The sequence below is a fragment of the Pseudomonas putida genome (genome assembly GCF_001976065.1).
In the GTDB taxonomy this organism is placed as follows: domain Bacteria; phylum Pseudomonadota; class Gammaproteobacteria; order Pseudomonadales; family Pseudomonadaceae; genus Aquipseudomonas; species Aquipseudomonas serbica.
In genome coordinates this window covers 171,197-228,867 of record NZ_MNAH01000008.1, presented here as the reverse complement: position 1 = coordinate 228,867, position 57,671 = coordinate 171,197, and the positions used below count along the sequence as shown (strand labels likewise).

At 59.4% G+C, this 57,671-nt stretch carries 51 protein-coding genes, 4 tRNA genes and 1 pseudogene (1 of these 56 cut by a window edge); 30 read left to right on the top strand and 26 right to left on the bottom strand.

Translation table 11 applies throughout. From position 1 onward, the window contains the following. Positions 1-285 carry the 5' portion of a tyrosine-type recombinase/integrase gene (locus tag BKX96_RS31930; RefSeq protein WP_082240505.1) on the bottom strand. 3 nt of this gene lie to the left of the window's left edge, so 285 of the gene's 288 nt are visible here — the first part of the coding sequence; its start codon is at positions 283-285; its stop codon lies beyond the left edge, outside the window. A gap of 6 nt (positions 286-291) precedes the next feature. After that, positions 292-924, bottom strand: a complete 633-nt coding sequence (locus BKX96_RS24785; protein ID WP_082240504.1) for a hypothetical protein — start codon at positions 922-924, stop codon at positions 292-294. Between the two features lie 133 nt (positions 925-1,057). Between BKX96_RS24785 and BKX96_RS24780 the strand changes: the two genes are divergently transcribed. Beyond that, on the top strand, positions 1,058-2,008 hold the full coding sequence (locus BKX96_RS24780; RefSeq protein ID WP_077185691.1) for a DNA-binding protein: 951 nt from the start codon (positions 1,058-1,060) through the stop codon (positions 2,006-2,008). A gap of 123 nt (positions 2,009-2,131) precedes the next feature. On the opposite strand, the gene BKX96_RS24775 is transcribed toward BKX96_RS24780, so the two are convergent. The 3 genes from BKX96_RS24775 to BKX96_RS32925 form a co-directional block, all read right to left on the bottom strand. Then, positions 2,132-2,581: an Xre family toxin-antitoxin system antitoxin gene (locus BKX96_RS24775; RefSeq protein WP_077185690.1), complete on the bottom strand. Its 450-nt coding sequence runs from the start codon at positions 2,579-2,581 to the stop codon at positions 2,132-2,134. Between the two features lie 642 nt (positions 2,582-3,223). Continuing rightward, a complete protein-coding gene (locus BKX96_RS24765; RefSeq protein WP_077185688.1) occupies positions 3,224-4,048 on the bottom strand; it encodes an inositol monophosphatase family protein in 825 nt (274 codons plus the stop codon). 284 nt (positions 4,049-4,332) lie between these two features. After that, a complete protein-coding gene (locus BKX96_RS32925; protein ID WP_179092173.1) occupies positions 4,333-4,482 on the bottom strand; it encodes a hypothetical protein in 150 nt (49 codons plus the stop codon). Between the two features lie 806 nt (positions 4,483-5,288). On the opposite strand from BKX96_RS32925, the gene BKX96_RS31925 reads away from it, so the two are divergent. Both BKX96_RS31925 and BKX96_RS24755 read left to right on the top strand, forming a co-directional pair. Further along, on the top strand, positions 5,289-5,939 hold the full coding sequence (locus BKX96_RS31925; protein WP_082240503.1) for a hypothetical protein: 651 nt from the start codon (positions 5,289-5,291) through the stop codon (positions 5,937-5,939). A gap of 1,037 nt (positions 5,940-6,976) precedes the next feature. After that, positions 6,977-7,963, top strand: coding sequence for a DNA-binding protein (locus BKX96_RS24755; RefSeq protein ID WP_077185687.1), 987 nt, complete (start codon positions 6,977-6,979; stop codon positions 7,961-7,963). Here BKX96_RS24755 and BKX96_RS24750 read toward each other — a convergent pair. Then, positions 7,878-8,792, bottom strand: a complete 915-nt coding sequence (locus BKX96_RS24750) for a hypothetical protein (RefSeq protein WP_077185686.1) — start codon at positions 8,790-8,792, stop codon at positions 7,878-7,880. The genes BKX96_RS24755 and BKX96_RS24750 overlap by 86 nt on opposite strands. A gap of 573 nt (positions 8,793-9,365) precedes the next feature. Here BKX96_RS24750 and BKX96_RS24745 point away from each other — a divergent pair. From BKX96_RS24745 to BKX96_RS24715, 7 genes and pseudogenes are all read left to right on the top strand, one after another. Then, entirely contained in the window at positions 9,366-10,238 is an 873-nt protein-coding gene (locus BKX96_RS24745) for a hypothetical protein (protein WP_077185685.1), read from the top strand. Then, complete coding sequence (locus BKX96_RS24740) at positions 10,225-10,884, top strand: TnsA endonuclease N-terminal domain-containing protein (protein WP_143512465.1); 660 nt, start codon at positions 10,225-10,227, stop codon at positions 10,882-10,884. The genes BKX96_RS24745 and BKX96_RS24740 overlap by 14 nt, the downstream gene beginning before the upstream one ends. Further along, positions 10,881-12,818, top strand: coding sequence for a TnsB C-terminal domain-containing protein (locus BKX96_RS24735; RefSeq protein ID WP_077185683.1), 1,938 nt, complete (start codon positions 10,881-10,883; stop codon positions 12,816-12,818). Before BKX96_RS24740 ends, BKX96_RS24735 begins: the two co-directional genes overlap by 4 nt. Next, on the top strand, positions 12,808-13,731 hold the full coding sequence (locus BKX96_RS24730; protein WP_077185682.1) for a TniB family NTP-binding protein: 924 nt from the start codon (positions 12,808-12,810) through the stop codon (positions 13,729-13,731). The genes BKX96_RS24735 and BKX96_RS24730 overlap by 11 nt, the downstream gene beginning before the upstream one ends. Further along, positions 13,728-15,572 carry a TniQ family protein gene (locus tag BKX96_RS24725; RefSeq protein WP_077185681.1) on the top strand — a complete coding sequence of 615 codons (1,845 nt, stop codon included), beginning with the start codon at positions 13,728-13,730 and terminating at the stop codon, positions 15,570-15,572. Before BKX96_RS24730 ends, BKX96_RS24725 begins: the two co-directional genes overlap by 4 nt. A gap of 328 nt (positions 15,573-15,900) precedes the next feature. Beyond that, positions 15,901-16,599 (top strand): annotated as a pseudogene (locus BKX96_RS24720) (response regulator); the annotation flags it as partial. Positions 16,600-16,647: 48 nt separating this feature from the next. Continuing rightward, positions 16,648-19,593, top strand: a complete 2,946-nt coding sequence (locus tag BKX96_RS24715) for an HD domain-containing phosphohydrolase (RefSeq protein ID WP_077185680.1) — start codon at positions 16,648-16,650, stop codon at positions 19,591-19,593. Here the strand turns inward: BKX96_RS24715 and msrC are convergent, their stop codons facing one another. Continuing rightward, the gene (gene msrC, locus BKX96_RS24710) at positions 19,594-20,076 is read right to left on the bottom strand and encodes a free L-methionine (R)-S-oxide reductase MsrC (protein WP_077185679.1); all 483 of its coding nucleotides are present in this window, start codon (positions 20,074-20,076) and stop codon (positions 19,594-19,596) included. Continuing rightward, on the bottom strand, positions 20,073-20,963 hold the full coding sequence (locus tag BKX96_RS24705) for an ATP-binding protein (RefSeq protein WP_046816094.1): 891 nt from the start codon (positions 20,961-20,963) through the stop codon (positions 20,073-20,075). The genes msrC and BKX96_RS24705 overlap by 4 nt, the downstream gene beginning before the upstream one ends. Positions 20,964-21,080: 117 nt before the next feature. Here BKX96_RS24705 and BKX96_RS24700 point away from each other — a divergent pair, with 117 nt between their 5' ends. Beyond that, entirely contained in the window at positions 21,081-23,444 is a 2,364-nt protein-coding gene (locus tag BKX96_RS24700) for a hybrid sensor histidine kinase/response regulator (protein WP_077185678.1), read from the top strand. Here the strand turns inward: BKX96_RS24700 and BKX96_RS24695 are convergent. The 3 genes from BKX96_RS24695 to msrB all read right to left on the bottom strand — a co-directional run bounded on the left by BKX96_RS24695 (position 23,428) and on the right by msrB (position 24,945). Then, a complete protein-coding gene (locus BKX96_RS24695) occupies positions 23,428-23,889 on the bottom strand; it encodes a MarR family winged helix-turn-helix transcriptional regulator (protein ID WP_046816092.1) in 462 nt (153 codons plus the stop codon). The two genes, BKX96_RS24700 and BKX96_RS24695, sit on opposite strands and share 17 nt — an antisense overlap. Beyond that, positions 23,886-24,371, bottom strand: a complete 486-nt coding sequence (locus BKX96_RS24690; RefSeq protein WP_046816091.1) for a glutathione peroxidase — start codon at positions 24,369-24,371, stop codon at positions 23,886-23,888. Before BKX96_RS24690 ends, BKX96_RS24695 begins: the two co-directional genes overlap by 4 nt. A gap of 178 nt (positions 24,372-24,549) precedes the next feature. Beyond that, positions 24,550-24,945, bottom strand: a complete 396-nt coding sequence (msrB, locus tag BKX96_RS24685; protein ID WP_077185754.1) for a peptide-methionine (R)-S-oxide reductase MsrB — start codon at positions 24,943-24,945, stop codon at positions 24,550-24,552. Positions 24,946-25,171: 226 nt separating this feature from the next. Between msrB and BKX96_RS24680 the strand changes: the two genes are divergently transcribed. Both BKX96_RS24680 and htpX read left to right on the top strand, forming a co-directional pair. Next, entirely contained in the window at positions 25,172-26,383 is a 1,212-nt protein-coding gene (locus tag BKX96_RS24680) for a pyridoxal phosphate-dependent aminotransferase (RefSeq protein WP_008030363.1), read from the top strand. A gap of 315 nt (positions 26,384-26,698) precedes the next feature. Beyond that, complete coding sequence (gene htpX / locus BKX96_RS24675) at positions 26,699-27,589, top strand: protease HtpX (protein WP_046816090.1); 891 nt, start codon at positions 26,699-26,701, stop codon at positions 27,587-27,589. A gap of 186 nt (positions 27,590-27,775) precedes the next feature. Here htpX and BKX96_RS24670 read toward each other — a convergent pair whose 3' ends face one another. After that, the gene (locus BKX96_RS24670; protein WP_046816089.1) at positions 27,776-28,432 is read right to left on the bottom strand and encodes a thiopurine S-methyltransferase; all 657 of its coding nucleotides are present in this window, start codon (positions 28,430-28,432) and stop codon (positions 27,776-27,778) included. 103 nt (positions 28,433-28,535) lie between these two features. Here BKX96_RS24670 and BKX96_RS24665 point away from each other — a divergent pair, with 103 nt between their 5' ends. Continuing rightward, complete coding sequence (locus BKX96_RS24665; protein ID WP_077185677.1) at positions 28,536-29,303, top strand: DODA-type extradiol aromatic ring-opening family dioxygenase; 768 nt, start codon at positions 28,536-28,538, stop codon at positions 29,301-29,303. A 26-nt stretch (positions 29,304-29,329) separates the two neighbouring features. On the opposite strand, the gene phnR is transcribed toward BKX96_RS24665, so the two are convergent. Then, a complete protein-coding gene (gene phnR, locus BKX96_RS24660) occupies positions 29,330-30,043 on the bottom strand; it encodes a phosphonate utilization transcriptional regulator PhnR (protein WP_046816087.1) in 714 nt (237 codons plus the stop codon). Between the two features lie 350 nt (positions 30,044-30,393). Here phnR and BKX96_RS24655 point away from each other — a divergent pair, with 350 nt between their 5' ends. From BKX96_RS24655 to BKX96_RS24630, 6 genes are all read left to right on the top strand, one after another. Next, positions 30,394-31,458, top strand: a complete 1,065-nt coding sequence (locus BKX96_RS24655) for an ABC transporter substrate-binding protein (protein WP_077185676.1) — start codon at positions 30,394-30,396, stop codon at positions 31,456-31,458. Positions 31,459-31,636: 178 nt separating this feature from the next. Beyond that, a complete protein-coding gene (locus BKX96_RS24650) occupies positions 31,637-32,443 on the top strand; it encodes an alkaline phosphatase family protein (RefSeq protein ID WP_046816085.1) in 807 nt (268 codons plus the stop codon). 5 nt (positions 32,444-32,448) lie between these two features. Next, positions 32,449-33,285, top strand: a complete 837-nt coding sequence (locus BKX96_RS24645; protein WP_162488905.1) for an ABC transporter permease — start codon at positions 32,449-32,451, stop codon at positions 33,283-33,285. Next, positions 33,272-34,072, top strand: a complete 801-nt coding sequence (locus tag BKX96_RS24640; protein ID WP_077185675.1) for an ABC transporter permease — start codon at positions 33,272-33,274, stop codon at positions 34,070-34,072. Before BKX96_RS24645 ends, BKX96_RS24640 begins: the two co-directional genes overlap by 14 nt. Next, positions 34,069-35,058, top strand: a complete 990-nt coding sequence (locus BKX96_RS24635; protein WP_077185674.1) for an ABC transporter ATP-binding protein — start codon at positions 34,069-34,071, stop codon at positions 35,056-35,058. The genes BKX96_RS24640 and BKX96_RS24635 overlap by 4 nt, the downstream gene beginning before the upstream one ends. Positions 35,059-35,092: 34 nt before the next feature. After that, a complete protein-coding gene (locus BKX96_RS24630; protein ID WP_046816081.1) occupies positions 35,093-35,746 on the top strand; it encodes an HAD family hydrolase in 654 nt (217 codons plus the stop codon). 91 nt (positions 35,747-35,837) lie between these two features. On the opposite strand, the gene BKX96_RS24625 is transcribed toward BKX96_RS24630, so the two are convergent. Then, on the bottom strand, positions 35,838-36,800 hold the full coding sequence (locus tag BKX96_RS24625) for a zinc-binding dehydrogenase (protein WP_077185673.1): 963 nt from the start codon (positions 36,798-36,800) through the stop codon (positions 35,838-35,840). A gap of 138 nt (positions 36,801-36,938) precedes the next feature. Between BKX96_RS24625 and BKX96_RS24620 the strand changes: the two genes are divergently transcribed. After that, complete coding sequence (locus BKX96_RS24620) at positions 36,939-39,020, top strand: carboxy terminal-processing peptidase (RefSeq protein WP_179092172.1); 2,082 nt, start codon at positions 36,939-36,941, stop codon at positions 39,018-39,020. Positions 39,021-39,153: 133 nt separating this feature from the next. After that, positions 39,154-40,959, top strand: a complete 1,806-nt coding sequence (locus BKX96_RS24615) for a bifunctional diguanylate cyclase/phosphodiesterase (protein ID WP_077185671.1) — start codon at positions 39,154-39,156, stop codon at positions 40,957-40,959. A gap of 54 nt (positions 40,960-41,013) precedes the next feature. On the opposite strand, the gene BKX96_RS24610 is transcribed toward BKX96_RS24615, so the two are convergent. Beyond that, complete coding sequence (locus tag BKX96_RS24610; protein ID WP_077185670.1) at positions 41,014-42,093, bottom strand: SDR family oxidoreductase; 1,080 nt, start codon at positions 42,091-42,093, stop codon at positions 41,014-41,016. 74 nt (positions 42,094-42,167) lie between these two features. Between BKX96_RS24610 and BKX96_RS24605 the strand changes: the two genes are divergently transcribed. From BKX96_RS24605 to BKX96_RS24595, 3 genes are all read left to right on the top strand, one after another. Continuing rightward, a complete protein-coding gene (locus BKX96_RS24605) occupies positions 42,168-42,548 on the top strand; it encodes a MerR family transcriptional regulator (protein WP_046816076.1) in 381 nt (126 codons plus the stop codon). A gap of 304 nt (positions 42,549-42,852) precedes the next feature. Continuing rightward, complete coding sequence (locus BKX96_RS24600) at positions 42,853-43,527, top strand: DUF3313 domain-containing protein (protein WP_077185753.1); 675 nt, start codon at positions 42,853-42,855, stop codon at positions 43,525-43,527. 118 nt (positions 43,528-43,645) lie between these two features. Further along, a complete protein-coding gene (locus tag BKX96_RS24595) occupies positions 43,646-44,779 on the top strand; it encodes an aminotransferase class V-fold PLP-dependent enzyme (RefSeq protein ID WP_046816075.1) in 1,134 nt (377 codons plus the stop codon). 154 nt (positions 44,780-44,933) lie between these two features. Here the strand turns inward: BKX96_RS24595 and BKX96_RS24590 are convergent, their stop codons facing one another. From BKX96_RS24590 to bamJ, 5 genes are all read right to left on the bottom strand, one after another. Beyond that, positions 44,934-45,341: an SEL1-like repeat protein gene (locus BKX96_RS24590; RefSeq protein WP_046816074.1), complete on the bottom strand. Its 408-nt coding sequence runs from the start codon at positions 45,339-45,341 to the stop codon at positions 44,934-44,936. Continuing rightward, a complete protein-coding gene (locus BKX96_RS24585) occupies positions 45,342-45,713 on the bottom strand; it encodes a hypothetical protein (protein WP_003223109.1) in 372 nt (123 codons plus the stop codon). Beyond that, entirely contained in the window at positions 45,710-46,051 is a 342-nt protein-coding gene (locus BKX96_RS24580; RefSeq protein WP_046816073.1) for a helix-turn-helix domain-containing protein, read from the bottom strand. Before BKX96_RS24580 ends, BKX96_RS24585 begins: the two co-directional genes overlap by 4 nt. A 114-nt stretch (positions 46,052-46,165) precedes the next feature. After that, positions 46,166-46,621, bottom strand: coding sequence for a YkvA family protein (locus BKX96_RS24575; RefSeq protein WP_046816072.1), 456 nt, complete (start codon positions 46,619-46,621; stop codon positions 46,166-46,168). Positions 46,622-46,931: 310 nt separating this feature from the next. Beyond that, on the bottom strand, positions 46,932-47,645 hold the full coding sequence (gene bamJ / locus BKX96_RS24570; RefSeq protein ID WP_077185669.1) for a BamJ family beta-barrel-assembly machinery protein: 714 nt from the start codon (positions 47,643-47,645) through the stop codon (positions 46,932-46,934). Positions 47,646-47,900: 255 nt separating this feature from the next. On the opposite strand from bamJ, the gene BKX96_RS24565 reads away from it, so the two are divergent. Together BKX96_RS24565 and BKX96_RS24560 are read left to right on the top strand one after the other, a co-directional pair. Beyond that, positions 47,901-49,709, top strand: coding sequence for a c-type cytochrome (locus BKX96_RS24565; protein ID WP_077185752.1), 1,809 nt, complete (start codon positions 47,901-47,903; stop codon positions 49,707-49,709). After that, positions 49,706-50,839 carry a catalase family protein gene (locus tag BKX96_RS24560; protein ID WP_077185668.1) on the top strand — a complete coding sequence of 378 codons (1,134 nt, stop codon included), beginning with the start codon at positions 49,706-49,708 and terminating at the stop codon, positions 50,837-50,839. Before BKX96_RS24565 ends, BKX96_RS24560 begins: the two co-directional genes overlap by 4 nt. 196 nt (positions 50,840-51,035) lie before the next feature. Here BKX96_RS24560 and BKX96_RS24555 read toward each other — a convergent pair. From BKX96_RS24555 to BKX96_RS24540, 4 genes are all read right to left on the bottom strand, one after another. Continuing rightward, a tRNA-Asp gene (locus tag BKX96_RS24555) sits at positions 51,036-51,112 on the bottom strand. 19 nt (positions 51,113-51,131) lie between these two features. After that, positions 51,132-51,207 (bottom strand) — tRNA-Val (locus BKX96_RS24550). Positions 51,208-51,405: 198 nt separating this feature from the next. Next, positions 51,406-51,482: transfer RNA gene (locus BKX96_RS24545), tRNA-Asp, on the bottom strand. 19 nt (positions 51,483-51,501) lie between these two features. Beyond that, positions 51,502-51,577, bottom strand: a tRNA-Val gene (locus BKX96_RS24540). Positions 51,578-51,736: 159 nt separating this feature from the next. Here BKX96_RS24540 and rdgC point away from each other — a divergent pair. The 3 genes from rdgC (at position 51,737) to sugE (ending at position 54,201) form a co-directional block, all read left to right on the top strand. Further along, complete coding sequence (rdgC, locus tag BKX96_RS24535) at positions 51,737-52,657, top strand: recombination-associated protein RdgC (RefSeq protein WP_008060875.1); 921 nt, start codon at positions 51,737-51,739, stop codon at positions 52,655-52,657. A 141-nt stretch (positions 52,658-52,798) separates the two neighbouring features. Next, positions 52,799-53,764 (top strand): bile acid:sodium symporter family protein, encoded by a 966-nt coding sequence (locus BKX96_RS24530; protein ID WP_046816002.1) that lies wholly within the window; start codon positions 52,799-52,801, stop codon positions 53,762-53,764. Positions 53,765-53,886: 122 nt separating this feature from the next. Further along, positions 53,887-54,201: a quaternary ammonium compound efflux SMR transporter SugE gene (gene sugE / locus BKX96_RS24525; protein ID WP_046816001.1), complete on the top strand. Its 315-nt coding sequence runs from the start codon at positions 53,887-53,889 to the stop codon at positions 54,199-54,201. A 73-nt stretch (positions 54,202-54,274) separates the two neighbouring features. Here the strand turns inward: sugE and BKX96_RS24520 are convergent, their stop codons facing one another. Both BKX96_RS24520 and BKX96_RS24515 read right to left on the bottom strand, forming a co-directional pair. Then, positions 54,275-55,069 (bottom strand): iron-containing redox enzyme family protein, encoded by a 795-nt coding sequence (locus tag BKX96_RS24520; protein ID WP_046816000.1) that lies wholly within the window; start codon positions 55,067-55,069, stop codon positions 54,275-54,277. Between the two features lie 45 nt (positions 55,070-55,114). After that, the gene (locus tag BKX96_RS24515) at positions 55,115-57,574 is read right to left on the bottom strand and encodes an EAL domain-containing protein (RefSeq protein WP_046815999.1); all 2,460 of its coding nucleotides are present in this window, start codon (positions 57,572-57,574) and stop codon (positions 55,115-55,117) included. Between the last annotated feature and the right edge of the window lie 97 nt (positions 57,575-57,671).

Sequence of the window (57,671 nt, the reverse complement as noted above, 5' to 3'; positions counted from 1 at the left end):
TTTTGACTCATCCGGATCACGCCGCCAGTCACCGAATGGCGCGTCGGCCTCCACGTAGCGCAGGGCGCTGTGCACGTCCCGCCAGCCGACATATTCCATCAAGGCTTTGGTGCTCCATTGGTTACGTGTGGCCCAGGTGGCAAACCCGCGGCGTAGCGAGTGGCCGCTGTACCGCTCCCCCGCGACACCGCCGCGCGTCAGCGCCCGGCGCACCACCCGCGCGACGCTGTACGGGTGCAGGGCCTCAGCGGACAGATGGCCCCAGCGATCGATGCCACAAAACACCGGCCCCTACTGCAATTGACTGAGGCTCAGCCACTCCTCGTACGCCTGCACCGGGCACAGGCGCTGCAAAGCCGGCACGCTGACGGTGCGGCCCTGGTGCTCACGGTCGGACTTGCTGCTGGCGAGGAACAGACTCAGCCCTTCGCCCGGCCCGAGCTGATTGCTTTCAATGCGCAGGCGGCACAGATCATCACTGCGAAACGCACGCCAAAAACCCAGCAGCAGCAAGGCCTGATCGCGACCGGCACGCAGGCGCACGGCCAGCTCCGGCGACCCGGCCTCGACTTGTAATGCAGCCACGCACTGCTCCAGTTCGTGCAGTTGCAACGGTTCGGCCTGCCGGACTTGGCGCGGGTGCAGCGCCTGAATGCCGCGCAACACGTCGCGCACTTGCGGGGCTTTGGTCGGATCGATAAAACCATGCTTCAGATGCCAACGCGCCAAGGCCGCCAGGTGACCGCGCAAGGTGCTGATCGACAGGGCGTCAGCGTGCTCAGCCAGGTAACGCACAATGCTGTCACTCGACGCTGGGAGAAACCCACCCCAGCCCACCTCAAAATGCGCCACGGCCTGTTCGTAGCGGCGCGTGATGCTTTCCCGCCGCACCGCCTGCAGGTACCGCTCCGCGGCAGTGGTCATCCCCTACCTTCCTCGCCCGGCGGGCCTGTACCGATGTGGACTAAACAGATTGTCGTCTTGATCAGAAACCAGGCAAGTCAAATGGCATGCGTCATACTCCTTAAGAGCCGGAAATCCTACAGGAGCTCCTGACATGGCCCGTGGCGGTATCAACAAAACCTTGGTGCACGCCGCGCGTGACGCCTTGTTAGGACGTGGGCTGCATCCGAGCATCGACCTGGTCCGCGTCGAGCTCGGCAATACCGGCTCGAAAAGTACGATCCAGCGCTACCTGAAAGAACTCAACAGCAGTCAGGCCGCCAACCTCGGACCGTCGCCCACCCTCAATGAAAAATTGACCGCCTTGGTGAGCAGTCTAGCCGAGCAATTAACCCAGGAGGCGCGTGAGGCCGTCGCTGACGAGCAAGAGCACCTCGCGCAGCAGCACGCCAGCTATGCGCAGGCGCAGGCGCAGCTACGCGAACGATTGGAGCAATCGCTGACCACCATCACCCACCTCACCGCCGAGCTGGAACAGCAGCGGCAGTGCGAACGTGGGCTGCGCGAGCAATTACAAGACAGCGAGGGGGAACGCCAACAACTGCGACAGCTAGTGACAGGGCAGCAGCAAATCCTCGAAGAGCGGGCCCAGCAGCTGCAATCATTGGAGGACAAACATCAGCATGCCCGGGAGGGGCTCGAGCACTATCGACAGGAACAACTGACTCAGCGCGGGCAAGAGCTGCGCCGGCACGACGAGCAGACTAATCAGTTACACCAGGAACTGCGGTCCTTGCAGAACGCGCAACTGGTCAAACAGGAGGAGCTGGTCCAGGTGTACCGCGAGCAGGAACGCTTGCGCAATGAGCATCGGGTAGTGCACGCACAGTTGCGTCAACAAACCCAGACCCTGCGCGATACCCAGCAGGCCCACGACGCGCTGGCGACCAAGCTGCAACAATTGCAGACCGAGTACGCAGTATTACGGGAACGGGTGAAACCGTACCTGCTTCAACACCGCGAAAACCGCCGGCAGTTGCGGGAGCAGGCACGCCAGATTGATACGTTACAAACTCTCCTGCGCCAGTTGACGCCCCCCGGCTAGGACCGGAGGTGCCGCTCGGAAGCCGGTGCCTACAAGATTGTTATCGAAAAATAAGGCGCATGCGGTGTTGCAACCGAGGCAGTTCCTGTGGCCCCCCTGTGAAAGCTCTGACAAGCAACACCGTTAAAACGCCACCCCCTCTGCGACCTGAATCAACATTTCTTCAACCAAGCGAGTGCCCGGGCTGGTGGAAAGCAGTGCAATCGGATTTTCACCTGAAAAGCGCGCCTTGGATTTGCTCAGCCATCGCCGGGCTTTGTGGGTATCCCCAAAGACCGCCTCGGCCATGGCCGTGATATGCGCAAGACGAAACAGGCGATCACTCTCAGCCACGCTCAGGCGCTGATCGTGAGTCAAGCGGGTTTTAAGGGTCTTGAGCGAAATGATGTGGTTGCACGCGTCAGGGTTGAATAGCCCCAAGTCGCAGAGCGTCTTAAAACTCCCCGGCGAGAACCCCGCCTCGATCAACGCATGGATGTCTACGTCAGAGGCATCGGTGGGAATAGGCAAAAACATTCCCAGCCGGATCCGGTAGGCTCGGTAAACATCATTGCGCATGACTTCAGCAAACATGGGTCGCCTTTTGGGTTTGGCATCGGGCTTAAAGCTTCGGCTATCTTCACTCAGTGTGAAGATGGGCTGGTCGGAAATCCATGGTGGTCACCCTTTTTAATGCTCAGACCGGGGTCCCTTTTAATTGTTAAACGTCTTTTGCTGGCTGCCTAGGCTGGTGAATGCATGCCGATGTGACCGTCCGGTCACCTGCCAGCAATCCGACCGGTTCCATGTCTCTACCCGCCGCCAGTGCGATGTCCAGGAATCGACTTGCACGGGTGCGCGCCCTGAGCGCTGCTTGGGCTTCGAGCTGAAACTGCTCAGCGAGGAGCCATTGGTTCGTTTTGACTTTGCGCTTACCTTTCATCACGGCTCTCGTAGTGAGTCACACATGACTATGCCTTGGCAGACGTGAAGCAATGAGCAGAGTGCCTTGGATTCCTGCAGTCTCTATTCCCGTCGCCCAAAAGATATCACGCACTATCTGCTCAGAGTGGGCCGCACAGCTCTTAGACGCACGCTTCGGCCCTGAAGCTCCATGCTTAAAAACAGGATGAACAATGCAAGTCCAGTTGCCAATTGACGCCCCTCGGACTGTGCGCAGTTAGGAGCCAACGAGATGACGATGCGGGTTGCTCGAATTGAGTCCGACAACTGCTCTCAGTTGGAAACGTCCGTGAAAATGCGATCCCATTCTCGGGCGAGCAGGGTCCGGCACGCCGACACTGAACCCCCGAAGCAGCGTTGTGAGACCGTTTGCATAGTGGCCTCAGTTACATAGGTAATCGTTTGCCCACGCTCATCGAGTAAAACGCCGCCTGCTCCTCGCAAAAGCGCGTGGCCTGCGACAACGTCATGTGCAGAAACCGGATAAAGCGAAATGCCACAGACCCCCTCACCGGCGGCGACCTTAGCGAGCCTGTAGGCAATGGATGGCATTGCGACAAAGGTGCTGGGTTGGCAGAGGGCGCTGTTAAGTTCAGGTTTGTGGATCGCCGCGGCACTGACCATCACGAACTCGTCGCTCGACAAGGTTTTGGTAGAAAGCTGAGACGGCACCGATTGTCCGTTGCGGCTCACCTCGGCCATGCCTTCTGCCCAAGCAATGCAATCAGGCGCGCCCTCAACGGTGACGGGGGCATACACCACACCTAATACCGGCGTTTGTCTGTGCAACAGACCGATGGACAGGGCTGAACCTTTGAGCCCGTTGAGGAAGTTCGTGGTCCCGTCGTTCTGGTCAACGACCCAGCACCATGGATGGCCGGTTAGACGACGTCCGGTTTCCTCTCCCCAGAAGTCGCAAGGAAGAAGCTGCAGCAGATGCTGACGCAAAAACTGTTCGATTTCTTCGTCTACGGCGGCCTTGTCACCTTGACCCCGGGGGCCGTCCACTCTCGCCCACTCGGCAATCAGCAACTGGCCGGCGCGAATAACGACCTCAATGGTATGGGTGAGCAGCGGCTCAAGGTTGGTCTTTTGCACGAAATGGGATGCCTTGAAGTTGGGAGGGGTAATACGAGGGTCCTCGACTGAGGCGCGCAGCGAGTCGCCCCTCAGCCGTCTAAGCAACTGTCAGCCAGACGGGCAACAGCATCGCTCAAAATTCGTGTGCGCCACTCTGCCTCTTGCCGCAGGACGACAATGGGCCTCGCCCTCCATCTACGCCTGAACTGACTGCTGTTACCTGATCACGTAACCGCTGTGAAAGGGTTGCATTGACATTAAGCTACAACCTCTTTGAGGGTTGAGGATTGTCGATTCACTGCTCAATGTGCACGCCCTTGTGCCTCGACCTGTACCAGTAAGCAAGCCGCTTGACCCTGCCGGGTGATGACGAAAGCATGTCCTTGCGCAATTAACACCAGCAGACGACGCAACCGACGGCGAGCCTGGCTTTTGCTGTAGGTGGTACGCATGGCCGATACCCCTGACTGTATCTGGATATAGCGTAGCCTTTTCACTCCATGCTGCGACCTCAACGCATGCACGCCCCCCAACACTTGGGGTTGGCAACAACGAGTTCACGAGTTAATAACGTCTGGGATTCTAGGCGCTACAGGGTTAAGCCTCTCGCTGCGCCTAAAATCCTCGGCATTCGCTCGATGAAGTTTTGGGTTGCCCGATGGTCGGATCGACACGAAAAAAAAACGGGCGCCTGCCCGCAGACATTTCGGACGTTCATGCCCTTGAAACGACCGCTCTCGCTCGGTGAATTTACGACGCACACACCGCTTCGAAAGCGCCGCACTCTTCACGTGTTATTTCACCTGTTGTTCTGACCTCATGCGCCTGCAAAGTGGCCAAGAGGCAGGAGTCCGATGCGGCGAGGCTTAAAGGCCTGCGTGCACCACTCGTAAGACTCTACACCCTCACCTTTTTTCGTTGGCCCTCGTGCTGAAAACCTCATGGCCCACCCCACGACTGGCGAATACGCCCCAACGCCCACTGCGTCGTCAACCATGGTGGGGACGTTCAACGCAGCTCGGATCAGTGCGACCGCGTCAGCGGATAGGTACGCACCGATTGATCATCAGCGGCGTCGGTCGGATAGAGACAAAAAGGGCGTTATGACCGCGACTGAAGCAGTAACATCCATAGACGAATTTCTCGAGCGGCTTTGGCCTTGGCCGACCTTGCGTCAGCGCCAACGCACCCTGCACGGCAAATACCTATCGTTCAATACGGTTGGTAAACCTCATCGCCGAGCCTTCAAGGAGGCAGCATGTCTGTAAATAAAATCGAGGTCTACAGCGGTTCAGACGAGCACGTACTGACGTATGAAGAGGCAGCGGGCATTCACTTGCGCATCGAACTGCCCACAATGAGCAGGCACGCAATAAACGTGTACCTCGATTGCCTCGACGTCTTGAACCAAGTGTTTCTCGGTGCCCTGCCTCAGGCAGCCGATTCAGAGGAGCCAGCCTCGAGCCGCAACGCTCCCAGCACGCTGAATCTGCGTATTTTGTTCAGGGAGGCGGCCATGTTGGCGGAGGCGCGACAGTTGATCCTGCAAGACGGCGACTGGGTCACTTCGGCGGGCTTGTCCCAACTCACCGGGCTTGAACCTGCAGCGCTCGCGGCAGGGCTCCGAGTGTGGCTGAACGACGGCTCGCTCATCAGCGTGAGTGACCGGAGCCAGGAGTACTACCCAGTGTTCGCCTTTGGCGACGCAACAGAGCTGCGGCCCACCGCCGAATTCGGCGCCGTGATCAACGTGCTGCGGAAAAAAAAGGATGGCTGGGGCATGGCGTTCTGGTTCGCTTCGAGCAATCACTACTTGGGTGGCAACCGTCCGCAAGACCTACTGCGATCGTCAGCGGAGTGTGTGCGCCGCGCGGCGGAAGAAGAGGTGGCGGGGATACTGCATGGTTAGCCCGGCATTCGTGTACACGGCAGCAGTAAGGCAAATCGCTGAGAGGTGACTTACGAGAAGCAGATCCTCGAACAGCCGCTCCGCACCAGGCGTGCCTCGGAGCTTAAGCAAAACGCGAATAGCCAGCGATCAGTGGTAGCGACCCGCCGCCCGCGGCGCTGGCGGCAAACGCCCTCGGCCGACCCGGGAGCGCGCCCCGCAGCGCATGAGCCCCTGTGCCGCCACTTCGATCGGCACGATTGAGACGGCGCGCGCCGGCGTTGCGCCGCTACACACATGGCTCGGCTAGGCCCTGGTAGCCTATTCCGTACGCTGCGAGGTTCGGTCTATTGTTTCTTATAAGCGGCTTCGTCAGCCACCACCCGCGAGGGTCAAGTCGTCGACGAATCCACACGTCGGCGGTGCAACAGCGCCTCTAAACACGGACACGTTGCCCTCCTGCTCCCCCTCGCCCGACGGGCGTATTCGCTATCCCGCACGCCTCTTTCCCCTTCCAGTTCCCTTTCGATACTGACTGCACGCGCCCCACTAGCCCACGCCGCGGTCCGCCAGCCAACCGATCAACGCTGAACATTATGGGATCTACCACAATTGGCGCCAAAGGGTGCTCGGAGGATGGTGGGTGGTCGATTGATCCAGCAACTGACGACCCAACAGCAATGGGTACATCAGCGGGACAAACACGTCGCAAACACCCGCCCTCCCCCACGTCTGCTGCGTGAGCAGAGCGCCGCTTCGGCAGACCGCTGAAGATCCCGACGAGTTCGACTTGAGCCCGCGTGACCTCCCGCTCCAGCGCCCGGATGACACGCCCTCGCACGTCCCGTGCCGGCTGCCCAACCACAAATCGAACTACGCTGAAGCGTAAAGCCGGTGTACGCTTTTTGGCTCCCAGCCGGGCGAAAAAACCGCCTGACATGGGGATAACTCAGACTTATCCCATGCCAGGAGCGGCGCAAGACAAGAGCTGAATGTACCGTTTGTAGCCTGTAATTACAGGTCATGTAACCCGTTACGAAATCATCGGGAGGTGTCGCATGGCGCGCGGAGGCATCAACCTGGCGCTGGTGCGCGAAGCACGGGCCGCCCTGCTGCGACGCGGGCGGCGGCCGAGCATCGACGCGGTGCGCGTTGAGCTGGGCAACACCGGCTCGAAAAGCACGATCTCGCGCTACCTGAAAGAGCTGGAGGCGAGCACCCCGCCCAGCGCCGACGCCACGCCCGCGACGGTGATCGACCAGCGCCTGCTGAACCTGGTGCAGACGTTGCGCAGCGAACTGCTGGACCAGGCGCAGGCCAGTCTGCGCGAAGAGCAGGCGCGCGGTGCCGAGCGCGAAGAGCAGCTGCTGAGCCAAGTGCAGGCGCTGGAGCAACAGCACCGGGCAGCGCAAGCGCAGCTGGCAGAACTGCACCAGCAACTGCGTGATGAACAGCAACTGCGCCAGCAGCAGGCGCAAGACGGGGCGGAAAAGGACCAGGCGTGGCGCGAGGCGGGGCGCAAGGTGAGTGAGCTGAAGCTGACCCTGAAGGAGCGCGACGCGCAAATCGAGCAACTGCGCGCCTCACAGCAGCATGTGCAGGCAAACCTTGAACATTTTCGCCAGGCCGGCCTGGAGCGCTACCAGGCCGACCAACGCCAGCATGAGGAGTTTCGCCAGGACAGCCACGAGCAAATCCGCAAACGCGAAGGGTTGCTGATCCAGGCCCAACGGCGCGTGTCGGAACTCTTCGACGAAGTCAACGCGCTCGTGACCTCGTTGGCGTTGGAGCGGCAAAAGTCGAGTGACCTGCACGAACGCCATGCTCAGCTCGAGCGCCGCGTAGAGCAATTGAACGAGGAGCGCCAGCAATTGCTGGCCGCGCGACTGGCTAACCAAGAACAATTACACGAAGTCACGGCGCTGCTCAGCGAACGTAGCAGTCAACGCGAACAACTGATCATCGAGCTCGCGCTGTGCGAGAGCCGTCTCGCGGCCCAGCCACCGCCGTCTTCGGGGTCGCCCGCTGACGAGCCGACCGCCTGACTGGAGACGCTGTCTCGCGGGTGGCTGGGCGATGGCGCGCGCGGTAAAGCTTTTGATACAGCCAGCGCAGAGTGTAGAAATCGAATATAGAATCGCGCTCCCGATTAAACAGAGACAGCTGGTTAAACACCAGGTGCAGGCGTTGCTTGGATAAGCAATCACACACGCCGCAGAACAGGCACCACTGGCTTTCATCACGAAACAGCGGCGTGCCCATACCCCACGCGCGCAGCAACGACCAGAATTGCACAACCTGATCCAGCGCCTGCTCCGCCTCATACCAGGTGGGGTCAAAACAGTCTTGGTCGCCGATCAGGGCTGACAGGCGATCGCGGAGCAACCGGCGCAACTCGTGGCGGTACGCTCTCCACAGCGGCGCATGGAACAGGCGCGGAAACTCACACTTTAGCGCCCGATAGAGCAACCACCGCAGCAATGGATCGAGCGGCGGTGTCACCCGTAGCCACAGCAGCAGCCAGACGATGCGCTCCAGCACCGCGGTGCACGGTAAACCGACCAAATGCCGGGCCCGCATGGCCGGCACCTCGGTGTCCGGCAGCCAGCGTTGAATGTCCCCGCGAGTGATGCGCTTGAACCCCAGCGCCCGCCATAGAGGGTGATCGATCAACCCCTGCAAGGGCGAGCCTTGCCGCCCCAGTAGACGCAGCACCGTGTCGGAATAGGCCAGCCCCTGGAGCATGGCCTGCCAGCGCGCCAGGCGTTGACCGCCCCGCCGCTGTCCGGTTTTGCCCTCGGCCCAACACGCGAGCACCTGCGCCTGCGGCTCAATATCCAGGTATTGCGCACAGGCATGCAGCGCCATGCGCATGCGCAGATTTCTCCCGGCATAACACGCCGCCCTGGCCATGATGGTCACCTCGAAGCAGCAACCCAGCCTTAAGTGTACGCCTCCTACACCTGTGCAATTGGAACTGTTGCGAGCGACGCAACACTGCGTTTTTTAATTTGCGAGAACTCTCGACACGCGCAGCGATAAACGCTGCAAGCGGCTGACCGCACACACTTTTCCCACTTGAAGAAGATTCATAATCCCAGACTTCGCACCTTTCTACTTTTTGTAATTATCACCGGCACCCCCGCCGTACTGGGTGTACGGTATTTCCTAGCGTCATGAGTTGTTGGCACGGTCCGGTTTAATGCGGGGATCGGCTGTGCCCGCCCATGACGCACGACGCCACCCGGCCGTTTCCGCTGAGCGTCAGCCCCTCGCCAGGTGATGACAAACGACCCACGCGATGCCGTCGCGCTCAGCCGCGACCTTCGCGTCCAGAATTCCCAGGGGGCTTGGCCGCTGCGGCGGTGCGCCGCCGCCCCTTTCGTCCCCAGGCCGCGGGGCGGCCTGATCCCGGCCACCCGTTGTGCGATTCAGAGGAGACAGGAGATGAACACGTTCGATATTCGCCACGAGCCGGTGGTGTACCGCGTCGGCGGCAGGCTGTACCGGCTGGCCAACCTCAGCCCGAGCTGCGTGCGTCTGCAGGACCTGTTGGACGGAGGATGCCTGACCTTCACCCAGGCCGAAGCACTGCAGATGATTGTGCAGAAGGACCTGATCGTCCTCAGGCGCTCGTCCCTCCAAGATCGGCGTGAACCGGATCCTCGGGAGCCGTCGTCCAGCCCGGGAAGGCCTCAAGGGCGCGCCCATGAACAGCTGATCGCAGCGACGGACCCGCGGTGGCAGAGGGGCCGACAACCCATTGTCCGCTGGCGCGAGGCACCGGGCCCTGCGCCTCGGGGTAACGGCGCGGCGAACCTCGACCCGTGTCGTTGCACCCGACAACTGGAGTGGATCCAGGCGCAATTGTCCCGGCTGGGCTACCCCATGACGGCGCCCGCGCGCTCGATCATCCTCGATGCGGTCCAGTACTACCTGAACACTTCGGCGGTGACGCAGGCACATTCCCTGATCCTGCGTAAAATCTATGCGCAGGCGTCGAGGTTGTGTGATGACGCCGGGGCCATCGGGCGCTGCAAGGCGAGCGAGCAGCGCTGGCTGGCGGCCCACCGCAACCACTGCGCGGCCGCATCTGGCGGCGACCGCCGCAAGGTGCCCGCCGTGGCCTTCCTCGGCACGCTAGACATGCCGCTTCACTCACTCCTGATCGGCCGAACACTGCGGGCCGAGCCTGAGCAGCCGGTCAGCGACCTCGCGCGCCTGCAACGCGCCGCGCTTGAGCGTGCCCCGGGGTTGTGGGCCACGGCTGACCGCGAACAAAATTCGGCGCCGGGCGCAGAGGTGGATGATGTGGAATGAACAGGCGTGGCTGGCAGGTAATCGTGCGCCGGTGCGCGACATTCATCGCGGACTGCCGGGTTACTACACGATCTTTTTCCCGTCGCAGAAAAACCACAACGTCGTGTTGTGCGAAGGGTCGGTGGAGGCAGCGTACTGCGTGTGGCTGGAATGGGACCCCGATGTGATTGCCTATTACCCTCAGCCCTACACCTTCACCTGGGAAACCGAACGCGGGCTGATGCGCTACACCCCCGACTTTTTCGTGCTGCACGAGCAAGCGGCCAACCACTTCACCGAGGTCAAATCGGACTTCCAACAGTTGAAGGAGCCCACCCGGTTCAAACTCGAGAGTTTCGCGGCGCAGTGTCAGACCTGGAAGATCGAGTGGCGGCGCGCCGACAAACAGCAGCTCACGTCGCCCCCGGCCTTTGCCAACCTGCGCTACCTGTACTTTCATGGCCTCGGCGTTAACGACCGGGAACAGGCCTACCTCGTCGATTTCCTGTCCCGCTACCCACGCTGTTTCACCCTGGGCGAATTGCTCAATAGCACTTACCCACCGAGCCTGCGGGCCGTTTACCGCGGGTTGTTTCGCGGCGAGCTGAGCACCGACCTGAACCAGCCCCTGAACCGCCATTCGCTCGTCCAGCAGAGGGCAGTATGAAGCCGCTGCGCGTGCCCGCGCCCGGCGTCGGCGGACGCTATCGGATGGACGACGGCCGGCTGTATGAGGTGATTAACATCACCCGCGAACTCGTTTCGTTTCGCGACACCCAGGGCTCGCGCACCGTATTCCTCACGCCGGAAGACCTGGACGCCTTACAGCGGAAAAGGCAAATCGTGTTGGCCGAATCCCCGCCGATCCAGCGGTCTGCCGCGGCACGCTTTGTCGACTCGAGCGAACCCGACGTGGAAAAGGCGAAACGTAAGGACTATTTCGTGCAGGCCATGCGTAACCAATTCCAGGGGACATTGCCCCGCGCAGCTTGTGTCGCCAAGTTAGAGGCACTGGCGGCCGCACGTGGTGAAGCGAAGGCCCCCGGATACACCACCGTGTGGAGGTGGATGAGTTTAAGCAAACAGGGCAACTGGTCTCCCTGGTCGTTGCTCAAACAGAAAAGTGACCTTCCGCGTGGCAAACAGACCTCGGAAGCCGTGCGCAGCATCATGCTGCGCGTGATTGAGGAGGAATACCTCACAACGCAGAAAAACAGTATCAAGGCCGTCCATGGGTTAATCAAAGGCGCCATCCTCAATGACAATATCGTTCGCAGCCGCACCCAGGCGAGCGCATTGTGCCCACCGTCTCTTTCCACCGTGCGTCGCGTCATCAAAAGCCAGTGTCACTATCGCACCGACAAGCTGCGCTTGGGCGCCAAAGCGGCGGCAGACAACAACAAGTTCGGACCGGCTTGGGAAGAACCCGAGTACCTGTTGGACGAGGGTGAAATTGACTGTAAAACGCCGTGCGACGTCATGATCGTCGATAACAAGGGCAACTTGTTGGGCAAGGTGACCCATTTGCAGTCAATTATCGAGGTGAAGAGCGGCAAAATCATCGGCCACGACCTGTCCCTGATGCCTCCGTGCGCCGGGAAAACCTTGAAATGTTTGCGCATGTCGCTGCTAGACGTGCCCGGCGAAGAATTGGAGCGCGGCAAGCTGGTCAAACTCAGTGGGGATCGCGGAAGCGAAAATAACAACATCAATGTCAAAACGACGGCCAAAACCTTGGGCATTCAACTGGTTTTACCGCCACCTGGTGTGCCCGATGCCCGTCCCCACATCGAAGCTTTTAATAATACGATCAACTCGTTTTTCCACAGCCTGCCAGGCACCACGTTTTCCAATCCCGAGCAATGTGGCCAGTATGACTCGGCGGCGCACGCCTGCCTGACCATTGAACAACTGCAGGCGGCTTTTGAAGACTGGCTGGAGAATGTCTACCACACCCATCCGCTCAAGCGCGGACGGACAACACTCTCGCCAAATGCCCGCTGGACCAAAGCCATGGCCCGGCAATTGCCGCCGATTAAGTATTCAGAAAAGGAGTTGAATGCAGCACTGCGGTCGACAAAGCACCGCAGAATCAATCATGGCATCGTCGGTTTTGATCGTTTGCAGTGGAGCGGCCCAGGGTTGGCGGAGCTCGCGCATGATCTGAAACCGCGGCAGGAAGCAATCGTCCTGTACGACATCGCGGATCTGGGGCAGGTTTGGGTCCACCACCCGGATCGCCCCGATGACTTGATACCCGCCGACGCCCGCGACCCGCTTTACCAGAATGGCCTGAGCCTCTACGAGCACCGCTTGGTGAGGGACGCCATCGCGGCTGAGGAAAAAGAATTTTCCGCTGACCAAGGGTGTTTAGCCCTGGTACGCATCCGGCAGAACATCAAGGAGATCGAGAAGGAGTTCTTCCTGCGCAAAAAAAGCCAGGCACAAGAGCGCCGCAAAGCCGCGGCGAAAGCCGCAAAAAATCAGGGTAAAACGCCCACCACTTCCAAACTCAAACCGCTGGACTCCAGGTCACCCGAACCGCCCAGCGGAACGGGCCTGAAAGCGGTGTACATCGAGGACTGCAGAAATGGAGATTAAAGCGACGTTAACAACGTTCAGCAAGTACACCATCTTGCATGCCCAATACCAGAATGCGGTTGAAACGGTGCTGATCAGTATCGACACCACCGAAGAGTGCGCCGACCCCTCCTGCCCGATGATGATGGGGGAAAGTGGTACCGGAAAATCCAGCATCTGCAAACGTCTAGAGCAACTCATGGGCCCGCCCGAGCGCGTGTTAACCGTCCACGGACTCGAGAAATCGTTGCCGTGTCTGTACTTGGAGTTGCCCGCCCGCCCGACCATCAACTCGGTCGCCAAAGCCATGCTGGAAAAACTCGGGATTGCCACGCTCAGCAAAGGGACATCCGCCGAAGGACAGATTCTGACCGCTCTGAAGCGCCGTAAAACGCGTCTGGTCATTCTGGATGAGTTTCAGAACTTCGCCAACAAAGGCGCCGCCATCACCAAGGCCGAAACCTGCGGCTGGATAAAATACATGCTCAATGAGAGCGGCATCACCTTTTTGCTCTCCGGAGAACCCTTCGACGAGGGCATCATCGAGCCACTGAAGCAAGTCTCGGCGCGATATCCTTACCGCATCAATCTGTCCAACTTGACTTACAGCGCGGACCCTCAGTCCGAATTCAGAACCATCCTGGGTTTGTTTGCGGCAGAAATCGAAAAATTGGGGCAGTTTCACTCCGATCTTTTTCTGGGGGACGAACATATGTCAGCCGCCCTCTACATGGCGAGCGGCGGCAATATGCGCGGTATTCGTCGTCTCTTACACGCTGCATTCAAGCGGGCTTTGGTACGAGGCGATGGCAGGTTGAGCATCGAGGATTTTGCAGATGCAATCAAAGGTCTGTACCTGACCGATCGAATTCTTAGAAAAAAAAACCCGTTCCTGATCAACACTCGAGAGATCATGCAGGCGATCAGCCGATGAACCTGCTGTCTTTTGTCGCACGCCCCTTTTACATGGAAAGTCCGACAAGCATTCTCATACGCACCGCGAAGTTCAACGGCTATCGGGACGTGTGGGACATGTGTTCGGCCCTGGGCGTTTCACACTCTTCTAGCCCTCGAGATATTCGACTTCTGGACCAACCACTGTGCAACATTTTGTGCAGCGAGGCGCCGTGCCTAGCCAACGCTTTACGCCAGGTTTTCTTTGAACATCCGGCGCAGCAACAGTTGCGCGGCTGCCATATCAAGGTGCACAACCATGATGTGTCGATACGCTCATTGAGATGCCAGTTTTGTTCATGCCCGGTATGCCTGAAATCGGGTTATACAAGGGTTGCACAAGACTTCGCTTTTTTTGATTTTTGCCCAGCCCACAACGTGCGGCTGACGTCGTCCTGCCCAAAGTGCGGTCGAATAAACAAGTGGAAAAAAATCTGTGGTTTCAGCTGTGAATGCGGGTTCAACCTGGCAGAGGCGGAGATTATCCCCTACCGCTACAGGCCCTTGATCGCCCTTCCCTCGGTCTTTGCTGTTCAAGATGCGAGCCGTCTCATCAATAATTTTCTTCGGGATGAAGCACAAAAAATCAAACTAGCTGAACCTTACCCAATCGAAAACACGCCAACTTCGGCGATTTATCCGACCATTCAGCATGCCATACGAATGGACTTAAACACTTACCACCAACTTCCTCTTAGTGCATTCGAGTCCATATGGGTAACCGTCAATGACCCCGCACTGCGAAAGTTTGCGCTCGATTGTCTGAAAAAAAATCATCAGGGTTGCACCCCCTGTGAAAAGGAAAACTGCTGCAGCGCGATTAAACTAACGTTCCCTCAATTGAAACATGCTATCGGCGCGGGAGCGGCCGCGCTCCGCGCCTTTATTAATGAGATACCCATCGCCACAAGCGTCTTTCCTACTACAAACACCATCGGCTACAGCCATCCCAGCCTGTGTAAAGTCATTCAAGCAGGTTTGGATATTGCCCGGAAGCACAGGTTTCCGCAATATAAACAAGATTACTGTTCTCTGGGCACAACAGCCATTTTACTGCAGACGACGACAACGTCAATGGTTGCTGCCATTAAACGCGGTTTTTTCCCCGACACCATCATCGGCGATCGCGCTTACTTTCTCCCCAAGCACACTGTGCAAAAGTTTAAAGATCAATTTGCATTTTACAGCGAAATCTCCGACGCACTCGATATCTCCAGAAGAACCCTAAACAGACTCAGCAATCATCTAGGTTTGATCCACGCCTACAAGCGACAGCCCGATGAGCCTGCAATTTATCTGAGGAGCAGTGTTGACCTCAATCGAATGCGAGAAAAGCTGCGGCAAGTGAAACTGAAAAAACGTCAAATCACTCCATCCATCGAAGAGCTTAGGAAACTTTCTAAACAATTCAACCTAAGCGTTTCGACCCTGTACTCTATTCTTAAAGTATATTGTGAATGCAGCACCCCCTCAAAAGAGATCAGTCCCTCTCAGCGACTGATCCTGGACCGATGGTTAGCCACCCACATCACGCTCAAAGCAGCGTCCAAACTACTTAAAACTGATGCACACCTTCTTAACGCGCGCTTTATTGTGTCGAACCTCGTTCAAAAAGTGGATGTCTGCAGAGTTAGATTCATAGCCATCGAAAACCTGGAATTTATGGAGGCCCACCTGAAAAAATACATGTCGTGTTCGCAAGCCAGCAAACTTTTGTATCTAACAGAAGGACTCGTTATCAAACTAGCGAAACAAGGAAAATTGAAGTACATCATCCTCAATACCTCCGCAAAAAAACCGCAAGTGCTCATCGAAATTTGACATGCCAAGGTACACGATTTCTGTGTGAACGATTGCACAGAATTACCCAGCTATTGGCTTTCGACCTGCGCAGCCTTTGCATCGGATTTTTCTCTTCACATTCGTGGCCGCTAGCGGGTTGAATGTAAACGGGGCTGGGCAATGGAAATTCAATTAAGCACCTTGTGGACTATCTCAGTTGCGTTCCGAAAACGCGCTTTTCAAAACTATTGAACCATCCCCTAGCAAATTCCATATCTGATGATTTTGCGTTCCTTTCTTGATGATTCATTGATCATAAGTCATTGATTATGTGTTGGTGGATTTTCATATTTAATGAACTCGGCCGCTGGGCCATCGATTCAGCGTCGCGGCAGATGGCAAGGCGGGATTGGACGCGTGGAAATCCGACGTATTCGACCTGGTGATTGCCGATTGCAACATGCCGGTCATGAACGGATACGAACTGGCCCAAGCCATTCGTCGAGATGAACAGGACAGGCAACAGCCGCGCTGCACCGTCCTGGGCTTTACCGCCAACGCGCAGCCAGAAGAAATTCAACGCTGCAAGCAAGCCGGTATGGACGACTGTCTATTCAAGCCCTTGTCCCTGGCCGCTTTGAGTCAATGGGTCATGGGAATCAAGGGGATAAAGGAAATCAAGCCCAGCGTCATCACCCCAGCCTTCAGCCTGCAAGGCTTGCATTTACTGACGGGAGGCAATCCGGCGTTGAACCTGCGCCTGCTGACGGAACTGTTGAACAGCAACCGCCTGGATCGACAGGAACTGCTGGCGCTGTCCGAGACACCGGACGACCCGCAGGCATTTCTCGACATTGCCCATAAAATCAAGGGTGCCGCCCGAATCGTTCAGGCCACTCGGTTGATCGACAGCTGCGAGGCGCTCGAAGCCACCTGCCATGAAGGGTTTTCAGCCGAAAACGTCGCCGAATGCTGTGCCGCCGTGGAGCGCGCCCTGCTCGAACTGGAGCAGGCATTACTGCAACAAATCGGACAAAACGACAAAGGCACAATGACCGAGCCTTAACTATGCTTGGACGCGGAGCAGTGTGTTAACCATCACGGAGTGACCTGCATGCCCAGCCCACTGCGCCCGGATCAACGGCAGTTTCCCCTGCACGTTCATATCAGCGTGATGTTCACGTTCCTGCTGTTGCTGACTGGGGTCGTGCTGAGCCTGTTCCATTACCGGCAAACTACCCAGATCATTCTTTCGAGCAGTGAGAAACTGTTCAGTCGAATTGAGCAGGATGTGCGCCTGGACCTGCACGCCACCTATGAGCCGATTCGACACCTGCTAAGCCTGTTGATGCACAACCCCGCAGCCCAGGCCCCCGACCTGCAGCAGCGCCTGGCGCTGCTCCAGCCCTTCAGCCAGTCGCTCAAGGACAATCCCGACCTGGCGTCGCTGTACCTGGGGTACGACACCGGTGACTTTTTCATGGTGCGCCCGCTGCGCACGCCGGATCTGAAGGCGCTGCTCAAGGCCCCGGACACCGCGGCCTACCAGGTATGGAGCATCGAGCGAAACAGCAGTGGCCAGGTGCATTCGCAATCGTTGTTTTTCAATCAGGACCTGACGCTGGTCAGCCGTCAGGACAACCTCGACGAAACCTATGATCCGCGTAGCCGTGGCTGGTTTACCAGCGCCAGCCAGGACGTGAACCAGATCACCACTGAGCCCTACGTTTTTTTCTCGACCCACAATGTCGGCACCACCCTGGCGCGACGCAGCGGCGAACATGCCGTGATCGCCGCCGACCTGACCCTGGCCGAGCTCTCGGCCACCTTGGCCAAACACGTGGTGACGCCCGCTACCGAGATTGTGCTGTTCAATGCCCAGGGCAACGCCATCGCTTATCCCGACAGTCGTCGCCTGATCGTTGACGATCAAACCGCCCGCCTGGCCAAGGCCGCCGACCTGAGTCCCGCCCTGGGCGCACTGCTCGACAACCCCCGGCCTGGCAATCGCCTGACCGCCATGGGCAGAAACTGGATCGTTGCCCGCAGCAGCATGCAGGAAGGCGGCCCCCAGGGGCTGCAACTGGCAATGCTGGTACCGGAAGATGAATTACTCGTCGACGCCTACCGCATGCGCTGGCAAAGTGCGCTGATTACCCTGGCAACCCTGCTGTTGTGCGTGCCAATTGGATGGCTGACTTCCAGGATCCTGGTCAAGCCCCTGCGCGCCCTGGTGCAGGAGGCGGACGCCATTCGCAGTTTCAATTTCAACTTTCCGGCCGCGCGCCGCTCACCGGTGCTCGAGGTCGACCAACTGAGCGTGTCAATGACACGCATGAAAGACACACTGGCAAGCTTCTTCCAGATCACTGACAGCCTGAGCGCCGAGACCCGATTTGCCCCCTTGCTGGAGCGGGTGCTGTTTGAAACGGTGAGGATTGGCCAGGCCCAGGCCGGCCTGATCTACCTGCGTGAAGGGGACGGCGATCTGATGGAACCCCAGGGCCTGGTGATCAACGACACGGCACAAACCCTGTCTTCATTCGACCTTGGCGCCCACGGGTTTCAGGACGCCCGCAGCCCCGCTTGGCTGCAGCAGTTGTCAAGGGCCGATAACGTCGTCACTCACCTGGGCTTCGAACAGGCGGGGGATCTGCAGAAAGTCCTGCTGGCCATGGCTTGTCCCCGGGTTCACCTGATCGGCATCCGTTTGCACAATCGCCACAACGAAACCGTCGGCCTGCTGGTGTTTCTGCTGGCCGACAGCGGCAACCAGAGCGACCTGGACAAACTGCGTCCCGACCGCATCGCGTTCCTCCAGGCGGTGTCCGGTGCGGCCGCCGTGAGTATCGAAAGCCAGCGCCTGCAAGACCGGCAAAAACAGCTGCTGGACGCCTTCATCAAACTGCTGGCCGGCGCGATCGATGCCAAGAGCCCCTACACCGGTGGCCATTGCCAGCGAGTCCCGGCCCTGACGCTGATGCTCGCCCAGGCCGCGGCCGCCAGCCAGGACCCGGCCTTTCGCAGCTATCAGCCCACGGACGATGAGTGGGAGGCGCTGCACATCGCCGCCTGGCTGCATGACTGTGGCAAGGTGACGACCCCGGAATACGTGGTCGACAAAGCCACTAAACTGGAAACCCTGAACGACCGCATCCACGAAATACGCACCCGCTTCGAAGTGCTCAAGCGCGACGCCTGGATCGACTATTGGCAGGCCATTGCCCAAGGAGGCGACGAGCAATCGCTGGCGCAACAGCGAGAGGCCACCCTGACGACCCTCGATGACGATTTCGCCTTCATCGCTCGCTGCAACCTTGGCGGCGAGGCCATGGCCGAAGCCGACCTGCAGCGCCTGGGCAGCATCGCCCAGCGAACCTGGACACGCACCTTGGATGACCGGCTGGGTGTTTCCTGGGAAGAAAACCAGCGCCAGGCGCGCACGCCGGCACCGACCCTGCCAGTGCGCGAGACATTGCTGGCGGACCGGCCCGAGCATCTGCTGGAACGCCCCGAAGCCGAATTGATCGCCGAAGACAATCCCTGGGGTTTCAAGCTCGATGTGCCGCGCTACAAGTACAACCGCGGCGAGCTCTACAACCTGAGCATCACCCGGGGCACCCTGACCCGGGAGGAGCGCTACATCATCAACCACCACATGGTGCAGACGATCCTGATGCTCAACCACCTGCCCTTCCCCGAGCACCTGCGCAACGTCGCGGAGATTGCCGGCGGCCACCACGAAAAAATGGACGGCAGCGGTTATCCGAAGCGCTTGAAGCGCGAGCAGATGAGCCTGCCGGCGCGGATGATGGCGATAGCCGATATCTTCGAGGCGTTGACCGCCGCCGACCGCCCCTACAAGAAAGCCAAGACCCTGAGCGAAGCGCTGGGCATCATGGCCAACATGTGCCGGGACGCCCACATCGACCCGGAGTTGTTCGGGCTGTTCATCAACGCGCAGATCTATCTGCAGTACGCCCGGCGTTTCCTCGACCCACGGCAGGTCGATGCGGTGGATACCTCAAGCCTGCTGATCAAGGCAGGCTTGAGGGGTTGATCAGCAGTCGGTCAGGCGCAGGAAAATAGCCGCCAGTTGCTCGATACCGGCCTGATCCTGCTCGGTGAAACGCGCCAGGTGCGGGCTGTCGAGGTCGAGCACGCCGATCAACCGACCGTCCTTGACCAGGGGCACCACCAGTTCGCTGTTCGACGCGCTGTCGCAGGCGATATGCCCGGCAAACGCGTGCACGTCTTCGACCCGCTGGGTCTGCAAGGTCGCCGCCGCCGTGCCGCACACGCCCCGACCGAACGGAATGCGCACGCAGGCGATCTGCCCCTGAAACGGCCCCAGCACCAGCTCTTCGTTACGATTGATGTAGAATCCGGCCCAGTTCAAGCCCTCGAGCTGATTGAACAGGAACGCCGAGAACTGCGCGGCGTTGGCAATGAAGTCGCGCTCGTCCGCCAGCAGGGATTCCAGCTGCGCGTGCAGCATGCCGTAGCCCTCGAGGCCCTGGCCGCTGTTTTGTAAATCGATCATGCCTTGTGCTCCAACAGTTTTAGCCCCACCCAATAGCGGGCAAATTGATACGCGCAACGTCCGTTGCGATTGCCCCGCCCCGTGGCCCAGCGCACCGCGAGGATGTCCAGCTCTTCGCTGCGTTGCCACGCCAGGCCGGCCTTGTCGGCCAACTGGCCGATCCAGTGTTCGACCACGTCGAGGAAATGCTCCTGGGTGAACGGATAGAACGACAGCCACAGGCCGAAACGGTCCGACAGGGCGATCTTGTCTTCCACCGCCTCGCTGGGGTGCAATTCGCCGTCGACGCGCTTCCAGTTTTCGTTATCGCTTTCCTTTTCCGGCACCAGGTGGCGACGGTTGGAGGTGGCGTACAGCAACACGTTGTCCGGTGCCTGTTCGAGCGAACCGTCGAGAACGCTTTTGAGCACGCGATAATCGCCCTCGCCCGACTCGAACGACAGGTCATCGCAGAACAGCACGAAACGCTGCGGTAGCTTGGCGATCTGCTCGACCACCCGCGGCAAGTCCGCCAGGTGATCACGCTCGATTTCGATCAGGCGCAGCCCGGCCTCGGCGTGCTCGGCCAGCAAGGCGCGCACCAGCGACGATTTGCCGGTGCCGCGCGAACCCCAGAGCAGCGCATGGTTGGCCGGCATGCCATCGAGGAACTGGCGGGTATTACGCCCCAGTTGTTCCACTTGGCGGTCTACGCCGATCAGGTCGCTCAGGCGCATGTCCAGGCTGACCTGCAGCGGCAGCAGGAAACCGCTGCGTCCCTCGCGCTGCCAGCGCGCAGCCAGGCAATGGTTCCAGTCGATGGCTTGCCGAGGGGTGGGCAGCAGCGGCTCGATACGGGCCAGAACGGCATCGGCACGTTCAAGAAAAGCATTCAATCGGGAATCCACGTCTTCTCCTCGGGCACGTTCACAGTAATGATGGCGATACAGACACGACATAAAGCGTTCGATGAACGGTCAACCGCCCTGCAGCAGGGCTCACGGGAACACCCTGCATGATCGACTATGCTTGAGCAGCGAAGGAATACGGAAGTGATTCAACACCCCATGGATATCAAGTTCACCAACCGCCTGTCCTACAAACAAGCGCGGCTAACCGTGCTGGTCGGTTTCGTCCTGGGTATGCTGCTCAGCGTGCTGCAAATAGGCATCGATTATGCCAGTGAAGACGCCTCCATCAATCGGGAAATACTGTCTTTGCTCGAAATCAGCCACAACCCCGCCTCACGCATCGCCTACAACATCGACGCCGAACTCGCCCAGGAACTGACCCTGGGCCTGCTGCGCTCGCCCGCGATCATCGGTGCGAAACTGACCGACAACAACGGCAATATCCTGGCCAACGTCAAGCGTCCCGGCCTGCAAAGCGGCTATCGGGTATTGAGTGACCTGCTGTTCGGCGCCAATCGGCAGTTCGAAGACCGCCTGTACCTGGATCATTTGCCCAGCGAATCCCTGGGCACGCTGCAACTGGACGTCGACACCTACTCCTTCGGCTACCGCTTCCTGCGGCGGGCCGAGGTCACCCTGATCAATGGGTTCGCCCGCAGCCTGCTGCTGAGCGGCATCCTGCTGGCGCTGTTCTACGTGATGCTGACCAAGCCGTTGGTGCGGGTCATCCGCGAACTCAGTGGCCGCGATCCGCGCAGCGCGGAACCGACATCGCTGGAGTGTCCGGCGGGCCACGCCAACGATGAAATCGGTGTGCTGGTGAAGGTCGCCAACCAGCAATTCGAAAACATCGCCACCGAAATCCAGCAGCGCCGCAACGCCGAAAATCGCCTGACCGACTATCTTGCCCAGCTGGAAAACATCGTTTCGGCGCGCACGATGGAACTCAAGGCCATCAATGCCCGGCTTAGCCAATCCAATCAAGAGCTGGAAGTCGCTCGCAGCACCGCCCTGGACATGGCCGAAGCGCGCTCGGTGTTCCTGGCCAACATGAGCCACGAAATTCGCACGCCCCTCAATGGCCTGCTGGGCATGATCGCGCTATCGCTGGACGGCCCTCTGAGCGCCGAGCAACAGCAACAGCTGGCCATCGCCCATGACTCGGGCAAAGTCCTGGTGGAATTGCTCAACGATATTCTTGACCTGTCTAAATTCGATGCCGGCCAGCTGGAACTCGAACACATTCCCTTCGACCTCGGCTCGCTGGTAGAAGACACCGCCAACCTGCTGTCGCAGAACGCCGCGCCGAGTGTCGAGCTGACCTGCCTGATCGATCCGGACTTTCCTGCGTTGGTGCTCGGCGATCCGACACGGGTCCGCCAGATCGTCAGCAACCTGTTGTCCAATGCGCTCAAGTTCACCCGTTTCGGTCGGGTCGATGTTCGTCTGTCGACCTACCGGGACGGCGTCAAAATCGAAGTCTGCGACACGGGCATCGGCATCCCTCGGGAGGCTCAGGTCAAGATCTTCCAGCCCTTCACCCAGGCAGGAGCGGGGATCACCCGACAATTTGGCGGTACCGGGTTGGGCCTGGCCCTGACCTACAACCTGTGCGAAGCCATGCAAGGTCGCCTCACTATCAGTTCTGAAGCGGGTTTCGGCAGCCAGTTCTGCGCGCAACTGCCGCTGCCCAGTCATACCCGGACACTGGCCCCGGCGCCCCTGCAGGGCAAGGTCGTTGCAATTACCGCCGCCGGCAGCGGTTTGGCGGAGCTGTTGGGCAGCGTGTTGCCCGGTTGGGGGATTGAATATCAGCAGCGCTCGATGGATGACTCGTTGCTCGGCCTGGACCCCGATGTACTGATCACCGATTGCCCCGAATGCCTGTTCAACCTGCGCCCCACCTTGAGCGCGCCGATCCTGCTGGTGACCGCCTACGGCAACTTCATGCCCAGCGAACAAGCCACTGCCCTAGCGCCCCTGCAGCAGCAGGCACGCCCCCTGGCACGCAATGCGCTGCACCAGGCCTTGCGGCGAATCCTGCAGGCGCAATCCGACACGCCCAACGATACCCGGGTCGATGCGCTCGTCCCGCAACGACGGGCGCGGGTGCTGCTGGTCGAGGACAACCCGGTCAACCAACTGGTGGCCAAGGGCATGTTGGGTAAACTCGGCTGCGACGTGGTCGTCGCCGCGCACGGTGCCGAGGCGCTGGATCAATTGGAGAGCCACGATTTCGATCTGGTGCTGATGGACTGCAACATGCCAGTCATGGACGGCTATGAAGCCAGTCGGCAAATCCGTCGCAGTGGACGCTGGCCGCAGCTGCCCATCGTCGCCCTGACCGCCAACGCCATGTCTGAAGAGCGCGAACGCTGCCGTGCGGCGGGCATGAGCGACTACCTGGCCAAGCCTTTCCGTCGGGAAGAGCTGGCCGCCCTGCTGGACGTGTGGATACCGGCTACGACAGCGCCTTGATCTGCACCAACAAGTGATCGAGGCCGTCACGCAGCTCATTCAGACGATCCAGATCCACGCCGCTGTCGCACAACAGGCGAGCCTTGAGCGGGCCGACCTGTTCACGCAGCGCCATGCCATTGGATGACAGGCTCAGGTGCACCTCCCGCTCATCGCGCGCCGAGCGCTGGCGCTGAACCAGTTGCAATTGTTCAAGACGCTTGAGCAACGGCGTCAGCGTGCCGGAATCCAGTGCCAGGCGTTCGCCCAGTGCCTTGACCGTGGGTTGCTCCGGGGCTGTTTCCTGCCATTCCCACAACACCAGCATCGCCAGGTACTGCGGATAAGTCAGGCCCAGTTGATCGAGCATCGGCTTATAGGCCCGAATCACCGCGCGGGACGCGGCGTACAGCTTGAAGCAGAGCTGGCTGTCGAGGTTCAGCGATTCGACGGACAAGGTGTTCATTTAAGCAGGGCTTCAATCTCGCGACTCAGGTCCTGCGGCTTGGTCGCCGGAGCAAAGCGCTTGACCAACTGGCCATCCTTGCCGATCAGGAACTTGGTGAAGTTCCACTTGATACCCTGGGAACCGAGCACACCCGGTGCACGCTTTTTCAGCTGAACAAACAATGGATGGGCTCCGTCGCCATTGACTTCGATTTTTTTGAACAGCGGAAAACTGACTCCGTAGTTCAGCTCGCAGAATTCGCTGATCGCCCCTTCGTTGCCCGGCTCCTGCTTGCCGAACTGATTGCAGGGAAAACCCAACACCACCAGGCCCTGGTCCTTATAGGTCTGCCACAGCTCTTCGAGGCCTTTGTATTGCGGAGTGAAGCCGCATTTGCTGGCGGTGTTGACCACCAGCACGGCCTTGCCGGCGTAATCCGCCAGGGTCTTCTGCTCGCCCTTGATGGTGGTGCAAGGGATGCTGAGGAGGTTGTCGCTCATGATTGGGTGCTCGAGGAGGGGGTGATGGGACAAACATAGCGAGCAATTGAATTGTGTGCAATTTAATTAATCGAGCACCGAGCCTGTAGGAGCCGGCTTGCTGGAGATTGGCGCACAGCGGTTTGTCATATCCACCGCTATCGCCAGCACGCCGGCTCCTACAGAGATCGGGTTGATCTTATTCGCGTGGTACCAGGTCCAGGCACACGGAGTTGATGCAATAGCGCAACCCGGTAGGCGGCGGGCCATCGGGGAACACGTGGCCCAAATGCGCGTCACATTTGGCGCAGACCACTTCGGTGCGGATCATGCCGTGACTGACATCACGGATTTCGACCAAGGCGCTGTCGCCGATCGGCGTGTAGAAACTTGGCCAGCCGCAGCCGGAATCAAACTTGGTCCTGGAGTCGAACAACGGCTCGTTGCAGCAGATGCAATGATAGACACCATCGGTCTTGGTGCCGTTGTACTTGCCGGAAAACGGGCGCTCGGTACCCTTGAGGCGGCAAACGTTGTACTGCTCGGGATCGAGCATGGCCTTCCATTCTTCCAGGGTTTTCTGCAACTTTTCCATCATCACACCTCAGCAGCTGAAAAAGCCCGATCTGTACCTTTTCCACGGATCGGGCGGCACGTATGATTGCGCCTCGTCAAACGCCAGTCTGGCAGCCAGACCACGCGCATTCAAACGGATTTATGGGTGCTGCCTCTCAAGGCGCCAGGCCTGTGTGATAACGCAGGTTTCCCAGCACGGTTGTTCACACGCCGCCTGGATCGTTCATTTTCGGGAACACATCGCCATGCAGGTCAGCAAATCGAACAAGCTCGCCAACGTCTGCTATGACATTCGCGGCCCAGTGCTCAAGCACGCCAAACGCCTGGAAGAGGAAGGCCATCGCATCCTCAAGCTGAACATCGGCAACCCGGCGCCCTTTGGTTTCGAAGCGCCGGACGAAATCCTCCAGGACGTGATCCGCAACCTGCCGACTGCCCAGGGCTACAGCGACTCCAAAGGGCTCTTCAGCGCGCGCAAGGCCGTCATGCAGTACTACCAGCAAAAGCAGGTGGAAGGTGTCGGCATCGAGGACATCTACCTGGGCAACGGCGTTTCCGAGCTGATCGTGATGTCGATGCAGGCCCTGCTCAACAATGGCGATGAAGTGCTGGTGCCGGCTCCCGACTATCCATTGTGGACCGCCGCAGTCAGTCTGTCGGGCGGTAACCCGGTGCATTACCTGTGCGACGAGCAGGCCAACTGGTGGCCGGACCTGGCCGACATCAAGGCCAAGATCACCCCGAACACCAAGGCGCTGGTCATCATCAACCCGAACAACCCGACCGGGGCGGTGTATTCGAAGGAAGTGCTGCTGGGCATGCTCGAACTGGCCCGCCAGCACAATCTGGTGGTGTTTTCCGACGAGATCTACGACAAGATCCTGTACGACGATGCCGTGCATATCTGCACCGCCTCCCTGGCGCCAGACTTGCTGTGCCTGACCTTCAACGGCCTGTCCAAGTCCTATCGCGTGGCTGGTTTCCGTTCCGGCTGGATCGCCATTTCCGGACCGAAACACCACGCCCAGAGCTACATCGAAGGCATCGACATGCTGGCCAACATGCGCCTGTGCGCCAACGTGCCGAGCCAGCACGCGATCCAGACCGCACTGGGGGGCTATCAGAGCATTAACGACCTGGTGCTGCCGCAAGGTCGCCTGCTGGAACAGCGCAACCGCACCTGGGAACTGCTCAATGACATTCCCGGGGTGAGCTGCGTCAAGCCTATGGGCGCGCTGTATGCCTTCCCGCGAATCGACCCGAAGGTCTGCCCTATCCACAACGACGAAAAATTCGTCCTCGACCTGCTGCTCTCCGAGAAGCTGCTGGTGGTGCAAGGCACAGCCTTCAACTGGCCATGGCCTGACCACTTCCGCGTCGTGACCCTGCCGCGGGTCGATGACCTGGACATGGCCATCGGACGCATCGGCAATTTCCTCAAATCCTATCGCCAGTAGGCGGCCGTTCACCGTGCAATGTCAGAAACGTTGCACGGTGATTCATTCTGCAACACATGTTTGTACCCTACCCAAGAGTGCTGTCCAGATGCCTGCACAATGATGCGTTGCCTGGTCCCGTCGAGTAATCGCGGGCACTCAGCCACCGGTGGCGTGTTGAACACTTCGCCGTCGCACCTCGGAAATGCCCTGCAAACAGCTAAGCTTTTGCTGTAGGACACAGTTTGAAATAGTCACTCGGTTGAATACCCCGGTGCAGCACCTTATATACCCCGCAGTACGCTACATCTTTAGCATGAGGAGATTTCTACAACCATGATGCGCATCCTGCTGTTCTTGGCCACTAACCTGGCGGTCGTGCTGATTGCCAGCATCACCCTGAGCCTTTTCGGCTTCAACGGGTTCATGGCGGCCAATGGGGTTGATCTCAACCTCAATCAGCTGCTGATTTTCTGTGCGGTCTTCGGTTTTGCTGGCTCCCTGTTCTCGCTGTTCATCTCCAAGTGGATGGCGAAGATGAGCACCAGCACCCAAATCATCAGCCAGCCGCGCACGCGTCACGAGCAATGGCTGCTGCAAACGGTCGAGCAACTGTCCCGCGAAGCCGGGATCAAGATGCCCGAAGTCGGGATTTTCCCGGCCTATGAGGCAAACGCCTTCGCCACCGGCTGGAACAAGAACGACGCACTGGTCGCCGTCAGCCAGGGCCTGCTGGAACGTTTCTCGCCAGATGAAGTGAAAGCCGTCCTGGCCCACGAAATCGGCCACGTCGCCAATGGCGACATGGTCACCCTGGCCTTGATCCAGGGCGTGGTGAACACCTTCGTGATGTTCTTTGCACGGATCATCGGCAACTTTGTCGACAAGGTGATCTTCAAGAACGAAGAAGGCCAGGGCATTGCCTACTACATTGCGACCATCTTCGCCGAATTGGTCCTGGGTATCCTGGCCAGCGCCATCGTCATGTGGTTCTCGCGCAAACGCGAATTCCGCGCCGACGAAGCCGGTGCAAACCTGGCCGGCACCGCTGCAATGATTGGCGCGCTGCAACGCCTGCGTGCGGAACAGGGCCTGCCGGTGCACATGCCTGACACCCTGAATGCCTTCGGCATCAACGGTGGCATCAAACAGGGCTTTGCCCGCATGTTCATGAGCCACCCGCCGCTGGAAGAGCGCATCGACGCACTGGCGCGTCGTCGCGGTTGAGAGCGAACGCAGTAAACAAGAAGGCCCGCAGTGATGCGGGCCTTTTTTTGTCTGCTGATTTATGCGGTGCTATCAGGGCCCCTTCGCGAGCAAGCCCGCTCCTACATTAGACCTCATTCATTTTGAACACTCGGTCAACTGTGGGAGCGGGCTTGCTCGCGAAGAGGCCGGCACTGGCGCTACGGCCTATCGGCTGAAAACCCGATACACCCGCTCCTCAAGCCGCGTAACACCTGCTTCCAGAAACTTCCCGCTCTCGCTCAGCACATCCTGGTCTTCCAGGATCTTCAGCGTCCACGACGCACCGAACAACCGCTGCACTTCTTCATCGAGCACGGCAAACGGCGGACCGGGCATCTGCGCCTGGTCGTAGTCCAGCGTAATCAACAAACCAAGCGCATCCTTCGGCAGAATCCGCGTTAGATGCGCAGCGTATTGCTCACGCATGGGTGGCGGTAGCGCAATCAGCGCAGCGCGGTCGTAAAGAGCGGCGCAATCGGCCACATCACCGGCGGTGAGGGCGAAAAAATCTCCGCACCAAAGCTCGATCGAGGCTGCCCGATAGACTTTGAACGGGCCCTGTTCACTGACGTCAGGGTCCAATTGGTGCTCGTTGAAGAAATCCTCAATGGCCTTTTCCGACAACTCGATTCCCAAAACCTCATGGCCTTCGCGTGCTAGCCACAACAAATCCAGACTCTTCCCACACAACGGAACCAGTACGCGAGCGCCGTCCTCCACATCCAATTGCGGCCAAAATCGTTGCAGATAAGGATTCACTTGCGGCAAGTGGAAGCCGATCTGATTCGACGCCCACTTCTTGTGCCAAAACTCCGGCTGCATAAATAACCCCGAAAATTCGATCAAAACACCCTAAAACTTATATTAGATTTAGATCAATGATCTGACAGAAGATGGCGCTATCTTAACTCTCAGGAGCTCATCCATGTTCCCCAGCCTGTACATATCCCATGGTTCGCCGATACTGGCCCTGGAACCTGGCGCCAGCGGACCGGCCCTGGCTCGCCTGGCGGCAGAGATACCCAGGCCGGATGCCATCGTGATTGTCTCGGCGCACTGGGAAAGCGATGAACTGCTGGTCGGCGGTAACCCGCAGCCGGACACCTGGCATGACTTCGGTGGTTTTCCAAAGGCTCTGTTCGAGGTGCAATACCCGGCCCCCGGCAACCCTGAGCTGGCTACAAAGGTGGTCGATCTGTTACGCGCCAGTGCCCTGCCCGCGCGTATCGACAGCACACGACCGTTCGACCATGGCGTCTGGGTGCCGCTGTCGTTGATGTACCCGCAGGCCGATATCCCGATTGTCCAGGTTTCACTGCCGACCCGCGGCGGCCCGGCCCTGCAGGCCCGCGTTGGCCAGGCGCTGGCCGGCTTGCGCGAACAGGGCGTGTTGTTGATCGGCTCCGGAAGTATCACCCACAACCTGCGAGAGCTGGACTGGCATGCTGGCCCGGAGAGCGTGGAGCCCTGGGCCCGGGAATTTCGCGACTGGATGATCGACAAGCTCGCGGCAAACGATGAAGCCGCCCTGCACGACTATCGCCGGCAAGCTCCGAACGCCGTACGCAACCATCCCAGCGACGAACACTTGTTGCCGTTGTACTTCGCCCGAAGTGCCGGGGGCCCGTTCAGCATTGCCCACCAGGGATTCACCCTGGGCGCGCTGGGCATGGACATCTACCGTTTCGGATAACGCTCCAGAGCCCGTTGTGGCCAGGGTCAGGCCACATCGACCCCGACATGAATCGCATCATGGCGCCAGAACTCCAGGTCACAATCGATCAGCCTCCCGTGCTGATCGTAATTGACCCGGGCGATGCGCAGTCCGGGGCTGCCCACCGACACCCGCAAGGCGGCCGCCGCGTCCGCCGACAGAGCCGTCGGCACGATCTCGAAGCGCACTCGCCCGTAGTGCAGGTCGTAGTGCCGCGCATACAGCTCAGTGATCGACTGATTCAGGTCGAAATCCAGAATGCCCGGAAAATACTGCGGATTCAGATAGTGCTCCACGTAGAGCACCAGACGCCCATCGATACGCCGCGAACGACAGACCTGAATCACGCTCGACAACGCCGGCAACTGTAACCACGCACAGATCGCCGCCGATGCCGGCTGCAATCGCGCCGAAATGACTTCGGTGGACGGCACCCGTCCCTGGGCGCTGACCATGGCGTGGAAGTGACTGCGCTGCATGAGGTTATAGGCCAGGCGCGGCGGCGACACGAACCAGCCACGACGCTCTTCGCGATAGATCTGGCCCTGGGCTTCGAGCTGGAGCAATGCCTCGCGCACGGTAATCCGGGTGGTACCAAACAACTCACTGAGCTTGCGTTCGGCTGGCAACTTGCTCCCAGGAGCCAGCAGCCCGTGATCGAGTTGCTCCTGAAGTACCTGGCCAATGGCTGTCACCGCTTTTGTTGCCTCATCGCGCATCAACGTTACCTATCTGGACTAGACCAGCACACTTTCGGGGCAGAACTGTTGGAAAAAACGGCTGTTTCAAGATCCTGCAAGCGTAGGCAATGCAGATGACCGAGAGATGACAAACCCGCCCGACGGTCACGCCAACAGCTTGCAAGACATCGGCCAAGTCCCTTGTGTTATGGGGCTTCGCCCATGGTCTACGCTTACCTGGCACTCGCCCATAACGGGCAAATAAACGTCCGTCGGGGCGACGAACGACATCAAAGTGTCATCGAGTCGCCTTAGATTGGCTCAGGTATTGCTGACCTAGACCAACACAATCGCAATCGCAGCGTTAAAACGCCCATAGGAGCTTCGGAATGAAACAGCTTTTCCTGGCATCACTGTTAGGCTCGACCATTGCCATGTGCACCGCCGCCATGGCGGCTGATGATTTGAAAACCCTTGAAGCCGCTGCGAAAGCGGAAGGCGCTGTCAACAGTGTCGGCATGCCCGATGACTGGGCCAACTGGAAAGGCACCTGGGAAGACCTGGCCAAGAACTACGGCCTTAAACACATCGACACCGACATGAGCTCGGCCCAGGAAATCGCCAAGTTCGCCGCAGAAAAAGACAACGCCAGCGCCGACATCGGCGACGTGGGCGCTGCCTTCGGCCCGATCGCGGTCAAGCAAGGCGTGGTGCAGCCTTACAAACCGTCTACCTGGGACCAGGTTCCGGAGTGGGCCAAGGACAAGGACGGCAACTGGGCTCTGGCCTACACCGGCACCATCGCCTTCATCGTCAACAAGAAACTGCTGCACGGTTCCGACGTACCGACCAAATGGGCTGATCTCAAGGACGGCAAATACAAGGTGTCCATCGGCGACGTAAGCACCGCGGCCCAGGCGGCCAACGGCGTTCTGGCCGCGGCACTGGCCAACGGCGGCAACGAGAAAAACCTCGAGCCTGCGCTGTTGCTGTTCGCCGACCTCGCCAAGCAGGGTCGCCTGTCGATGTCCAACCCGGTCATTGGCGCCATGGAAAAAGGCGAAATTGAAGTGGGCGTGGTCTGGGACTTCAACGGCCTGAGCTACAAGGCCAAGATGGCCAACCCGGATGACTACGTGGTGCTGATCCCGTCCGATGGCTCGGTGATTTCCGGCTACACCACCATCATCAACAAGTACGCGAAGAATCCCAACGCCGCCAAGCTGACCCGCGAGTACATCTTCAGCGACGCTGGCCAGATCAACCTGGCCAAGGGCAATGCGCGTCCGATCCGCGCCGAACACATCACCCTGCCGGATGACGTGAAAGCCAAGCTGCTGCCGAACGAGCAGTACAAGAACGTCACGCCGATCAAGGACGCGGATGCCTGGGAAAAAACCTCCAAGGCCCTGCCGCAGAAGTGGAACGAAGAAGTCATCGTAGAAATGAAATGACGCGTTAGGTCCCCGCTTCTGGATCTGATGAAGATCCAAATGTGGGAGCGGGCTTGCTCGCGAAGGCGGTGTGTCAGTCGACATCAATGTCGAATGTCTGTCCGCCTTCGCGAGCAAGCCCGCTCCCACAGTGGACCGAGTAAATTTCTAATTCCCGTTTCCCGGAGTGTTTGCCCCCATGAAACACAACGTCATCCTGGTCGTGCTCGACGGCCTCAATTACGAAGTCGCGCGCCATGCCATGGGGCACCTGCAGGCTTATGTCGGCGCGGGACGCGCAGCGCTCTACAAGCTGGAGTGCGAGTTGCCGGCCCTGTCCCGACCGCTTTACGAATGCATCCTCACCGGCGTCAAGCCGATCGACAGCGGCATCGTTCACAACAACGTCTCGCGCCTGTCCAACCAGCGCAGCATCTATCACTACGCCAGCGACGCCGGGCTGAAAACCGCGGCGGCGGCGTATCACTGGGTCAGTGAGCTGTACAACCGCTCGCCCTTCGTGGCGTCCCGGGACCGTCACACCGACAATCCCGCCCTGCCGATCCAGTACGGGCACTTCTACTGGAGCGATCACTACCCCGACTCGCACCTGTTCGCCGACGCGGAAAACCTGCGCTTGAGTCACGCGCCGAATTTCCTGTTGATCCACCCGATGAACATCGACGACGCCGGGCACAAGCACGGTCTCGACACCCCGCAATACCGCAACAGCGCGCGCTTTGCCGACATCTACCTCGCCGACTACCTGCAGGACTGGCTCGACGCCGGGTATCAGGTGCTGGTGACCGCCGACCACGGCATGAACAACGACCGCTCCCACAACGGCCTGCTGCCCGAAGAGCGCGAAGTCCCGTTGTTCGTACTGGGCGATGCCTTCAGTTTCGATGCCGACGCGGCGCCGAAACAGACCGACCTCTGCGGTACCGTCTGCGAACTGTTGGGTGTACCCCACGACAAACCCGTGTGCCGGGAGCTGCTCAAGTGACGTCAATGACTCGCGGCAAATGGCTGGCAGCCCTGTGCCTGGTGCCCTTCGCCCTGTTCTTTATCGTGTTCGAAATTGCCCCGCTGACCTGGGTGATCATCAACAGCCTGGAATCGGAAGAGTTCGGTTGGGGCATTGCCAACTTCAGTAAAATCTTCAGCTCGAAGTTCTACCTGCAGGCGATCCGGTACAGCCTCGAGATCAGTTTCTGGTCCAGCGTGTTCGGCATCATCATCGCCGTGCTCGGGGCCTACTCCCTGCGCCGGGTCGACTCCAGGCTGCGCAGTTTCGTCAACGCCTTCGCCAACATGACCAGCAACTTCTCCGGCGTGCCTTTGGCGTTCGCGTTCATCATTCTGCTGGGTTTCAACGGCAGCTTCACCATCATGCTCAAGCAGGCCGGGATCATTCAGGACTTCAACCTGTACTCGAAAACCGGCCTGATCATCCTCTACACCTACTTCCAGATCCCCTTGGGGGTGCTGCTGCTCTACCCGGCCTTCGACGCCCTGCGCGAAGACTGGCGCGAATCCGCCGAGCTGCTCGGCGCCAACGGCTGGCAATACTGGCGGCACATCGGTCTGCCGGTACTGACGCCGGCACTGCTCGGCACCTTCGTGATCCTGCTGGCCAACGCCCTGGGTGCCTATGCCACGGTGTACGCCCTGACCACCGGCAACTTCAACGTGATGACGATCCGGATCGCCGCGATGGTTTCGGGTGACATTTCCCTGGACCCGAACCTGGCCAGTGCCCTGGCTGTGGTGCTGGTGGCATTGATGACCCTGGTGACCATCGTCCATCAAATGCTGTTGAAGAGGAGCTACCATGTCTCGCGCTGAATTGGGGCCTGCCGGCATCTATCATCGGGTGGTGGTTTACCTGCTGTTTGCCATCATGTTGCTGCCGCTGCTCGGCACCTTTGTCTATTCGATTTCCAGCAGTTGGTCGGCGACCATCCTGCCCAGCGGTTTCAGTATCAAATGGTACGCGCAGCTGTGGAGCGATCCGCGTTTCCTGAGCGCTTTCGGCCAGTCGCTGCTGGTCTGCGTCGGCGCACTGGTTCTGGCGGTGGTACTGATCCTGCCGCTGTTGTTCGTGGTCCACTACCACTTCCCGAAACTCGATGCGCTGATGAACATCCTCATCCTGCTGCCCTTTGCCGTGCCGCCGGTGGTGTCGTCGGTGGGGCTGCTGCAGCTGTATGGTTCCGGGCCGTTCGCCATGGTCGGCACGCCGTGGATCCTGATCGGTTGCTACTTCACCGTGGCGCTGCCGTTCATGTACCGCGCCATCACCAACAACTTGCAAGCGATCAACTTGCGCGACCTCATGGACGCCGCCCAGTTGCTCGGCGCGAGCACTTTTCAGGCAGCGTTCCTGGTGGTGCTGCCGAACCTGCGCAAGGGCTTGATGGTGGCCTTGCTGCTGTCGTTCTCGTTCCTGTTCGGTGAGTTCGTGTTCGCCAACATTCTCGTCGGCACCCGCTACGAAACCCTGCAGGTCTACCTCAACAACATGCGCAACAGCAGCGGTCATTTCACCAGTGCCCTGGTGATTTCCTACTTCCTCTTTGTGCTGGTCTTGACCTGGATCGCCAACATCTTGAACAGGGACAAAAGCGAATGAGCTATGTCAGCGTCCAACATTTGCAAAAGAATTACGCAGGCACCACGGTGTTCAGCGACATCAACTGCGAAATCCAGAAAGGTGAGTTCGTTACCCTGCTCGGCCCGTCCGGTTGCGGTAAATCCACCCTGCTACGTTGCATCGCCGGGCTGACGCCGGTGGATGGCGGCAAGATCCTGCTGGACGGGGTCGATATCGTGCCTCTGAGTCCGCAAAAACGCGGGATCGGCATGGTGTTCCAGAGTTACGCGCTGTTCCCCAACATGACCGTGGAACAAAACGTCGCGTTCGGCCTGCGCATGCAGAAGGTCAACGCCAACGACAGCCAGAAGCGTGTCGCCGAGGTGTTGCAGCTGGTGGAACTCAACGACTTCGCCAGCCGCTACCCGCACCAGCTGTCGGGCGGCCAGTGCCAGCGAGTGGCCCTGGCTCGTTCATTGGTCACCCGACCGCGCCTGCTGTTGCTGGATGAACCGCTGTCGGCCCTGGATGCGCGGATTCGCAAGCATCTGCGCGAACAGATCCGTCAGATCCAGCGCGAGCTGGGCCTGACCACGATCTTCGTCACCCACGATCAGGAAGAAGCACTGACCATGTCCGATCGCATTTTCCTGATGAACCAGGGAAAAATCGTACAAAGCGGTGACGCGGAAACCCTCTACACGGCACCGGTGGACGTCTTTGCCGCCGGCTTCATCGGCAACTACAACCTGCTGGATGCCGAAAGCGCATCGAAGCTGTTGCAACGGCCGATCAAGCACCGCATCGCCATTCGTCCGGAGGCCATCGAACTGAGCCTCGACGGCGATCTCGACGCCCAGGTGCGCAGCCACAGCCTGCTGGGCAACGTGATTCGCTACCGGATCGAAGCCCGGGGTGTGGAGCTGGTGGTGGACGTACTGAACCGCTCGGCGACCGACTTGCATCCCGATGGTCAGCGCCTGGCACTTTCCATCGATCCGACAGCCCTGTGTGAGGTAGCCTGATGCCTTTGCTGACGTTGAAGAGAGAGTTGCACTGATGGCCCTGGCAATTTTTGATCTGGACGAAACCCTGATCCACGGCGACTGCGCCTCGTTGTGGAGTGAGCAAATGGTCCGCCTCGGCTGGGTCGACGGCGAATCCTTCCTGCGTCGTGACAAGGAATTGATGGACGCCTACGGCAGGGGTCACCTGGCCATGGAGGACTACATGGCCTTCAGCCTGGAGCCCTTGATCGGCCGTACGCCCGAGGAAGTCGAGCACCTGGTCGGCCCTTGGGTGGAAGACTTCATCGAACCGATCATCTTCAGCGACGCCACCAAAACCATCGCCGCCCACCGCAAGGCCGGCGACCGGATCCTGGTGATCTCGGCCTCGGGTACGCATTTGGTGAAGCCGATTGCCGATCGCCTGGGCATCGACGAGATTCTCGGCATCGAACTGGAAGTGGCACACGGGGCATACACCGGCAAGACCGTCGGCACCCTGACCTATCGCGAAGGCAAGATCACCCGCCTGCTGGAGTGGCTGGATGCGGAGGAAGAAAACCTGGAAGGCGCGAGTTTCTATTCCGACTCACGCAATGATTTGCCGTTGCTGCTGAAGGTGGATTTTCCCCACGTGGTCAATCCGGACCCGGTGTTGCTCGAGCAGGCCGAGAAGTCTGGTTGGCCAATCCATAACTGGAAATAACCTCAAACCTGTAGGAGCTGGCTTGCCAGCGAAAGCGGTATGCCTGCCATACCGCGTCGCCTGGTTCGCCGGCAAGCCGGCTCCTACAAGGTCAGCTCAGGCTCTCGTCAATCACCAACACCAGCTTCCCCGCCACCGTGTTGCTCGCCAACTCGGCAAACGCCGCTTCGGCATCCTTGATCGGGAAAGCCTTGGCCAGTTGCGGGCTCAAGCGCTTATCGGCAAACAGGGGCCAGACATGCTGGCCCAGATCCCTGAACAGATCCGCCTTGAACTGATCGCTTCGGCTGCGCAAAGTCGACCCCAGCAACTGCACGCGCTTGGCCAGCACCTGCGCCAGGTCCAGTTTCGCCTCGCGCCCACCCATCAGGCCGATCAGCACCCAACGGCCATCAGTCGCCATCAGTTTCAGGTTCAGCGCTGCATAGTTGCCGCCCACCGGATCGAGGATGACATCGAACGGCCCCAGGTCGCGCAAGCTGTCCAGGTCGTCCGTGCGCACCACGCCGCCCTGGGCGCCAAGTGCTTCGCAGTACGCAAGGCGCTCAGTGGAGCCGACACTGACCCAGCACGGATTGCCGAACGCCTTGCACAGCTGAATGGCAGCTGAACCGATTCCACTTGCTCCGGCGTGCAACAGTACTTTTTCACCCGGCTTGAGTGCCGCCAGTTGAAACAGGTTCAACCAGACGGTGGCGTAGACTTCCGGCAGCGCGGCCGCTTCAACCAGTGACATTTCGTCGGGAACCGGTAGCACGTGCCGCCCGTCTACCACCACTTCCTCGGCCATCCCGCCCCCGGCCAGCAAGGCACAAACCCGATCGCCCACTTTCCAGGACGAGCCCGCGCCGACCTCGCTGATCACCCCGGAACACTCTAGACCAAGCACTTGGCTGGCCCCCGGCGGGGGTGGATAAAGGCCTGCCTTCTGCAACAAATCGGCACGATTGAGCCCCGCTGCCGCCACTCGAATACGAACTTGCCCTGCATCACACGCAGGACTGGGCTCTTCAACCCACACCACTTGACCGTCAACGCCTTGCAATGCTTTCACAGTGCCTCCATAGTGAGTCTGGACTGAGCCCGAAGCTGTAGCGCCGGGCTTTTTGCATTATGCGACCGGCCCTTGTGGAACCGGCGACTTCAAAGACGGCCTAATATGCGTTATCAATTGTCCCCGCGTCGAATCAACATGAAGCGTTTGTTCCCCAGCACTGCCCTCGCCCTTTTCATCGGTATCGGCCTGTTGCCGATGTCCGGCAATACTTTCGCAGCCAACAGCTGGGACAAGCTTCAACCTGATCGTGACGAAGTCATCGCCAGTCTGAATGTCGTGGAACTGCTCAAGCGCCACCACTACAGCAAACCGCCGCTTGATGACGCGCGTTCGCAGATCATCTACGACAGCTACCTGAAATTGCTCGACCCGTCGCGCAGCTACTTCATGGCTAGCGACATTGCCGAGTTCGACAAGTGGAAGACCCAGTTCGACGACTTTCTCAAGAGCGGCGACCTCAACGCCGGGTTCACCATCTACAAGCGCTACCTGGACCGCGTCAAGGCGCGTCTGGACTTCGCCCTTGCCGAGCTGAACAAGGGCGTCGACAAGATCGACTTCACCTCCAAGGAAACCTTGCTGATCGACCGCAAGGACGCTCCTTGGCTCAAGTCCACCGCGGAACTCGACGACCTGTGGCGCAAACGCGTCAAGGACGAAGTCCTGCGGCAGAAGATCGCCGGCAAGGATTCCAAGCAGATCCAGGAAACCCTGACCAAGCGCTACAAGAACCAGCTGGCGCGCCTGGACCAGACCCGCGCGGAAGACATCTTCCAGGCGTACATCAACACCTTCGCCATGTCCTACGACCCGCACACCAATTATCTGTCGCCGGATAACGCGGAAAACTTCGACATCAACATGAGCCTGTCCCTTGAGGGCATCGGCGCCGTGCTGCAGAGCGATAACGACCAGGTGAAAATCGTGCGCCTGGTGCCCGCAGGCCCTGCCGACAAGACCAAGCAGGTCGCACCGGCCGACAAGATCATCGGCGTTGCCCAAGGCAATAAAGAGATGGTGGACGTGGTCGGCTGGCGCCTGGATGAAGTGGTCAAGCTGATCCGTGGCCCGAAAGGCACCATCGTGCGCCTGGAAGTGATCCCGGCCAGCAATGCGCCGAACGACCAGACCAGCAAGATCGTGCCGATCACCCGCGAAGCGGTGAAGCTTGAAGACCAGGCCGTGAAAAAATCGGTCCTCAACCTCAAGCAGGACGGCAAGGACTACAAGCTCGGCGTCATCGAAATCCCGGCCTTCTACCTCGACTTCAAGGCCTTCCGTGCCGGTGATCCGGATTACAAGAGCACCACCCGCGACGTCAAGAAGCTGCTGACCGAGCTGCAGAAAGACAAGGTCGACGGCGTGGTCATCGACCTGCGCAACAACGGCGGTGGCTCCCTGCAGGAGGCTACCGAGCTGACCAGCCTGTTCATCGACAAGGGCCCTACCGTGCTCGTGCGTAATGCCGATGGCCGCGTCGATGTCCTGGAAGATGAAAATCCGGGTGCGTTCTACAAAGGCCCGATGGCGTTGCTGGTCAACCGCCTGTCCGCCTCGGCCTCGGAAATTTTTGCCGGCGCCATGCAGGACTACCACCGCGCCCTGATCATCGGCGGCCAGACCTTCGGCAAAGGCACCGTGCAGACCATCCAGCCGCTGAACCATGGCGAGCTCAAGCTGACCCTGGCCAAGTTCTACCGGGTTTCCGGGCAGAGCACCCAGCACCAGGGCGTACTGCCGGACATCGATTACCCGTCGATCATCGACACCAAGGAAATCGGCGAAAGCGCCCTGCCCGAAGCCATGCCGTGGGACACCATCAAGGCGGCGATCAAGCCGGCGGTGGACCCGTTCAAACCGTACATTACCCAGCTCAAGTCCGAGCATGACGTGCGCACGGCCAAGGACGCGGAATTCGTGTTTATCCGCGACAAACTGGCCCTGGCGCAGAAGCTCATGATGGAAAAAACCGTCACCCTCAATGAAGCCGAGCGTCGTGCCCAGCACACCGAAATCGAAGCCAAGCAGCTTGCCATGGAGAACATCCGTCGCAAGGCCAAGGGCGAAGAGCCGCTCAAGGAGCTGAAGAAAGAAGACGAAGACGCTATCGCGGCCGAGGACGACAAGACCAAGCCAGAAGACGATGCCTACCTGAGTGAAACCGGGCGCATTCTGCTGGATTACCTCAAGCTCAATACGGCGGTAGCCAAGCACTAAGCTGATGGCAATTTAATGCTGACGCTCCCCGGAGCGTCATCAAACAGTCATCATCCTGTCGTGAAATAACGGACCGGTAGCGGCCCTTTTTACCAAGGGCACTCCCGGTCCTTTTTTTTCGCCAGAGATCGCCATGACCACAACCGAACAGCTGAGTGCCTTGAGTTCAATCCTGGCTCAAAGCGGTCTGCACAGCCTGTTCCAGCCCATCATCAGCCTCTCTGAACGACGCATCCTGGGCTACGAAGCCCTGAGCCGCGGCCCATCCAACAACCCGTTGCACTCCCCTGTCGCCCTGTTCGCCGTCGCCCGCCAGGCGGGTCGCCTGAGCGAACTGGAAATCGCCTGTCGGCAGAGCGCGTGCCGACGCTTCAACGAACAAAAACTGCCCGGTAAACTGTTCCTCAACGTCTCCCCGGAATCATTGCTCGAAGCGGCCCACCAGCCTGGACGCACCTTGCAGTTGCTGCAGGATTTCGGCATCGCCCCGAACCAGGTGGTGATCGAACTCACCGAGCAGACTCCGACCGACGACTTCCAGCTGCTGCATACCGCCTTGCATCACTATCGGGCCATGGGCTTTTCCATTGCCCTGGACGACCTGGGCGCGGGTTACTCAAGCTTGCGCCTGTGGTCCGAATTGCGTCCCGACTACGTGAAGATCGACCGTCACTTCATCGACGGCATCCACCAGGACGCCCTCAAGCGCGAGTTCGTCGGCTCGATCCTGCAGATCGCCAAAGCCTCCCGGGCACAGGTGATCGCCGAAGGCATCGAGTTGCCGGAGGAATTGGCGGTATTGACCGAGATGGGCGTCGATCTCGTCCAGGGCTATTTGCTCTGTCGGCCACAAGAGCATCCGCCGCGCGATGCCCGCGCCTTGATGCCCAGGCGCGACAGCAGCGCCGTGGCCCTGGGCGACGATGGCAGCGACCTCAGCGCCCTGCTCAACGACCAGCCCGCCGTGCCCCGCGACACCCCGACCGCCACCGTGCTCGAAGCCTTCCGCCGCCAGGCCAACCTGAATTCCCTGGCGGTGCTGGATGAGCACGACCAACCCTGCGGCATCGTCCATCGGCATTCGCTCTCGGACGCCTTGCTCAAGCCGTTCGCCACCGACCTGTTCGCCCGCAAACCGATCAGCCGCCTGATGAGCGACGACTTCCTCGCCGTCGAGATCAGCCAGTCGCTGCAACAGGTCAGCCGGCTGATCACCAGCCGCGCCCGACAACGCATCGAAGAAGACTTCATCATCACCCTCAACGGCCATTACCTGGGCCTGGGCCGGGTGATCGACGTGCTCAAGCTGATCACCGAACTGAAAATCCAGCAAGCACGCTACGCCAACCCACTGACCCTGCTGCCCGGCAACGTACCGATCCAGCAATGCCTCACACGACTGCTGCAACAGCAACGCGAATCGGTCATCTGTTACGTCGACATCGACAGCTTCAAACCCTTCAACGACCTCTACGGCTACGGCCGCGGCGACGAAGTCCTGCTGTGCCTGGCGCAATGCCTGAACGAACGCATCGACCCCTCCCGCGACTTCGTCGGCCATATCGGCGGCGATGACTTCCTGTTGGTGCTGGGCCCGGACGACTGGCGCAAACGCTTGAACCAGCTGCTCGACGACTTCCACAGCCAGTGCCGGCGCTTCTACCGCAGCGAACACCTTGAAGCCGGCTGCTTCACCGCCCCCAACCGCCAAGGCGTGCGCCAGGAATTTCCCTTGTTGTCGTTGTCGATCGGCGTGGTGCATTTACACCCGCAAGTTTGTGCGCAGCTCGATGCCAGCCAGTTGGCGGAGATGGCTTCGCAGGCCAAGCATCATGCGAAGAATGTGCAGGGCTGGAGCGTGCATGTGATTGATAGTTTGGAGGGGATGGGCGGGAGTGTTGAGTGCGACATTGCACTCCCGCAGGTAATCAGGCGTTGAGTAGGAAAGTCCATTTGATTGGGGCTAACGACTTTGTCACCCCCCAAGGAAAAGTCAGAGAGCCTGGCCCTTGGCGATGCAATGTGCGTTGACGAACGTTGCAGTGTGCTCCAAAGACTGACGTATATCCGGTTTGGCTATTCCATGCCTGTTGGCAAATTGCTCGACCGCCGCTGTATCAAAACGAGTGGTCTGGATAAAGTCCAAGGCTTCGGGTTTTGTATTCAGAAAACGCGCGACGGGAGGAATACTCAGTAGCCACTTCAGCAATCGCAGTGAAATGTAATGCTTGGGAGACTTCAAGCCCAAAGGCTGTGCCACCTGTACCAGGAGTTCTCGCAAGTTGGGCGTTTGGTCATCAAGCGCCAGCAGTTCCTGACCCACCATGGCAGGATCAAACGCACAAACCGCCACCAGCTCAACCAGGTAATCCACCGTGACCAGGGGTAGCCAATGCTCGGCGGTACCGGGCACTGCAGTCAGCTTTCCCTGCACAAGGTTGCGTATCAGCTCCACCAGCGGCTGACCGTCAAGGATATGCCCCGTGCGGCTGTGGCCACAAACCGTCGCGGGGTGGACAACGATAATCTCCCCGCCCTTGGCGGACATGACCTCCAGGGTCGCATAATGCGCCTCCAGCTTGCTCCCCTCGTAACCACCGACCTGTCGGTAGACGGCTGGCCAATTCGTCAGCTGCGGATAACGAGGATCAATTCCGATGCGTTGCAGATGTTCATGATTTTTCAGCATGTAGCCGCCGATCATCACTAACCGGCTTTTTTGCTCAGCCGCCAACAGCGCCACGCGCTTTGCCCCTTCCACATTTACCGCGCGCGAATGCTCCACGGAAAGCCCCCATGCGAAGTGGGCACCCAGGTGAAAGATAACGCTGGCGTGCCTCAGCACTTCTCGGTCAGCAAGACTCAGACCGAGGTTGTCCCGTTCCAGATCGCCAGCCACGGCAAATACCCGGCTTGCGCACCCTCCCAAATTGCCGACTTGCTCCCGCAGTGCAGCGAGTCGCTCTGGGCGACGCATCAACACTCGAATGGTGTGACCTTTTGCACTCAAGTACGCCACCAAATGTTGACCGATGAAGCCGGTCCCCCCCGTGACAAAGCACTCCACGCTCATTTCCCTGCTCCTTGGTTAAGGTGAGAAATCAAGCGTAAACTATCGACCCAACTCTATAGTCAAGCGGTGTTTTCATGAAAATCGGCGAACTCGAGGCCCGCAGCGGCGCCAGCCGCCATACGCTGCGTTACTACGAGCAAATCGGCCTGATCTCACCGCTGCGGCAAACTAACAACTATCGCGTTTACACAGCGCAAACTCTGCAGGATCTGGACTTTATCCAGCGCGCGCAAAGCATGGGATTTTCCCTGGGGGAAATAGGCGAGATTCTGGATGCGCAGCGCAACAAGCTGATCGATTGTGCTGGCGGCGCGAAGCTAATTGAAAAGAAGATGGCAGACATCAAACAGAAAATCGCCAACCTCCAAAGCATTTATCGGTATCTGGATGAAGAGCGTGCAACCCTCGAAGCCAGTGCTGCCAAGCAACTTGAGCTTCAGCGGCTGAACAACTGATCCAACTGAACTGTCAGCATCTGGGAAACCGAAGCTGCGGCCTGCTGCCAGTTGCAAGTCCATCGCTTACGCATCTTTTGATAAGGCCAAAATTGGCGCACAAACCAAGGTCAGTGAAATAGCCGGCGGCCCAGCCAGTGGTTGCTTCCCCCCCCCCCTTCTACAAACCATATAGAAATGAATCGATTGCAGCCCCCTTACCTGACTATGCTGTGTAGCGGTCATTTTGATGTTTTGGCCAACTGCGAAATCAAGGAAAGGCCTGCTTCAAGGGGCGATGCTGCTTATCAATACAGGACTCATCATGGATAAATCACGCTATTGGCTTTCTGGTTTCGTCATGAGCGCAATGATGCTCAATGGCTGCGCTTCCAAGGTCACTGAAGTAGACCAGTACTCTGGTTACCTGGATCGTTATGATGTTTTGCAGCCGTCGGTTTCTGCCACTGGCGCGTCGACACTGCGCTGGGTTTCGCCGACCTTTAGTCCTGCGGCATTTGATACGGTGGATTTCGATGGGTTGGAATTGTTTCCTGCACCCACGGCGACGGATCGCATAAACATGAATACATTCATGCAACTTCAACAGACTGCCAACCAGACTGTTGTTACCGCATTGTCCAAGCGATACAAGGTTTCCAACACCTTGCAGCCGCTGCCCCCCAATGCACGTCCCTTGGTCATGAGAGCTGCCATTACGGGCGTGAATGCCTCCAACGAAGGCATGAAGTGGTATGAAATCATTCCTGTAGCGGCCGTGGTTGGAGGCGTCAGTGCCGTCACCGGCCACCGCGATCAAGACACCGAATTGTATGTAGAGGCCGTCTTGCTCGACCCCGCGACCAACGAACCGGTAGCGAGGGTCGTGCGCAAGGTATTTGGAAACAAACTGGAAAATGCTTCAACGCAAATCAAGGCGGAGGACTTTGCGCAAGCAATCAACGGATTGGGCGCCGACCTGAGTGCGTTCATTCGTTAGTCGTCAGTCTGCGCATCACGGTTCGACAGAAGTCGCCATTCAATCCGGGCAAACTTGTCATTTGCCAAGGCTTAGGGCAGGGTCGATACCACTGAGTCTCTGCCAAAGGAGTCACTCCATGTCAAAGCTATATCCCAGTATCGATCCCGACGGGTTGGTCGAGTACTCAGTGGTCTACACCGACCGCTCGCTCAACCACATGTCGCAGTCCTTTCAAGACGTGATGAAGAACATTTCCAAGACCTTGAAACAGGTCTACAACGCCCAGGCTGTTGCGGTGGTCCCGGGCAGTGGTACGTTCGGCATGGAGGCGGTGGCGCGACAGTTTGCCACCGACCAGCCATGCCTGGTGATACGCAACGGCTGGTTCAGTTATCGCTGGAGCCAGATCCTTGAGATGGGCAACATCCCGGCGGCCACCACGGTGCTTAAAGCCCGGCCGGTCGAAACCGGTCGCCAGGCTGCCTACGCCCCACCTCCTCTGGACGAAGTGCTGGCAGCCATTGCGGCTTCTAGGCCGCAGATTGTCTTCGCTCCCCACGTTGAAACCTCATCAGGGATTATCCTGCCCGACGAATACCTGCGGGCCGTCGGCGACGCTGTGCATGCGGTGGGTGGCCTGTTCGTGCTGGACTGCATCGCCTCGGGCACGCTTTGGGTCGATATGCACAAATGCGCAGTCGACCTGCTGATCAGCGCACCTCAGAAAGGCTGGAGCGCCTCCCCTTGCTGCGCCTTGGTGATGCTCAGCTCCCTGGCACTCGGGCGCATCGAACAGACGCAGAGCAGCAGCTTCGCCTGCGACCTGAAAAAATGGCTTCAGATCATGCAGGCCTACGAACAGGGCGGACATGCCTACCATGCGACCATGCCCAGCGATTCCCTCGCGCGATTTAACGAAGTGATGAAAGAGACGCAAGCCTACGGTTTCGACAAGGTCCGCGCCGAACAACAGGCTCTGGGCGATCGGGTGCGCGCCATGTTGACCGGTAAAGGCATCAAAAGCGTGGCCGCCGCCGGCTTTCAAGCCCCTGGCGTAGTGGTGAGCTACACCGATGATGCCGACATCAAGAACGGCAAGAAATTTGCCAATCACGGCCTGCAGATCGCCGCCGGAGTGCCGTTGCAATGCGACGAACCGGCCGACTTCCAGACCTTCCGCATCGGTCTGTTCGGACTCGAAAAGCTGCACAATATCGAGCGCACGGTCAGCACCCTGGAGAAGGCACTGGATGAGGTGATGATGAACTAACCCGCATCTTGCCCGCAGCACATGCCGAACGTGTGAATTCAAGGGCGGCATCCTGCCCTTGGCACAGCCGGCCCATGGCGTGGATCTTGCAATAAAATGCAACGTGGCACAGGGTTTCCCTCACGCCACGTTTGCTTATGGAAAAACAAACGAATTACTGCGAAGAGCCGCCAGCCGCCAACTCTTTGAGTTTGATCTCGGCCAATGGATGCCCGGCGTTGGCCGCCATGGTCCAGAATCGCGCCGCCTCTGCCGGATCCGGCGACTTACTCGGGCTCCCGGCCAGGCTGATCACACCCACCTGATACGCCGCCTTGCCATCGCCCGCCAATGCCGCCAGACGCAACAGCCGAATACCCTCCTCCCGCGCACCCAGGCCGACGCCACGAAAGGTCAGGATGTGCCCATAAAAACTCTGTGCGCCGACATCGCCCAGGTTGGCCATGCGGGCGAACTGACCCTCCATCCAGCTCCAACCGCGGGGCTGGCGCACGAACCAGGGCCAGTGGAACAACTGGCGGGCCAGCCAGTAGCCGGCCCGTGCCTTGAGCTTCAGAAACACTCAGGCCTCCGCCGATTCGGGGTACTCGTATTCGAACACGCGAACCACTTCCGAGGCATGCCAGGAGGCGGCGGCGACGCCGTCGGACGGGCCGGAGAAACGCCCCAGACGCTCGACGCACTCAAAGAAACCGGTGCGCGGCAAGCGGCTGGCGCCTTGGCTGATCACCAGCGAGCTGCGCAGAGGCTGTTCGGCCTTGGCATCCAATGCGGCCAGGTGTTCGAGTGCGGCGGTGAGGGTTTGCATGGCGGGCGTCGGCAGCTGCAAGCGCTCCAGCAAAGCCCGATAGGTCAGCAGATGACGCTGGCGGCGCGCCTGATCCAGTTCGCCGAGCAATCCGTCCCAATGTTGACGACTGATGCGTACGCTCACGATTCGTCCCTCCATCCTGGCACCGTCAATTCCCAGGCCAGGCTGCGGCGAATCGCGGCGTCGGGCAGACGCTCGCCACTTTCAATCATGGCCAGGTATGACGGGCTGATGCCTACCGTGCGGGCCAGCGCCTCGATGGCGATGCCCTTCCCTTCGCGCAAACTGCGGAGTTGATCCAGACCGGGAAGAATCACGTCTGGGGTGGTCGCGAGCGGCGCCGGGGCCGGACGCGACGGTGCTTCGTTGATGCCTGCTGCTTTCAGTAACGCCTGATACTGAGCCCATGGCAGAACCGCATATTCGGGCTCGCCTTCGCGTGTAATTATCTGAATATCCATGACTACCCCGTAGGACAAAAACACTTAGCGAGTCGGCACTTTTCCCTAGAAGTGTAATCCTATCAGCGGCTAAGGTCGCGGGGGCTATCCATATAAGGCGTAGACCGGATCGAATCAGGTTTTTTTCGGCCCTTGAAGCTTCAGTTTCTCAGGGGTATCGGGTAGGCGTTCGACCACGGCGAGCTTCTCCGGTACCTGGCGTTTGCGCCAGGCGCGGAAGGCGTTGAGTTCATCGTCGAGGACTTTCATCAGCCAGGCCAGCACGGCGATGTCGTCGATCATGCCGAACACCGGGAGGAAATCCGGAATGGCATCGACCGGGCTGAGAAAGTACATCAGGCCGGCGACGACCGAGACCAGTGCCTTTGGACTTATAGCGCGGTATTCACCTCGCCAATAGGCCAGGCACAGTGCCTGCAACAGGCGCAGATCATCCTTGAGCTTACCCAGTCGGTTCCCCTGACTGGCAGTTTTACTGGCCACTGCGAACAGCAAGGTCGGCAAGCGCCCACGGGCGAGCAGGCGTCCGGCCAGGGGCAGGAAACGAGCAAAATTCCAGGGTGCTTTCATGACGCCTCCGGCAAGAATGTTATCCACACAAATTGTGGATAACCTTGTGAACAGAGCCACTTTTCATGGCTGAAAGGCCCGTTTCATAAGGGCTGAACTCAGATCGGGCGTTTTTTGCCCATCTAAAAAATCCTAATATTTCATTGACTTGGAGGTCTGCCGAGGGTTAGGCGCGGCCCCCACACTGTCTATGACTTCAGCTTACCGCAACTGTTCGCTTTGTTTAGCCCTGTGCACTGGCTTGTTCAATACAGGCCAGATGCAACAACGCCCCGCATGAGCGAGGCGTTGTTATCAAAGCAGACGCGAATTACTTGGCGGCGTCTTCTTTGGCTGGGTCTTTAATGGCCAGCAGTTCCAGGTCGAATACCAGCACCGAGTTGGCCGGGATCGCCGGGCTTGGGCTTTGCGCGCCGTAAGCCAGTTCGCTAGGAATGTACAGCTTGTACTTCTCGCCGACGTGCATCAGTTGCAGGCCTTCGACCCAACCCGGGATCACGCCGCTGACCGGCAGATCAATCGGGCTGCCGCGCTCGACGGAACTGTCGAACACGGTGCCGTTGGTGAGCTTGCCGGTGTAGTGAACGGTCACTACGTCAGTCGGCTTAGGCTGTGGACCTTCGGCTTTCTTTTCCACTTCGTATTGCAGGCCGGAAGCGGTGGTCACGACACCCGCTTTCTTGCCGTTCTCTTCGAGGAATTTCTTGCCGGCCGCTGCCGACTCTTCGCTCATCTTGGCCATGCGCTCTTCGGCACGCTTTTGCAGCGCGGCGAAGGCTTCGACCAATTCTTCATCCTTCAGCTTCTGCTCTTTCTTGCCAACCGCATCTTCGATGCCCTGGGCAACGGCTTTGGAGTCCAGATCGTCCATGCCTTCCTGAGCCAGGCTCTTGCCCATGTTCAGGCCAATTCCGTAGGAAGCTTTTTGCGCCGGGGTTTTCAGCTCTACGCTGGTTTGCGAGTCGCAACCCGCAAGTACCAGGCTAACCAGGGCCACCGCCGCCGCCAACCGATGCTGTTTCATGCTATTTCCTTGTTCATGCGCCTAAAGGGCAATCGAGTAAAGTCGCGAGCTTATCAGGCGGCCACGACCAATGGCTACCGGCATGAGAGCCGTAAACTGGCGATAAGTTCAGGTGTTTAAACGCATTTCGGCCTGTAGACGATGAAACTTCTGTTATCTGGCCCTCAGTGAGGCCGAACATCTGGCGTAATGGCCTCTTGCCGCTTACCTGGAGCTGGTGCATAACGGCAGGAAAGATCGACAAGGATGGTCTACGTGCGCCTCTTCCTCCGTTTACTGGCTTTGATTGTGGCCCTGGTGGCCCTCGCCCTGGCCGTGGTCCTGTACTACGTCGCCAACCCGAAACTGCCGCGCCACGCGGCCGCGCAACAAGTGCACTACCTGGAGCAATGGAGCGCCGAAGAGCGCCAGCGTTACTATTTCACGCCCCAGGGCACCCAGGTCAAGGGCTTGCGCTACGACTGGTTCACCGCCCTGGAACTGCCCTTTTCGCAGCAACGATTCGCCGCTCCCGACTACCTTGCACGCTTCGGTTTCCTGATCGACCCCGGGCAGAAACCCACGCCTGACAACCCCGGCAACCTGCCGCTGGGGTTTGCCCGGCATCAGAATCCGGGCAGTGCGGATGCATTTCTGGATATTACCTGCGCCGCCTGCCACACCGGTGAGCTACGCCTGAACGGTCAAGCCGTGCGCATCGACGGCGGTGCTGCCCAGCATGTGCTTCCCTCCAGCGTGCCGACCCTGCAGGGCGGCAGTTTTGGGCAGGCCCTGGTGGCGAGCCTGGTATCCACCTATTACAACCCATGGAAGTTCGAACGTTTCGCCCGCAAGGTCTTGGGCCCTGACTACGAGGCCGGCAAACAACCTCTGCGCGAAGCCTTCAAGGGGTCCCTCGATACTTTCCTCAAGGTGGCCTGGAACGACACCCATCGCGGGCTGTACCCGACCGAAGAGGGTCCCGGGCGCACCGATGCGTTCGGGCGCATTGCCAACGCCAGTTTCGGCGACACGATTTCCCCCGCCAACTACCGCGTGGCCAACGCCCCCGTCGACTACCCACAGTTATGGGACATGTGGACTTTCGACTGGGTGCAGTGGAATGGCTCGGCGCAGCAGCCCATGGCGCGCAATATCGGTGAAGCCCTGGGCGTGGGCGCGACGCTGAGCTTTTTCGATGGCAATGGCCAGCCACTCAAGGGCGACGATCGATATCCGTCCAGCGTGCGGGTGCGTGACTTGCACCTGATCGAAGAGACTCTGCAACGACTCAAGCCGCCAGCATGGCCGGAAGACCTGCTGGGAGTGGTCGACAAACCGCTGGCTGCAAAAGGTCGCGCGTTGTTCACGCAGAACTGCGCCGGTTGCCACATACCGCAGGTCAGCCCCAGCGCAGGGCGCCCGGTGCAACAGCTGAAAATGCTGCCAGTGGCAGTGATCGGCACCGACCCTGGCGCAGCCAACAATATCGCCGATCATCGCTTCGACCTGACGGCCTTGCAGTGGGACCCGGCCGAGCTGGCGCGGCTGGACGTACAACTGCATCCAACCCCCAGCGAACCCCTCGACCTGAGCCAGCTGTCGGTCGCCAAGGGGCTGGCCTACGTCACCGCATTCGTCGGCAATCGCGCCTATCGTGAGGCCGCCATCACGCCCGCCGAACGCGCGGACATGGATGGTTTCGGCCTGCCGATAGGCGTCCAGGAATTGCGCGCCTACAAAGCTCGACCACTGGCGGGCGTATGGGCGACGCCGCCGTTCCTGCACAACGGTTCGGTGCCGAGCCTTTACCAATTGCTTTCGCCCCAGGACGAACGCGCCACCACCTTTTACAAAGGCACCTTTGAGTACGACCCGAGGCACCTGGGCTACCGCACCGAAGCCTTCGACAATGGGTTTGTGTTCGACACCCGCATCACCGGCAATCACAACAGCGGCCATGAGTTCCGCGCCGGTAAACGTGGCAACGGCGTGATCGGTCGCTTGCTGCAACCCGAAGAACGTTGGGCCTTGCTGGAATATCTGAAAGTGCTGGGCGGCCCCCTGGAGGCGCAACTGCCATGAAATATCTGTGGATGCGCCTGGGCGCTTTTCTCGGCAAAACCCTGTTCTGGATGCTGGGCCTTGGTGTGCTCGGCTGGCTATCGGCGACGGCGTGGTTCGCCTGGCAACAGCGTGGCCCGGTATCAACGCAGGAACTGATTCCCGCCGGCGAAGCTGCGATGACCCAGGACATCATCCAGACCGCGGTGCGCATCGTTGATCAGCACCGCGAAAGCACCCGATACCTGCGTGACGCCCACGCCAAGGCACACGGCTGCGTGCAGGCTCAATTGCAGGTGCTGCCGGAACTGGCGGGCGAACTGCGTCAGGGGGTGTTCAGCGAACCCGGCAAGACCTGGCAAGCGACGATGCGCCTGTCCAATGGCAACGCTTACCCGCAATTCGACAGCATCCGTGATGCGCGGGGCATGGCGATCAAGCTACACGACGTGCCGGGCAAGCAACTTCTGAGCGATCAAGCGGATCGAGGCGAACAGGACTTCGTGATGTTCAGTCACCCGAACTTCTTTGTCAGCGATGTCGCCGAGTACCGTCAGAATGTGGCCGCCCAGGCGGACGGCAAAAAGGCCATGGCGTTTTTCCCGAGCCTGGACCCGCGCAGCTGGCAGATGCGCCATCTGTTTATCGCCCTGGCGACACTCTCCCCTGCCCCGGATAGCCCGACGCGCAGCACCTACTTTTCGGTTTCGCCCTACAAGTTCGGCGAGGTCAATGCCAAGTTCCGCGTGATACCCGACCCTGACAGCTGCCCGGCCTACGCCCTGCCCGCGCAGAATCAGAAGTTGCCGAATTTCCTGCGTAGCGCGCTGTACCAGCAGCTATCGACCGATCGGATGCCCGCCTGCTTCGTCCTGCAGATCCAGCGCCAGGACGCGAGCAAGTACATGCCGATCGAAGACACGAGCATTGAGTGGCAAGAAAGCGATGCGCCATTCCAGACGGTGGCGCGGGTCAAGGTACCGGCCCAGGACTTCGATACGCCCGCGCAGAACCTGCAATGCGACAACCTGTCTTTCAACCCATGGTTCGGACTGGAGGCCCATCGCCCCATCGGCGGCATCAACCGTTTGCGCAAGGCCGTATACGAAGCTGTCAGCGACTACCGTCACGCCCGTAATGCCGCTCTGTAGGAGCAGCCGGTCGACGCTCGAATGCTCGCGAAAAACTGCAGGGCGCCACGCGGCGTCAGGTATCGCGCGTTATCGTTGACCTCTTTCGCGAGCAGGCTCGCTTCCACAGGAAAAGCCAAACGCCAGACAGCAAAAAGCCCGCACTAAGCGGGCTTTCCGTGGTGACCTGGCGTTCAGTGTTCCAGGTTACCGAATATGGCGCAGCGGACGGGACTCGAACCCGCGACCCCCGGCGTGACAGGCCGGTATTCTAACCGACTGAACTACCGCTGCGCGAAACGCTTGAAACGAATGGTGGGTGATGACGGGATCGAACCGCCGACATTCTGCTTGTAAGGCAGACGCTCTCCCAGCTGAGCTAATCACCCTTCGCTTCGTTACGGGACGCATTATGCCACAGATTTTCGTAATGTGTTGATTTAATTGAAGTTTTTTTCAAATAAATCCGAAAACCGGTGAAACGATACAACCCGATGGAACAAGGTACAAACTTGAGGCAGAAAAAAGCCCGCTTGAGCGGGCTTTTCCGTGGTGACCTGGCGTTCAGTGTTCCAGGTTACCGAATATGGCGCAGCGGACGGGACTCGAACCCGCGACCCCCGGCGTGACAGGCCGGTATTCTAACCGACTGAACTACCGCTGCGCTAAACACTTGAAACGAATGGTGGGTGATGACGGGATCGAACCGCCGACATTCTGCTTGTAAGGCAGACGCTCTCCCAGCTGAGCTAATCACCCTTCGCTTCGGTGTGGCGCGCATTCTACGGAGCAGCCCTACCTCTGGCAAGCACTTTTTTAATTAATTTTCTGATGCCTTCCAAAGGCTTAGAGAAGGGTTGGCCTATGACCCGGCGAAGACAATAATGCCCCCCTTTGTATAAAGGAGAGACTCACCCCATGTGGTTCAAAAACCTGCTTATCTATCGCCTGACCCAAGATCTGCCTGTTGATGCCGAGGCGTTGGAGACTGCACTGGCCACCAAGCTGGCGCGTCCATGTGCAAGCCAGGAGTTGACCACCTACGGTTTCGTCGCGCCGTTTGGCAAAGGCGAAGATGCCCCACTGGTGCACGTCAGCGGTGATTTCCTGCTGATCAGCGCGCGCAAGGAAGAACGCATCCTGCCGGGCAGCGTCGTGCGCGACGCCGTGAAGGAGAAAGTCGAAGAGATCGAAGCCGAGCAAATGCGCAAGGTCTATAAGAAGGAACGCGACCAGATCAAGGATGAAATCATCCAGGCCTTCCTGCCGCGCGCCTTCATCCGCCGCTCGTCGACCTTCGCCGCCATCGCGCCGAAACAGGGCCTGATCCTGGTCAACTCGGCCAGCCCGAAACGTGCCGAGGACTTGCTGTCCACCCTGCGCGAAGTGATCGGCACCCTGCCGGTGCGTCCGCTGACCGTGAAGATGTCCCCGACCGCGACCATGACCGAGTGGGTCACCACCCAGAAAGCCGCGGACGATTTCTTTGTGCTGGACGAGTGCGAACTGCGCGACACCCACGAAGACGGCGGCATCGTGCGTTGCAAGCGCCAGGACTTGACCAGCGAAGAAATCCAGCTGCACCTGAGCACCGGCAAAGTGGTCACCCAGCTATCGCTGGCCTGGCAGGACAAACTGTCGTTCGTGCTCGACGACAAAATGGTGGTCAAGCGCCTGAAGTTCGAAGACCTGCTGCAAGACCAGGCGGAACAGGACGGCGGCGACGAAGCCCTCGGCCAACTGGATGCCAGCTTCACCCTGATGATGCTGACCTTCGGTGACTTCCTGCCGGCGCTGGTTGAGGCACTGGGCGGGGAAGAGACGCCGCAGGGGATCTAAAAGCTTTTGATCTTACTGTGGGAGCGGGCTTGCTCGCGAAGGCGGAGTGTCAGTCGATAGTATTGCCTGACACTCCGTCTTCGCGAGCAAGCCCGCTCCCACATTGGTTTTGTGGCGTTGCTTATTAATAAGGATCAGGCCATGCGCGCACTGGCTGCATTAAGTCGTTTTGTCGGTAACACCTTCGCCTACTGGGTACTGATTTTCGCCGTCGTGGCGTTCCTGCAACCGGCTTGGTTCATCGGCCTCAAGGGCGCCATCGTGCCGCTGCTGGGGCTGGTGATGTTCGGCATGGGCCTGACCCTCAAGCTCGAGGACTTCGCCGAAGTCGCCCGCCACCCGTGGCGCGTGGCCTTGGGCGTGGTGGCGCATTTCGTGATCATGCCCGGCGTGGCGTGGTTGCTCTGCCAGGCGTTTCATTTGCCGCCGGAAATTGCCGTCGGGGTGATCCTGGTCGGCTGCTGCCCAAGCGGCACCTCGTCGAACGTGATGACCTGGCTGGCTCGCGGGGACTTGGCGTTGTCGGTGGCTATCGCCGCCGTGACCACCCTCCTCGCTCCGCTGCTGACGCCGGCCTTGATCTGGCTGCTGGCTTCGGCCTGGCTGCCGGTGTCGTTCATGGAGCTGTTCTGGTCGATCCTCCAGGTGGTGCTGCTGCCGATCGTGCTGGGTGTGGTTGCCCAGCGTCTGCTCGGCGACAAGGTTCGCCACGCGGTGGATGTATTGCCCCTTGTTTCGGTGGTAAGCATCGTGATCATCGTCACGGCGGTGGTGGCCGCCAGCCAGGCGAAAATTGCCGAGTCGGGCCTGTTGATCATGGCCGTGGTCATGCTGCACAACAGCTTCGGCTACCTGCTGGGCTACTTCACCGGGCGCCTGTTCAAGTTGCCATTGGCCCAGCGCAAATCCCTGGCGCTGGAAGTCGGCATGCAGAACTCCGGGCTGGGTGCAGCCCTGGCCAGTGCGCACTTCTCGCCGCTGGCGGCGGTGCCGAGCGCACTGTTCAGTGTCTGGCACAACATTTCCGGGGCGCTACTCTCGACCTATTTCCGCCGCATGAGCGAGAAAGAAGATGGGCGCACCGCGGCTCGGCAAGCGACTGACTGATACGTGAAAACTTGATCCCCGGGTTAATGCTGGGCACTATATTGCGCAAACGCGAGGACGACCTCGCGGCTCGATCGAGTCATTAACCTGGGGACGACCCCGTCAATCGATGGAGGTCTTCCTTGTCCTGGATCATTCTGTTTTTCGCCGGCCTGTTCGAAGTGGGCTGGGCCGTCGGCCTGAAATACACCGACGGTTTCAGCCGCCCTCTCCCCACTGCATTGACCGTTGCCGCCATGGCCGTCAGCCTCGGCTTGCTTGGCCTTGCGATGAAGGAATTGCCGCTGGGCACTGCCTATGCGATCTGGACGGGCGTCGGCGCCGTCGGCACGGTGATCGCCGGGATCATCCTGTTTGGTGAATCCATGGCGTTGATCCGGCTGGCCAGCGTGGCAATGATCATTGCCGGGCTGGTGGGGCTGAAAGTCAGCGCCTGACGCCTTGCGGTCATCACAAAAAAGCCCGCCCCCTGACGTCAGGGGGCGGGCTTTTTCATGGGGCCTCTACCGATCAGGTTTCGGCCAGTGCCAGGCGCTCACGCGCCACCGGGGCCCTTTCCGAATGCTCCAGCTGCATGCAACGCTCCAGGAACAGGAACATGTAGTCGTAGCTCTTGCACACGGCCTGGCGCAGCTCCACCTGCAAGGCCTTGCTCGGGTTCGTGCCGGCCAGGGTGCAGATGATTTCCAGCGCTTCCCACGGATGGGCATCGTCATACTGGGCATGCATCTTCAGCCACTTCATGGCCCGCTTGCGATCCTCCTCGGGGAACGCCGCCGCGTAGAGTCCATTGGAGCAGACTACCGCCGACCACTCACCGGTTGCACCTTCAATGGCGTAGTTGGTGGCGGCAATGGCTACGATCAGCGAATCGGAAGAACTCGTGTGCCAGCACCAATGGCTCAAGGCGTGAAGCTCAGGGGCCACCTGCTGCGCCTGCAGATCCTCCAGGCTGACGCCGTGGGCACGGCTCCAGTTCACCCAGTAGTCGGCATGGTTCAATTCGACACGAATGTTGCGCATCAACCAGCGACGCGCCATGTCTTCGCCGGGGTGGCGAGCAAAACGGGTCTTGGTCAGGTTCTGTGCCATGTATAACGCGAACTGCTCGACCACTGGCCAGCCACCGATCAGGTACTGGCGCATGGTCCGTGCGCTGAGTTTGTTATCTCGCATGCGCTGGTACAGTTCGTGTTCGACAACCCGGCGCTTACTCGCGCTGCAATCCTGAATCAGGCGCTGGGCCCAGGCGGGATAACTTGCAGCTTCCATGAGTGGTCCGGTGCGGTTGAATGTCTCGATCACTGTCGGGCTCCTTTTGATTGTGATTGTTCTGATCAACGAGAGACTTCAACGGAAAGTGCCGGGCGCTTTGAACAACAAGCGCTGCGGCCTGGCTGGACGACTTTGCAAACTATCGCAGGTAAACAGATGCGGGCGTTCAATAACATACCCTTGAGCGTAATCAACCCCGATTTCCAGCAATGCCTGCTCGATCTGGGGCGTTTCAACAAACTCGGCAATCGTACGCTTACCCATGACATGACCGATGTGATTGATCACTTCGACCATGGCGCGGTTAATCGGGTCGTCCAGCATATCCTTTACGAAACTCCCGTCGATCTTCAGGAAGTCTACAGGCAAATGTTTCAAGTAGGCGAACGAGGACATACCGGCGCAAAAGTCATCGAGGGAAAACAGGCACCCTAAGCCTTTGAGTTCATTGATAAACTTAATTGCACTTCCAAGATTTGAAATTGCACTGGTTTCAGTGATTTCAAAACAAATTATTTCAGGTGGTATTTGGTAAGTAATGAACTGTTGACGCAGGAAGTCCAGGAACGCGTCATCTCCTATAGTTGTGCCTGACAGATTAATCGCACACATTGCCAAAGGCCCTTTGTGCTGTTCGGCCATACATTGGGCAATGATCTTGAATACGTTCTGTACAACCCAACGATCCAGCGAAGTCATCAGGCCATAACGTTCTGCTGCCGGAATAAAACTGTCGGGCAATATCATGCGCCCGGCTTCGTCATGCAGGCGCAGTAGAATTTCGATATGCCCGCCGCCCTGCTCGACATGTCCGAGCGGGGCAATTTCCTGGGCGTACAGACAAAAGCGGTCTTCTTCCAGGGCCATGTGCAAGCGCTGTACCCAAGCCATTTCGCCAAAGCGCAAGGACAGTTCCGAATCGTCGGGATGATAGACCTGAACGCGGTTGCGGCCTTTCTCCTTGGCCATGTAGCAGGCCATGTCGGCAGTGCGCAATGAGGCTTCGAGGGTGGTCGGAGTTTGCGCGATATGCACCAGCCCGATACTGACGGTGGTCACGAACGGCCGTCCTTTCCAGACGAAGTGCAAGTTCTGCACGGTCTGACGCAACCCTTCGGCCATTTTCTCGGCTGCCTCCGGCCCACAGTGCTCCAGCAGGATGCCGAACTCGTCCCCCCCCAATCGGGCCAGGGTATCGCCCTCGCGCAAACCCGATTGCAAGAGCGCGCAGATATGCCGCAGCAACTCGTCACCTGCCGCGTGACCGCAGGTATCGTTGACCAACTTGAACTGATCCAGATCGAGGAACATCAAGGCATGGCGCCCCGGCTGTCGCGTCAGGGCCTGCAGAGCCTGCTCCAGGCGAAATTCAAACTCGCGGCGGTTGGCGAGCCCGGTCAGCGCATCATGGGTTGCCTGCCAGGACAGGTTGGCAATGTATTGCCGCTCCTGGGTCATGTCATGCAGCACCAGCACCGCACCGCTGACCTTCCCGGCATTGCGGATCGGCGCCCCGACCAAGGTAACCGATACCGTGCTGCCATCGAGGCGCTGAATGAGCTTGGAGTGTTCGCTGCCACCGCTGAGCTGACCGCTCAGGATGTGCTCGATCAAGGTAAAGCCATCGGCTTGGGCGTTGTCGTCCAGCAGGTTGAACAGCGCCGCCAGTGGCACTCCGGTGGCCTGTTCAGCTTTCCAGTGGGTCAAGGCTTCGGCGGCCGGGTTCATATAGGCGATCGCGCCCTCCACCGTCGTGGTGATCACGGCATCGCCAATCGATTGCAGGGTGATTTGCGCCCGCTCTTTCTCCACTTGCAGGGCGTCGGCGAAAGCATGCCGTTGCTTGAGCAGTTTATGCGTACGCAGCAGCGCCAGGGCGATCAGGCCGAGGGCGGTGGCCAGGTTCAACGCCAACAGCAGCCGCAGGATCATCCGCGAGCCCTCGCCCAGTGCATCGCTGAAGGCCTTGGCCGCGGGCGTCACCTCGTCGTTGATGGCGAATATCTGTCCCTTCCAGCGCTGTATGTCGGCATCGCTGGTCTGCTTGACGCCGATGTGCTGATGCATGTCCCTGGCAACTTCATCGAGTTTGACCAGGTACGCGTCACCCACGGTCCACAGATCGATGGCTTTTTCGAGGAAGCTGAAATGACGGAAGTTGAGGTAGAGCCAGATCAGGCTGGGAACGTCATCGGGATGGTTGCCACCCTTGAGAATGGCCTGCCTGGCCGCCTCGAGATCGGGTGGCTGCTGATCCAGCGCCAGGCGCAACTCGTGCCCTCCCTGAGGGACGGCAATAGCCTCCTGGTACTTGAGGAATTTGCTCTCGTCGCGACTGTCGGCATACAGATTCAGGTAATAGATCGCGTCCTTCTGGCCCTTGGACCACAGGCTTTCACCGGCAACATAGCCGCGGACCGCCGACAATACATAAAGGCTGACGCCACCCAACAGGGCCTGAAATAACACGACGGCGATAAATGGCCAGACGATGCCCAATAGCCGCGGTGTTCCGAGAGTCCGGGTTTGATTCATGGGGTCCCTTGTTTTAGCACTGCCAGATCATCATCCACGTGATCGCTACCGCTAGACTAGGGGGCCTTGTGCATCCCGGCAAGCGATGCCCCCTCCC

Coding starts and splice junctions, on each gene's coding strand:
- BKX96_RS24785 (WP_082240504.1), bottom strand. CDS start 924: ATGACCACTGCCGCGGAGCGGTACCTGCAGGCGGTGCGGCGGGAAAGC.
- BKX96_RS24780 (WP_077185691.1), top strand. CDS start 1,058: ATGGCCCGTGGCGGTATCAACAAAACCTTGGTGCACGCCGCGCGTGAC.
- BKX96_RS24775 (WP_077185690.1), bottom strand. CDS start 2,581: ATGTTTGCTGAAGTCATGCGCAATGATGTTTACCGAGCCTACCGGATC.
- BKX96_RS32925 (WP_179092173.1), bottom strand. CDS start 4,482: ATGCGTACCACCTACAGCAAAAGCCAGGCTCGCCGTCGGTTGCGTCGT.
- BKX96_RS31925 (WP_082240503.1), top strand. CDS start 5,289: ATGTCTGTAAATAAAATCGAGGTCTACAGCGGTTCAGACGAGCACGTA.
- BKX96_RS24755 (WP_077185687.1), top strand. CDS start 6,977: ATGGCGCGCGGAGGCATCAACCTGGCGCTGGTGCGCGAAGCACGGGCC.
- BKX96_RS24750 (WP_077185686.1), bottom strand. CDS start 8,792: ATGCGCATGGCGCTGCATGCCTGTGCGCAATACCTGGATATTGAGCCG.
- BKX96_RS24745 (WP_077185685.1), top strand. CDS start 9,366: ATGAACACGTTCGATATTCGCCACGAGCCGGTGGTGTACCGCGTCGGC.
- BKX96_RS24740 (WP_143512465.1), top strand. CDS start 10,225: ATGATGTGGAATGAACAGGCGTGGCTGGCAGGTAATCGTGCGCCGGTG.
- BKX96_RS24735 (WP_077185683.1), top strand. CDS start 10,881: ATGAAGCCGCTGCGCGTGCCCGCGCCCGGCGTCGGCGGACGCTATCGG.
- BKX96_RS24730 (WP_077185682.1), top strand. CDS start 12,808: ATGGAGATTAAAGCGACGTTAACAACGTTCAGCAAGTACACCATCTTG.
- BKX96_RS24725 (WP_077185681.1), top strand. CDS start 13,728: ATGAACCTGCTGTCTTTTGTCGCACGCCCCTTTTACATGGAAAGTCCG.
- BKX96_RS24715 (WP_077185680.1), top strand. CDS start 16,648: ATGCCCAGCCCACTGCGCCCGGATCAACGGCAGTTTCCCCTGCACGTT.
- msrC (WP_077185679.1), bottom strand. CDS start 20,076: ATGATCGATTTACAAAACAGCGGCCAGGGCCTCGAGGGCTACGGCATG.
- BKX96_RS24700 (WP_077185678.1), top strand. CDS start 21,081: ATGCTTGAGCAGCGAAGGAATACGGAAGTGATTCAACACCCCATGGAT.
- BKX96_RS24695 (WP_046816092.1), bottom strand. CDS start 23,889: ATGAACACCTTGTCCGTCGAATCGCTGAACCTCGACAGCCAGCTCTGC.
- BKX96_RS24690 (WP_046816091.1), bottom strand. CDS start 24,371: ATGAGCGACAACCTCCTCAGCATCCCTTGCACCACCATCAAGGGCGAG.
- msrB (WP_077185754.1), bottom strand. CDS start 24,945: ATGGAAAAGTTGCAGAAAACCCTGGAAGAATGGAAGGCCATGCTCGAT.
- BKX96_RS24680 (WP_008030363.1), top strand. CDS start 25,172: ATGCAGGTCAGCAAATCGAACAAGCTCGCCAACGTCTGCTATGACATT.
- htpX (WP_046816090.1), top strand. CDS start 26,699: ATGATGCGCATCCTGCTGTTCTTGGCCACTAACCTGGCGGTCGTGCTG.
- BKX96_RS24670 (WP_046816089.1), bottom strand. CDS start 28,432: ATGCAGCCGGAGTTTTGGCACAAGAAGTGGGCGTCGAATCAGATCGGC.
- BKX96_RS24665 (WP_077185677.1), top strand. CDS start 28,536: ATGTTCCCCAGCCTGTACATATCCCATGGTTCGCCGATACTGGCCCTG.
- phnR (WP_046816087.1), bottom strand. CDS start 30,043: ATGCGCGATGAGGCAACAAAAGCGGTGACAGCCATTGGCCAGGTACTT.
- BKX96_RS24655 (WP_077185676.1), top strand. CDS start 30,394: ATGAAACAGCTTTTCCTGGCATCACTGTTAGGCTCGACCATTGCCATG.
- BKX96_RS24650 (WP_046816085.1), top strand. CDS start 31,637: ATGAAACACAACGTCATCCTGGTCGTGCTCGACGGCCTCAATTACGAA.
- BKX96_RS24645 (WP_162488905.1), top strand. CDS start 32,449: ATGACTCGCGGCAAATGGCTGGCAGCCCTGTGCCTGGTGCCCTTCGCC.
- BKX96_RS24640 (WP_077185675.1), top strand. CDS start 33,272: ATGTCTCGCGCTGAATTGGGGCCTGCCGGCATCTATCATCGGGTGGTG.
- BKX96_RS24635 (WP_077185674.1), top strand. CDS start 34,069: ATGAGCTATGTCAGCGTCCAACATTTGCAAAAGAATTACGCAGGCACC.
- BKX96_RS24630 (WP_046816081.1), top strand. CDS start 35,093: ATGGCCCTGGCAATTTTTGATCTGGACGAAACCCTGATCCACGGCGAC.
- BKX96_RS24620 (WP_179092172.1), top strand. CDS start 36,939: ATGAAGCGTTTGTTCCCCAGCACTGCCCTCGCCCTTTTCATCGGTATC.
- BKX96_RS24615 (WP_077185671.1), top strand. CDS start 39,154: ATGACCACAACCGAACAGCTGAGTGCCTTGAGTTCAATCCTGGCTCAA.
- BKX96_RS24610 (WP_077185670.1), bottom strand. CDS start 42,093: ATGAGCGTGGAGTGCTTTGTCACGGGGGGGACCGGCTTCATCGGTCAA.
- BKX96_RS24605 (WP_046816076.1), top strand. CDS start 42,168: ATGAAAATCGGCGAACTCGAGGCCCGCAGCGGCGCCAGCCGCCATACG.
- BKX96_RS24600 (WP_077185753.1), top strand. CDS start 42,853: ATGGATAAATCACGCTATTGGCTTTCTGGTTTCGTCATGAGCGCAATG.
- BKX96_RS24595 (WP_046816075.1), top strand. CDS start 43,646: ATGTCAAAGCTATATCCCAGTATCGATCCCGACGGGTTGGTCGAGTAC.
- BKX96_RS24580 (WP_046816073.1), bottom strand. CDS start 46,051: ATGGATATTCAGATAATTACACGCGAAGGCGAGCCCGAATATGCGGTT.
- BKX96_RS24575 (WP_046816072.1), bottom strand. CDS start 46,621: ATGAAAGCACCCTGGAATTTTGCTCGTTTCCTGCCCCTGGCCGGACGC.
- bamJ (WP_077185669.1), bottom strand. CDS start 47,645: ATGAAACAGCATCGGTTGGCGGCGGCGGTGGCCCTGGTTAGCCTGGTA.
- BKX96_RS24560 (WP_077185668.1), top strand. CDS start 49,706: ATGAAATATCTGTGGATGCGCCTGGGCGCTTTTCTCGGCAAAACCCTG.
- rdgC (WP_008060875.1), top strand. CDS start 51,737: ATGTGGTTCAAAAACCTGCTTATCTATCGCCTGACCCAAGATCTGCCT.
- BKX96_RS24530 (WP_046816002.1), top strand. CDS start 52,799: ATGCGCGCACTGGCTGCATTAAGTCGTTTTGTCGGTAACACCTTCGCC.
- BKX96_RS24515 (WP_046815999.1), bottom strand. CDS start 57,574: ATGAATCAAACCCGGACTCTCGGAACACCGCGGCTATTGGGCATCGTC.